The 53,719-nt window shown below is 64.0% G+C and carries 63 protein-coding genes and 1 pseudogene; 31 read left to right on the top strand and 33 right to left on the bottom strand.

The window, feature by feature from the left end; translation table 11 throughout:
• The first annotated feature begins 343 nt into the window (after positions 1-343).
• Positions 344-859 carry a ParB N-terminal domain-containing protein gene (locus ABIB06_RS35360; protein ID WP_247346770.1) on the top strand — a complete coding sequence of 172 codons (516 nt, stop codon included), beginning with the start codon at positions 344-346 and terminating at the stop codon, positions 857-859.
• Between the two features lie 151 nt (positions 860-1,010).
• Positions 1,011-2,012, top strand: a complete 1,002-nt coding sequence (locus ABIB06_RS35355) for a prolipoprotein diacylglyceryl transferase (protein WP_354048749.1) — start codon at positions 1,011-1,013, stop codon at positions 2,010-2,012.
• A 32-nt stretch (positions 2,013-2,044) separates the two neighbouring features.
• Here the strand turns inward: ABIB06_RS35355 and ABIB06_RS35350 are convergent, their stop codons facing one another.
• The gene (locus ABIB06_RS35350) at positions 2,045-3,052 is read right to left on the bottom strand and encodes an acyl-CoA desaturase (RefSeq protein ID WP_354048751.1); all 1,008 of its coding nucleotides are present in this window, start codon (positions 3,050-3,052) and stop codon (positions 2,045-2,047) included.
• A gap of 204 nt (positions 3,053-3,256) precedes the next feature.
• Here ABIB06_RS35350 and ABIB06_RS35345 point away from each other — a divergent pair, with 204 nt between their 5' ends.
• Positions 3,257-4,054, top strand: coding sequence for a transglycosylase SLT domain-containing protein (locus ABIB06_RS35345; protein WP_247346764.1), 798 nt, complete (start codon positions 3,257-3,259; stop codon positions 4,052-4,054).
• A 48-nt stretch (positions 4,055-4,102) separates the two neighbouring features.
• On the opposite strand, the gene ABIB06_RS35340 is transcribed toward ABIB06_RS35345, so the two are convergent.
• The gene (locus ABIB06_RS35340) at positions 4,103-4,384 is read right to left on the bottom strand and encodes a hypothetical protein (protein WP_247346762.1); all 282 of its coding nucleotides are present in this window, start codon (positions 4,382-4,384) and stop codon (positions 4,103-4,105) included.
• A 286-nt stretch (positions 4,385-4,670) separates the two neighbouring features.
• On the opposite strand from ABIB06_RS35340, the gene ABIB06_RS35335 reads away from it, so the two are divergent.
• A complete protein-coding gene (locus ABIB06_RS35335; RefSeq protein ID WP_354048754.1) occupies positions 4,671-4,928 on the top strand; it encodes a hypothetical protein in 258 nt (85 codons plus the stop codon).
• 141 nt (positions 4,929-5,069) lie between these two features.
• On the opposite strand, the gene ABIB06_RS35330 is transcribed toward ABIB06_RS35335, so the two are convergent.
• Together ABIB06_RS35330 and ABIB06_RS35325 are read right to left on the bottom strand one after the other, a co-directional pair.
• Complete coding sequence (locus ABIB06_RS35330) at positions 5,070-5,765, bottom strand: cell envelope biogenesis protein TolA (protein ID WP_247346799.1); 696 nt, start codon at positions 5,763-5,765, stop codon at positions 5,070-5,072.
• A gap of 230 nt (positions 5,766-5,995) precedes the next feature.
• Positions 5,996-6,532, bottom strand: coding sequence for a helix-turn-helix domain-containing protein (locus ABIB06_RS35325; RefSeq protein WP_247346758.1), 537 nt, complete (start codon positions 6,530-6,532; stop codon positions 5,996-5,998).
• A gap of 211 nt (positions 6,533-6,743) precedes the next feature.
• On the opposite strand from ABIB06_RS35325, the gene ABIB06_RS35320 reads away from it, so the two are divergent.
• Entirely contained in the window at positions 6,744-7,094 is a 351-nt protein-coding gene (locus tag ABIB06_RS35320; protein WP_247346755.1) for a zinc ribbon domain-containing protein YjdM, read from the top strand.
• A gap of 68 nt (positions 7,095-7,162) precedes the next feature.
• Here ABIB06_RS35320 and ABIB06_RS35315 read toward each other — a convergent pair whose 3' ends face one another.
• The 5 genes from ABIB06_RS35315 to ABIB06_RS35295 form a co-directional block, all read right to left on the bottom strand.
• Positions 7,163-8,083 carry a DMT family transporter gene (locus ABIB06_RS35315; protein WP_354048756.1) on the bottom strand — a complete coding sequence of 307 codons (921 nt, stop codon included), beginning with the start codon at positions 8,081-8,083 and terminating at the stop codon, positions 7,163-7,165.
• A gap of 72 nt (positions 8,084-8,155) precedes the next feature.
• On the bottom strand, positions 8,156-8,302 hold the full coding sequence (locus ABIB06_RS35310; RefSeq protein WP_247346753.1) for a hypothetical protein: 147 nt from the start codon (positions 8,300-8,302) through the stop codon (positions 8,156-8,158).
• A gap of 264 nt (positions 8,303-8,566) precedes the next feature.
• Positions 8,567-8,821 carry a hypothetical protein gene (locus ABIB06_RS35305; protein WP_354048758.1) on the bottom strand — a complete coding sequence of 85 codons (255 nt, stop codon included), beginning with the start codon at positions 8,819-8,821 and terminating at the stop codon, positions 8,567-8,569.
• A 171-nt stretch (positions 8,822-8,992) separates the two neighbouring features.
• Complete coding sequence (locus ABIB06_RS35300; protein ID WP_354048760.1) at positions 8,993-9,172, bottom strand: hypothetical protein; 180 nt, start codon at positions 9,170-9,172, stop codon at positions 8,993-8,995.
• Positions 9,173-9,259: 87 nt separating this feature from the next.
• A complete protein-coding gene (locus tag ABIB06_RS35295; protein WP_247346747.1) occupies positions 9,260-9,430 on the bottom strand; it encodes a Flp family type IVb pilin in 171 nt (56 codons plus the stop codon).
• Positions 9,431-9,780: 350 nt separating this feature from the next.
• Here ABIB06_RS35295 and ABIB06_RS35290 point away from each other — a divergent pair, with 350 nt between their 5' ends.
• Positions 9,781-11,094, top strand: a complete 1,314-nt coding sequence (locus tag ABIB06_RS35290; protein WP_354048762.1) for a hypothetical protein — start codon at positions 9,781-9,783, stop codon at positions 11,092-11,094.
• A 12-nt stretch (positions 11,095-11,106) separates the two neighbouring features.
• Here ABIB06_RS35290 and pdxY read toward each other — a convergent pair whose 3' ends face one another.
• Positions 11,107-11,919, bottom strand: coding sequence for a pyridoxal kinase (gene pdxY / locus ABIB06_RS35285; protein WP_354048764.1), 813 nt, complete (start codon positions 11,917-11,919; stop codon positions 11,107-11,109).
• A 125-nt stretch (positions 11,920-12,044) separates the two neighbouring features.
• On the opposite strand from pdxY, the pseudogene ABIB06_RS35280 reads away from it, so the two are divergent.
• A pseudogene (locus tag ABIB06_RS35280) lies at positions 12,045-12,221 on the top strand (TetR/AcrR family transcriptional regulator); the annotation flags it as partial.
• 16 nt (positions 12,222-12,237) lie between these two features.
• Here the strand turns inward: ABIB06_RS35280 and ABIB06_RS35275 are convergent.
• Positions 12,238-12,567, bottom strand: coding sequence for a hypothetical protein (locus ABIB06_RS35275; RefSeq protein WP_354048766.1), 330 nt, complete (start codon positions 12,565-12,567; stop codon positions 12,238-12,240).
• A 120-nt stretch (positions 12,568-12,687) separates the two neighbouring features.
• The gene (locus tag ABIB06_RS35270) at positions 12,688-12,894 is read right to left on the bottom strand and encodes a hypothetical protein (RefSeq protein WP_354048767.1); all 207 of its coding nucleotides are present in this window, start codon (positions 12,892-12,894) and stop codon (positions 12,688-12,690) included.
• Between the two features lie 175 nt (positions 12,895-13,069).
• Between ABIB06_RS35270 and ABIB06_RS35265 the strand changes: the two genes are divergently transcribed.
• On the top strand, positions 13,070-13,285 hold the full coding sequence (locus ABIB06_RS35265) for a DUF3551 domain-containing protein (protein ID WP_456650230.1): 216 nt from the start codon (positions 13,070-13,072) through the stop codon (positions 13,283-13,285).
• 19 nt (positions 13,286-13,304) lie between these two features.
• On the opposite strand, the gene ABIB06_RS35260 is transcribed toward ABIB06_RS35265, so the two are convergent.
• From ABIB06_RS35260 to ABIB06_RS35250, 3 genes are all read right to left on the bottom strand, one after another.
• Positions 13,305-13,532, bottom strand: coding sequence for a hypothetical protein (locus tag ABIB06_RS35260; protein WP_247440514.1), 228 nt, complete (start codon positions 13,530-13,532; stop codon positions 13,305-13,307).
• A gap of 223 nt (positions 13,533-13,755) precedes the next feature.
• On the bottom strand, positions 13,756-14,724 hold the full coding sequence (locus ABIB06_RS35255; RefSeq protein ID WP_354048769.1) for an SH3 domain-containing protein: 969 nt from the start codon (positions 14,722-14,724) through the stop codon (positions 13,756-13,758).
• 155 nt (positions 14,725-14,879) lie between these two features.
• Positions 14,880-16,802: an FAD-binding monooxygenase gene (locus ABIB06_RS35250; RefSeq protein WP_354048771.1), complete on the bottom strand. Its 1,923-nt coding sequence runs from the start codon at positions 16,800-16,802 to the stop codon at positions 14,880-14,882.
• 104 nt (positions 16,803-16,906) lie between these two features.
• Between ABIB06_RS35250 and ABIB06_RS35245 the strand changes: the two genes are divergently transcribed.
• On the top strand, positions 16,907-17,371 hold the full coding sequence (locus ABIB06_RS35245; RefSeq protein WP_247346721.1) for a MarR family winged helix-turn-helix transcriptional regulator: 465 nt from the start codon (positions 16,907-16,909) through the stop codon (positions 17,369-17,371).
• Between the two features lie 121 nt (positions 17,372-17,492).
• Positions 17,493-17,924, top strand: a complete 432-nt coding sequence (locus ABIB06_RS35240) for a COG4315 family predicted lipoprotein (protein WP_354048773.1) — start codon at positions 17,493-17,495, stop codon at positions 17,922-17,924.
• A 7-nt stretch (positions 17,925-17,931) separates the two neighbouring features.
• On the opposite strand, the gene ABIB06_RS35235 is transcribed toward ABIB06_RS35240, so the two are convergent.
• Positions 17,932-18,549, bottom strand: a complete 618-nt coding sequence (locus tag ABIB06_RS35235) for a L,D-transpeptidase (protein WP_354048775.1) — start codon at positions 18,547-18,549, stop codon at positions 17,932-17,934.
• Positions 18,550-18,868: 319 nt separating this feature from the next.
• Between ABIB06_RS35235 and ABIB06_RS35230 the strand changes: the two genes are divergently transcribed.
• The 4 genes from ABIB06_RS35230 to ABIB06_RS35215 all read left to right on the top strand — a co-directional run bounded on the left by ABIB06_RS35230 (position 18,869) and on the right by ABIB06_RS35215 (position 21,339).
• Positions 18,869-19,894, top strand: a complete 1,026-nt coding sequence (locus tag ABIB06_RS35230; protein WP_354070074.1) for a hypothetical protein — start codon at positions 18,869-18,871, stop codon at positions 19,892-19,894.
• A gap of 377 nt (positions 19,895-20,271) precedes the next feature.
• Positions 20,272-20,502 carry a DUF6894 family protein gene (locus ABIB06_RS35225; RefSeq protein WP_211396093.1) on the top strand — a complete coding sequence of 77 codons (231 nt, stop codon included), beginning with the start codon at positions 20,272-20,274 and terminating at the stop codon, positions 20,500-20,502.
• A gap of 91 nt (positions 20,503-20,593) precedes the next feature.
• Positions 20,594-20,983: a hypothetical protein gene (locus ABIB06_RS35220; RefSeq protein ID WP_247346714.1), complete on the top strand. Its 390-nt coding sequence runs from the start codon at positions 20,594-20,596 to the stop codon at positions 20,981-20,983.
• Between the two features lie 110 nt (positions 20,984-21,093).
• Positions 21,094-21,339: a hypothetical protein gene (locus ABIB06_RS35215; RefSeq protein ID WP_247346711.1), complete on the top strand. Its 246-nt coding sequence runs from the start codon at positions 21,094-21,096 to the stop codon at positions 21,337-21,339.
• Between the two features lie 13 nt (positions 21,340-21,352).
• On the opposite strand, the gene ABIB06_RS35210 is transcribed toward ABIB06_RS35215, so the two are convergent.
• The 5 genes from ABIB06_RS35210 to ABIB06_RS35190 all read right to left on the bottom strand — a co-directional run bounded on the left by ABIB06_RS35210 (position 21,353) and on the right by ABIB06_RS35190 (position 24,838).
• A complete protein-coding gene (locus ABIB06_RS35210; protein ID WP_247346709.1) occupies positions 21,353-21,538 on the bottom strand; it encodes a hypothetical protein in 186 nt (61 codons plus the stop codon).
• Positions 21,539-21,738: 200 nt separating this feature from the next.
• A complete protein-coding gene (gene minE, locus ABIB06_RS35205; protein WP_247346707.1) occupies positions 21,739-22,020 on the bottom strand; it encodes a cell division topological specificity factor MinE in 282 nt (93 codons plus the stop codon).
• Complete coding sequence (gene minD, locus ABIB06_RS35200; protein WP_354048781.1) at positions 22,017-22,832, bottom strand: septum site-determining protein MinD; 816 nt, start codon at positions 22,830-22,832, stop codon at positions 22,017-22,019. Before minD ends, minE begins: the two co-directional genes overlap by 4 nt.
• Before the next feature lie 19 nt (positions 22,833-22,851).
• The gene (minC, locus tag ABIB06_RS35195) at positions 22,852-23,550 is read right to left on the bottom strand and encodes a septum site-determining protein MinC (protein WP_354048783.1); all 699 of its coding nucleotides are present in this window, start codon (positions 23,548-23,550) and stop codon (positions 22,852-22,854) included.
• Positions 23,551-23,821: 271 nt separating this feature from the next.
• Positions 23,822-24,838 carry an ABC transporter substrate-binding protein gene (locus ABIB06_RS35190; RefSeq protein WP_354048784.1) on the bottom strand — a complete coding sequence of 339 codons (1,017 nt, stop codon included), beginning with the start codon at positions 24,836-24,838 and terminating at the stop codon, positions 23,822-23,824.
• Positions 24,839-24,939: 101 nt separating this feature from the next.
• Between ABIB06_RS35190 and ABIB06_RS35185 the strand changes: the two genes are divergently transcribed.
• The 6 genes from ABIB06_RS35185 (at position 24,940) to ABIB06_RS35160 (ending at position 30,181) form a co-directional block, all read left to right on the top strand.
• Positions 24,940-25,587 carry a TetR/AcrR family transcriptional regulator gene (locus ABIB06_RS35185; RefSeq protein ID WP_247346687.1) on the top strand — a complete coding sequence of 216 codons (648 nt, stop codon included), beginning with the start codon at positions 24,940-24,942 and terminating at the stop codon, positions 25,585-25,587.
• A gap of 84 nt (positions 25,588-25,671) precedes the next feature.
• Positions 25,672-26,442 carry an ABC transporter permease gene (locus ABIB06_RS35180; protein ID WP_354048786.1) on the top strand — a complete coding sequence of 257 codons (771 nt, stop codon included), beginning with the start codon at positions 25,672-25,674 and terminating at the stop codon, positions 26,440-26,442.
• Between the two features lie 61 nt (positions 26,443-26,503).
• Positions 26,504-27,541, top strand: a complete 1,038-nt coding sequence (locus tag ABIB06_RS35175) for an NAD-dependent epimerase/dehydratase family protein (RefSeq protein WP_354048788.1) — start codon at positions 26,504-26,506, stop codon at positions 27,539-27,541.
• Positions 27,528-28,349, top strand: coding sequence for a GNAT family N-acetyltransferase (locus ABIB06_RS35170; RefSeq protein WP_354048790.1), 822 nt, complete (start codon positions 27,528-27,530; stop codon positions 28,347-28,349). The genes ABIB06_RS35175 and ABIB06_RS35170 overlap by 14 nt, the downstream gene beginning before the upstream one ends.
• Positions 28,350-28,355: 6 nt before the next feature.
• Entirely contained in the window at positions 28,356-29,411 is a 1,056-nt protein-coding gene (locus tag ABIB06_RS35165; protein ID WP_354048792.1) for a dihydrodipicolinate synthase family protein, read from the top strand.
• Positions 29,399-30,181, top strand: coding sequence for an ABC transporter ATP-binding protein (locus tag ABIB06_RS35160; RefSeq protein ID WP_354048793.1), 783 nt, complete (start codon positions 29,399-29,401; stop codon positions 30,179-30,181). The genes ABIB06_RS35165 and ABIB06_RS35160 overlap by 13 nt, the downstream gene beginning before the upstream one ends.
• Positions 30,182-30,255: 74 nt before the next feature.
• Here ABIB06_RS35160 and ABIB06_RS35155 read toward each other — a convergent pair whose 3' ends face one another.
• From ABIB06_RS35155 to ABIB06_RS35145, 3 genes are all read right to left on the bottom strand, one after another.
• Complete coding sequence (locus ABIB06_RS35155; RefSeq protein WP_354048795.1) at positions 30,256-31,347, bottom strand: TRAP transporter substrate-binding protein; 1,092 nt, start codon at positions 31,345-31,347, stop codon at positions 30,256-30,258.
• Between the two features lie 146 nt (positions 31,348-31,493).
• The gene (locus tag ABIB06_RS35150) at positions 31,494-31,751 is read right to left on the bottom strand and encodes a hypothetical protein (protein ID WP_247346656.1); all 258 of its coding nucleotides are present in this window, start codon (positions 31,749-31,751) and stop codon (positions 31,494-31,496) included.
• 64 nt (positions 31,752-31,815) lie between these two features.
• Positions 31,816-32,769: a DUF2778 domain-containing protein gene (locus ABIB06_RS35145; protein ID WP_354048839.1), complete on the bottom strand. Its 954-nt coding sequence runs from the start codon at positions 32,767-32,769 to the stop codon at positions 31,816-31,818.
• A gap of 191 nt (positions 32,770-32,960) precedes the next feature.
• On the opposite strand from ABIB06_RS35145, the gene ABIB06_RS35140 reads away from it, so the two are divergent.
• Together ABIB06_RS35140 and ABIB06_RS35135 are read left to right on the top strand one after the other, a co-directional pair.
• Entirely contained in the window at positions 32,961-33,401 is a 441-nt protein-coding gene (locus ABIB06_RS35140) for a DUF1810 domain-containing protein (RefSeq protein WP_354048798.1), read from the top strand.
• Between the two features lie 89 nt (positions 33,402-33,490).
• Entirely contained in the window at positions 33,491-35,572 is a 2,082-nt protein-coding gene (locus ABIB06_RS35135; RefSeq protein WP_354048800.1) for a methyl-accepting chemotaxis protein, read from the top strand.
• Between the two features lie 6 nt (positions 35,573-35,578).
• On the opposite strand, the gene ABIB06_RS35130 is transcribed toward ABIB06_RS35135, so the two are convergent.
• Positions 35,579-36,169 (bottom strand): NADPH-dependent FMN reductase, encoded by a 591-nt coding sequence (locus ABIB06_RS35130; protein WP_354048801.1) that lies wholly within the window; start codon positions 36,167-36,169, stop codon positions 35,579-35,581.
• A 45-nt stretch (positions 36,170-36,214) separates the two neighbouring features.
• On the bottom strand, positions 36,215-37,162 hold the full coding sequence (locus tag ABIB06_RS35125) for an AraC family transcriptional regulator (RefSeq protein ID WP_354048802.1): 948 nt from the start codon (positions 37,160-37,162) through the stop codon (positions 36,215-36,217).
• A gap of 303 nt (positions 37,163-37,465) precedes the next feature.
• On the opposite strand from ABIB06_RS35125, the gene ABIB06_RS35120 reads away from it, so the two are divergent.
• Genes ABIB06_RS35120 through ABIB06_RS35110 form a run of 3 tightly spaced genes read left to right on the top strand, consistent with a single transcriptional unit; the run spans position 37,466 to position 40,061 of the window.
• Positions 37,466-38,572, top strand: a complete 1,107-nt coding sequence (locus ABIB06_RS35120) for a DUF2336 domain-containing protein (protein ID WP_354048804.1) — start codon at positions 37,466-37,468, stop codon at positions 38,570-38,572.
• Positions 38,569-38,889: a PilZ domain-containing protein gene (locus tag ABIB06_RS35115; RefSeq protein WP_247346643.1), complete on the top strand. Its 321-nt coding sequence runs from the start codon at positions 38,569-38,571 to the stop codon at positions 38,887-38,889. Before ABIB06_RS35120 ends, ABIB06_RS35115 begins: the two co-directional genes overlap by 4 nt.
• A 50-nt stretch (positions 38,890-38,939) precedes the next feature.
• A complete protein-coding gene (locus tag ABIB06_RS35110) occupies positions 38,940-40,061 on the top strand; it encodes an HD-GYP domain-containing protein (protein ID WP_354048806.1) in 1,122 nt (373 codons plus the stop codon).
• Between the two features lie 52 nt (positions 40,062-40,113).
• Here the strand turns inward: ABIB06_RS35110 and ABIB06_RS35105 are convergent, their stop codons facing one another.
• Positions 40,114-40,317 carry a hypothetical protein gene (locus ABIB06_RS35105; protein ID WP_247346629.1) on the bottom strand — a complete coding sequence of 68 codons (204 nt, stop codon included), beginning with the start codon at positions 40,315-40,317 and terminating at the stop codon, positions 40,114-40,116.
• A 144-nt stretch (positions 40,318-40,461) separates the two neighbouring features.
• Entirely contained in the window at positions 40,462-41,139 is a 678-nt protein-coding gene (locus ABIB06_RS35100; RefSeq protein ID WP_354048808.1) for a nitroreductase, read from the bottom strand.
• Between the two features lie 116 nt (positions 41,140-41,255).
• On the opposite strand from ABIB06_RS35100, the gene ABIB06_RS35095 reads away from it, so the two are divergent.
• Complete coding sequence (locus ABIB06_RS35095) at positions 41,256-42,218, top strand: alpha/beta hydrolase (protein WP_354048810.1); 963 nt, start codon at positions 41,256-41,258, stop codon at positions 42,216-42,218.
• A gap of 5 nt (positions 42,219-42,223) precedes the next feature.
• On the opposite strand, the gene ABIB06_RS35090 is transcribed toward ABIB06_RS35095, so the two are convergent.
• Complete coding sequence (locus ABIB06_RS35090) at positions 42,224-42,691, bottom strand: cupin domain-containing protein (RefSeq protein ID WP_354048812.1); 468 nt, start codon at positions 42,689-42,691, stop codon at positions 42,224-42,226.
• 188 nt (positions 42,692-42,879) lie between these two features.
• Between ABIB06_RS35090 and ABIB06_RS35085 the strand changes: the two genes are divergently transcribed.
• Positions 42,880-43,128: a hypothetical protein gene (locus tag ABIB06_RS35085; RefSeq protein ID WP_247440466.1), complete on the top strand. Its 249-nt coding sequence runs from the start codon at positions 42,880-42,882 to the stop codon at positions 43,126-43,128.
• A gap of 299 nt (positions 43,129-43,427) precedes the next feature.
• Positions 43,428-44,480, top strand: coding sequence for a type II asparaginase (locus tag ABIB06_RS35080; protein WP_354125691.1), 1,053 nt, complete (start codon positions 43,428-43,430; stop codon positions 44,478-44,480).
• A gap of 16 nt (positions 44,481-44,496) precedes the next feature.
• On the opposite strand, the gene ABIB06_RS35075 is transcribed toward ABIB06_RS35080, so the two are convergent.
• From ABIB06_RS35075 to ABIB06_RS35065, 3 genes are all read right to left on the bottom strand, one after another.
• Positions 44,497-45,372, bottom strand: coding sequence for an MBL fold metallo-hydrolase (locus tag ABIB06_RS35075; protein ID WP_354048816.1), 876 nt, complete (start codon positions 45,370-45,372; stop codon positions 44,497-44,499).
• Positions 45,373-45,443: 71 nt separating this feature from the next.
• Entirely contained in the window at positions 45,444-47,066 is a 1,623-nt protein-coding gene (locus ABIB06_RS35070; RefSeq protein ID WP_247440463.1) for an ABC-F family ATP-binding cassette domain-containing protein, read from the bottom strand.
• A gap of 134 nt (positions 47,067-47,200) precedes the next feature.
• The gene (locus tag ABIB06_RS35065) at positions 47,201-48,802 is read right to left on the bottom strand and encodes a multicopper oxidase family protein (RefSeq protein WP_354048818.1); all 1,602 of its coding nucleotides are present in this window, start codon (positions 48,800-48,802) and stop codon (positions 47,201-47,203) included.
• A gap of 233 nt (positions 48,803-49,035) precedes the next feature.
• On the opposite strand from ABIB06_RS35065, the gene ABIB06_RS35060 reads away from it, so the two are divergent.
• The 3 genes from ABIB06_RS35060 to ABIB06_RS35050 are packed head-to-tail and all read left to right on the top strand — an operon-like array spanning position 49,036 to position 52,954.
• Positions 49,036-51,807: a xanthine dehydrogenase family protein molybdopterin-binding subunit gene (locus ABIB06_RS35060; protein WP_354048820.1), complete on the top strand. Its 2,772-nt coding sequence runs from the start codon at positions 49,036-49,038 to the stop codon at positions 51,805-51,807.
• Entirely contained in the window at positions 51,804-52,328 is a 525-nt protein-coding gene (locus tag ABIB06_RS35055) for a (2Fe-2S)-binding protein (RefSeq protein ID WP_354048822.1), read from the top strand. The genes ABIB06_RS35060 and ABIB06_RS35055 overlap by 4 nt, the downstream gene beginning before the upstream one ends.
• Before the next feature lie 8 nt (positions 52,329-52,336).
• Positions 52,337-52,954 carry an Isoquinoline 1-oxidoreductase subunit gene (locus tag ABIB06_RS35050; RefSeq protein ID WP_354048824.1) on the top strand — a complete coding sequence of 206 codons (618 nt, stop codon included), beginning with the start codon at positions 52,337-52,339 and terminating at the stop codon, positions 52,952-52,954.
• A 64-nt stretch (positions 52,955-53,018) separates the two neighbouring features.
• Here the strand turns inward: ABIB06_RS35050 and ABIB06_RS35045 are convergent, their stop codons facing one another.
• Positions 53,019-53,558 carry a P-loop NTPase family protein gene (locus ABIB06_RS35045; RefSeq protein WP_354048826.1) on the bottom strand — a complete coding sequence of 180 codons (540 nt, stop codon included), beginning with the start codon at positions 53,556-53,558 and terminating at the stop codon, positions 53,019-53,021.
• Positions 53,559-53,719 lie beyond the last annotated feature (161 nt).

Raw genomic sequence — 53,719 nt, 5'->3', positions numbered from 1 at the left:
AGAGGATATCTTGGTCCACTTCTCCGAAAGAGCTTTGATACCTTACTAAGGATCTTCGATCCTACTTCGTCCGACTTTAAAGTGCGGGATGTAATTTCCCATGAGGAACTCCGATCAGAAACGTCTTTTGGTTGATGTTTTTCCTGTATCATGCTCCGCGCGAGTAACCCTAATCGCTCACAAAAATGCTCGCTCACAAGGCCTGGTCCCGCGCGTGAATGCCAGGACGCCGCAAGCCAACACCCTGCCTCCGAATTGCCTTTGCGGTTGAGCCCTTCCCTCCTAAACTCCCGACACCACCGGCTTGAGTTCCGACGGGCCCGGTAGAAGCGGAGTACAAATTATGCCCAAATCGGAAAGCTTCCCGATCGAGAAAATCTTCGTTCCCACGAAGCAGAAGAAAGCCATCAGGCCCGAGACGGTCGGGGAGATCGCGGAAAGTATTCTGGACATCGGACAACAGGCCCCCATTTCCGTTCGGCTCGACGGAGACCGCCTCGTTCTGGTCGATGGACTGCATCGGCTCGAAGCCTGCAAGGCGCTCGGCGAGACAACCATTCTCGGTGTTCTGGTCCCGGCCGAGCTTGCTCAACCCAAGCCGCAGCTAGCCGAACGACCCGAAGTCGAGGCAGAGCGCATCAAGATGGCGCGATTGAAACAGTTGCGCCTGGAGAAGGAAGCCGCGGAGGCATCGACGGCTGCCTTGAAGAGCGTCAACGCAACGGAAGCGCCGCGCACCCGTCCTGCGAAAGGCGTCCGCGACAATTCAAGGGCGTCACCGGGCCGGACTGCGGGGTCGACACGGAAAACATTGTCGGACTGGATCACGCAGCAAAAGGGCAGCGGCGGCCGCTATTGATTGCCGGCTCCAAATTACGGTGACGGTGCCGGAGCCTCGATCCGCCCCCGAGGCCGCCACAATTTCTCCTTCGCACGCGCGTTGTGTTGGACGGCGGCGCGACCTATCCTTCCAGCGATCGGACTGCCGCACTCCCATTGACCTCGACTGTATGGAGAGCGCATCGTTGCCTGAGACGAACGACCCCAAGCCTGATACCGAAAAGCCGGACGCGGTGCGCGCCGAAGGCGGGCTGGCGCGGGCGTATGACCAGATCAAGAGCGCAGAGCAAGACCTTGCGCGGCTGGACCGGCTGGTTTCCGGAATGGAACGCGGCAGCGAAGGCCCGCGGGCCTCGCAAGCAAGCGCCGGTGCGAAGGCGGCCGAGACTCCCGGGGACAAGGCGCCGGCACCAGCTAGCAAGGTTCGCGATCAAGGCCTGAAGGGAGATCGGACCCTGATGCGCGCTTTGATTGGCCTCGTGCTCGCGATCGGCCTTCTCGGTGCCGCCTTCGCTTCGCAATATCGCGATGAGGCCAAGTCGTTCAGCAAGTCGATCATGGCGCGATGGGCTCCGCCGGCCGCCAGTCGGCCTCCGCAAGCCTCCGCGGTTGACAGTCCGGCGCAGCCGCCGGCAGTGCAGCTGGCTGCTGCGGATGAGCCTGGTCCGGTGCCCGCGCCGCCGGTCGGCAAGGAAACGGAAAGCGCTCCAAAACCTGACGCTTCGAGACCTGACGCTCCAACACCTGACACTCCAAGAATTGGCGCCACAGCGCCTGACCCCTCGTCGTCTGATCTCGCGCAATCGCTCAAGACCATCACCAGCGAGCTTGCGAGCATCAACGGAAAGCTCGAGCAACTGAAAAGCCGCAACGAGCAGACACTGCGCGAGCAGGCCGACACCATTCAACAGCTCAAGGCGGCGCAGGAGAAGGATGCGGCGGACAATGCGCGCCTCGCCGCGCAGGTCCAGGCGCTGCAGACGCAACTGACGGCTTCATCCGCATCTGCTTCCGCGAAACCCGCCGCGCGGAGCGTGACGAACAACGATGCGGCTGCGCCTGCACGGCCGCACGTCCAAGCGGCCGCACCTCGGCGGCCCAGGCCGTCGCGAGCGCCCTGGATGCCACCGCCCTATATGGTCGATCCCTACTACGGCGATCCGGATTGGTGAGCCCGCAGGGCGGATGAGCCGACGGCGCGGAGTCAGACCATAGCTTCCGTGTCTGGTATCGGACGTTTTCCGCCGTCGGAATCTCCAGAGCGAAGCGTCCGGCTTCCGGCCGCAAAGATGTCGTGCACGAGTCCGAGTTTCCCGAGTGCTAAAATGATCAGGCCGTTGATGTCGATCTCGTACCAGGCGTGCGAAAGGTAGGCGTCGCGCGGAAACCGGTGGTGGTTGTTGTGCAGGCCTTCACCGAAGGTGAGGATCGTGGTCACGAACTCGTTGGTGGTGCCGTCGTCCAGATCGAAGCGGCGATAGCCGTAGCGGCCGTCGCTGTGGCAGACCGAGTTGACCAGCGATGTCGCCATGGTCATGAGGTAGCTGCGGAACAGGCCGGAGAACAGGATGCAGCCGGTCATCGTGTGCACGCCGCCGAAGGCGTAGCCGATCGCCCCCGGAATGATCAGCGCCGAGAGCGCGTACCAGTACCAGCGCGTCCTGGTGAAGAACATGGCGATCGGATCGGCCAGGATATCCTTGGCGTAGTACCCGGCATCGGTGGTGGCCTGGTCCCACACCCAGCCGCCTTGCGCATGCATCATCCCCTTGGCGAAGGTGACATAGGGATTGCCGTCGCCGTCATAGTAAGGGCTGTGGACGTCGCCGGGCTTGTCGGAGTGAAGATGATGCCGGCGATGATTGCTCACCCACTTCAGGATCGAGCCCTGCACCGCCATCGTGGCGATGGCCGCGAACAACGTCCGCATCACCGGACCGCAGCGGAAGCTGCGGTGGACGAAGTAGCGATGCATGAAGCCGATCCCGACCGTGGACAGCGCGAACGTGCCGGCGAAGACTGAAATCTCCACCCATCCGATGCCCTGCCAGAAGGCCCAGACCAGCGCCGCGATCGAACCTCCGATCATGATGACGAACGAGATGTAGGAATCGCGAAACTTGGCGTCGACCACCGGGCCTTCGACAAGCACGCCCGCTGGCATTTTCCGGTCCGCGCTTTCCGCCGACACCACGCTTTCAATTACGGTCATTCCAGCCGATCCATTCACACAAAATTAACCCTGCTGCGGCGCACCGTACAACCTCGGGTTACTTCCATCAAGGATTCGAGCTGCCGTAGGAGACGGAGCCGACATCTGAAAAAACGCGATCAGAAGGAAAAGAAGCCGGATTTCAAGGCCTGGTGACAGCGTTAACCAGGTACACAGTCTTCGCAATGCACTCCCACGAGACCGATGCCTAGAAAAAGCAAGCGCCTCCTCCCTCGCCTTCGCAAGTTCCGGCGCGGCGCGCGGTGGGCACGAAAGACATTCGCGCGCGCACCGCGAGTGGTTCGGATCGCGGGCGGCGTGGCGATGCTGCTTGCGGTCGTCGTGCTGGTGAACATCGCCTATCAAACAATGCGCAAGCCGACCGAGCTATTCGTCCTTGTCGGCGATGCCCTCGACAAGGATCCATCAGAGACCTGGCGGCAATACGGGCCGCTGTTCCGCAAGCATTCCACCGCAACGATCACGCCCGAATTGCTGGCGGCGCTGGCGCAGGTCGAGAGTTCAGGCAATCCGCTTGTGCGCACCTACTGGCGCTGGCGATGGAGCCTCAATCCGCTCGCGATCTACCGGCCCGCCTCCAGCGCCGTCGGCCTTTTCCAGATGACCGATCCAGCTTACGCCGACGCCGCGCGGTTCTGTATCCGCGGCAACGCGGTCACGGAGACTGCTTGCGGGTTCACCAGCTTCTATGTCCGCGCGATCCCGAGCCACGCCATCGAGCTGGCATCGGTGTATCTGGATCGCAATGTCGCTGAAATTCTCGCCCGCGCGGGCGATGTGAAGGCGAGCACGCGCGAGAGGCAGGATCTGGCCGCCTTCATCCATCTCTGCGGCGCAGGTCCTGCCACGGCCTACGCGCGCCGCCACTTCCAGATGATCGCCGGCGAGCGCTGCGGCGATCACCTCGTCGCAAACTATGTCGCCAGGGTCAACGCGATGAAGCGGCAGTTTCTGCGGCTTGCGGCGGATGACGGCGGTTAGGAACGAGAACCAAGCTGGATCACCACATGCCCTGGATGTGATCGATAGTCACCACCAGTACGGCCACCGCCAGCCCTCATAGCGGACCCACGAGGACACCAAAGGCGGGCCGTAGGGGTCGACCCGGTCGTCTTCAGGGCGATAGCGATAGCGCGGAACGATATTGTAATCCCACGGCGTCGGCCTGAGCACGGGCGCCGTGACGATGAGCCTCTGCTGCGGTTCACGAACGATCTGGGCTTTCCGCGCCCGGGCTTCGGCACCTGATATCCCAAGGTTACACAGCACCAGGGCCATTCCGAGAGCACACGCGGCGGTCATTGTTTTCATACGACGGGCCTCCTAGCCAAAGAGTGCAAAAGGACGCAAAGCAACGCAAGCCCAATTTGATCCAGAATTGCTTGAATGACCGCTGATGGCTCCGGCGCCCTGTCGGAACGACGGGTTCGTGAAACGCGAAACCCATCTTGCAAGCCACAGGCTGATGCCGGCTTGCCGGCGACAACGAAGCGCGCAACTCAATCGACCGGTCCGGCGTCCCCGGGTTGCAGGCGGCAATTCAACACGCTAGACGTTTGGCCATTAAAGCAAGTCGATTCGGGACTCCGGGGGATATATGAACAAGCTGATGACGGCTTTCGTCGTGATGTTTTTGTCGCTGGGCATCTCTATGGCCAAGGCTGCCCCCCTTTACGAGTGTGGCGGCGACGCTGCCTGCCAAGCCAAGCGCGATCGTATGTCCCATGATACTTATGCGCGCAACATCAACCGGTGCCTGGCCGCAGCCGGCGCCACGATGGAGCAGTGGCGCGCCCATGCCGTGCCGCGCGCGCAGGCAGACAAGGTTAGCGCCTGCCTTCAGGCGCACGGCTGACTCGCCAATCGACCTCTGCATCGAAGCCGGCCATCACCCAGGCCCCGCTCTGGGAATGCGTGAATGTCTCGGGGTCTTCGTGACGCTACCACGCGCCATGATCGGACATGTCGCTCCTCCTTGAATCGCTCCCAGCGGCCCCTATTCCCGCGCGCGCCGCACCGCCTCCTCCAGCTTCATTCTCTGCTTGTCCCAGCGCGTCGCCTCCGCCTCGGCGCGTTGATCGAGCGCGGCGCGCTCGGCTTCGATCGCCTCCGTCCGCGCGTCGTGCTCCCGCCTCGCCTTGTCCAGCGCCGCCTGCGCGCTCGCGACCGCCTTGTCCCGGCGCGCGCGCTCCTTGGCGCGGGCGGCCGCTTCCTTCCGGCGCTCGGCTTCTCGCCGCCGCTCTTCCTTCTCGAACGCGGCGGCGGCCTCGCGCGCTTGTCGATCGTCGATCTCGCGGGATGGTTTCTTTGCAGCCTTGGCCGCAGGCTTTTTCGGCTTCGCTTTGGACTTGGCTTTGGACTTGGCTTTGGACTTGGCTTTGGACTTGGCTTTGGGTTTGGGCTTCGCCTCGTCGTCAATGAGATCGGTCGGCAGCTTGGCGTGCTCGGTGAACGGGCCGTCCGATCCGACCGGGCGCCTGAGCACGACACCGGGGCTTGCCATGGTCGCGGCGACGATGTCGGGGTCGTCGGTCTCCTTCGCGGCGCCCTGATGGAAGAGATTGGATTTGGCGCCCCAGGCGTCCAGTGCCGCCTTCATCGATGGCGCGGCGACCGCCTGGTCGTAGAAGCCGAGCGAGGTCTGGTAGGTCTTCAGTTTTCTTTTTGGTTTTGTTTTCAGGTCTTTTGGCATGTCGCCCCGTGCCTTGCGACGCATCAGCTTCAGCCGTCGCACCGGCGCCACGATGCCATACTGCCCCTGTTTTGCCCGACAAGTCAAATTCGATTCGGTATCGCCGAAGTCGATCCGGACGATGCGGAGCCCACCATCAACAATTTTTCGGATTTGCAAAACGTTGAAATCCCTACGGATTTCTACTGTGTATGGGGTTGTTTTCGACGTTTTTGTTGGACGGGTGCCAACTACGCCGCATCGACGTCCTCAGGCGCTGGCCCCGCAACGAGCCCGTCGAGCCCGACCATCAAGAGATCCGCGATATGCATCAGCTGATACAGCGGAATGTCCGCCTCGCCTTGCTCGGCCAGCGACACCAAACCGGGCGTGGCGCCGATCAGCTCGGCGAGCTGCGCTTCCGTGTAGCCGCGCCTCTCGCGCGCAGTTTTGACGCGCGCACCGATCCCGAGCCTGTGCCGGGACTGCTCGTCCGCGGTCATCATGACGGCCTGCTCGTCCGTGCTCGCATAGCCGTCGGCGAACGCGCTGCCGATCAATCTGCCTTTGCGCCAGGCGACCCGGCAGTCCTTGCGCAGGCCGCTGCTGAAGACCAGCGTGAATTGCTCCGCGACCCATAGCGAGGCGTTGAGGCCCAGGCGGGCGCCTGTACCGGAGACGTCGCGGATCGTGCAGGGCGCGCTGATGATCTTGCCGGTGCCGTTGTCGAATTCGACAATGCCGGTCCGCAACGTGTGATGTCTGATGGCGGCACGATGCTCGCTCATGACGGGCCGTTCCTCCTGGACGCTCCTCCCGCGGCGACATCGAACGGACGCCGCCGGTAAGCCCGGACCTCAATACCGCAGACTTTTTCCTGAACTCCTAAGTTTCCCCGGGTTCGACCGGGACTGGAAGCCATGGTAAAGGATTCGCTCCCAATCCATCTTTTCCGGCGGAAGGCGTGCGGCGCGCCCGTGACGGGCGACGAGGCGAACGATGACCGACACGATGAAATGCCCGACCTGCAATTCCGAGCACGCCTACCAGGATCGTGGTCTCTGGGTCTGCCCGGAATGCGGCCATGAATGGAGCGGCACGGCGGAAGCGGCCGCCGACGCCGCGCAGGATTCCGGCGTCCGGGATGCCAACGGCAATGTGCTCGCCGACGGCGACAGCGTCATCGTGATCAAGGACCTCAAGATCAAGGGCTCCTCCTCCGTCGTCAAAGGCGGCACCAAGGTCCGCAACATCCGCCTGCAGGAGGCCAGCGACGGCCACGACATCGCCTGCAAGATCGACGGCATCGGCGCGATGAATCTGAAATCGGAGTTCGTGAGGAAGGCGTAGCAAGGCGATGCGTTCGCCCTGAACTTTTCGGGCGGTCGGCCGTTCTCTGAAACCCGCGTTTCTGCGATCTATCGCTGCCGCTGCGCCAGATAAAAACCGCACAGCACCGTCACCAGGCCCGCGGCCTGCAACATCGTCGGCTGCTCGCCGAGCAGAAGCCAGCCGGTGAGCAGCGTCAGAGCCGGCACGCAGGCCGGGATCACGGAGGCGCGGGCGACGCCGAGGCGTTGGACCGAAACAGCGTAAAGATAGAGCGCGGCGGGGCCTGCAAGCACGCCCTGCGCCAGCGCCTGGATGGCGTTCTCGGTGACACCCATCGCTGCGACCCGGGCGAGCCCGCCGGTCATGAGGTAGATCGGCAAGAGCAGCAAGGACAGCACGTTGATGACGAGCGCGGCCGACACCGCGGAGACACGCCAGTAGCGCAGCAGCGCGCCAAAACTTGCGAACATGAATCCGGTCAGCACGAAGGTCAGATCACCCAGCACGCCGTCGGCGCCGATATGGCCGATCGATTCCGCGCCGATCACGCCGAGGCCGCCGACGATCACGAAGGCGCCGACAAGGCGCGATGCAGAGATATGTTCCTTCAGGAACAACGCCGCGAGCAGCAGGCCGCCGAGTGTCGCACAGGAGGGCTGGATCACGCTGCCATGGCCGAGCGGCACGAACAGAAAACCAGTGTAGGAGATCAGCGACATCACGGGGCCGCCGAGCACCATCAGCACAAGGCCCCTGCCCCAGCCGATGCCACAGAGATCGCCGACACCTGCGCGCATCACCAGCGGCAGAAACGCGATGCCCGACCAGACATAGCGATGCACCAGCAGATCGACCGGCGTAAAGCCGATCTTGAGGCCATGCCGCGTGCCGGCAAAGCCAAGCGCCCAGAACAGCGCCGCGGCGAGGCCGCAAACGACGCCAAGCAGCGCCGGCGCCGCATCGTTTTTGTGAGTGAGAGCGTCAGCGCCGCTCGTCCGCTGATCCATGCGGCAAGCCTTAGGTCAGCGCGTGATAAGGCTCAACCCACGCGGTTGCAGGTCTGGCACGTCGCTAACGCGCTAGAAAAACCCGGGGCTGAGATCGAGCCCATATGTCAGGCTCAGAACGAACACGAACAGCGCGGCAGCTGCGAACAACGCGATATGCCTGAGGATAAACGCGCGCGGCGAGGCGCTTGCAATAACGGCTTTCTGTGCAACGGGCATGACGGCTCCATTATGAAAATGATTCTTGGCCGCTCAATAAGCGACGCCCGCATCAAGCGCTCCGATCTGCAAAGCAATTATTAAAGAGATCACAGTCGCTTTGAACCGCCGTACACAACCAGCACGTGACGGCGTTTTTTCTCGCCGCAACTTTCTCAATCCGCGCACCCGCCGCGATAAAAAAAGACCGCGCTCCCGAAAGGGAACGCGGTCGGCGCAGGCTCGCGTGGAGGCGAGCCTGCTTCAGGTCGGGGTGAATTCAGATCAGCGCGCGCTGCCCGTCGTGACGTCAGCGGTCTTGACCTTGCGCGGCGACAGAACGCGGGCCTGGTGGACCGAAGCGACAGTGGTGGGCGCCGAGGCCTGCTGCTCGATATGCGCGGCACCGAGCACGCGCACCTGCATCGGGGAGACCGGGAAACCGTTGGCCTCGTAGGTCGGCAGCTCGGCGGCGAAAGCCGCGGTGCTGCCCGCGATCGTCAGGATGGCGGCGGTGATCGACAGAGTCTTCTTGTTCATTGGTGATGCTCCTGATGGAAGGTTCGGAGCACATCTATGCGCATTTTGCTGCAATGCGACATACGTTGGTGCATTGCAACAACGCGTCCGGCGCATGGCAATATATTTAATCCGCGCAAGGCTTTGGCCGAATCATCGCCGGCTGCGACATGACACTTTTATGAGCATTGGTCAGCCGCCGAGCACATTGCCCCAGCCGTCGAAGACGTAGACCTTCCAGCTCACGGTTCCGTCCCCGCCCGGTCGGCTGGCGCGCCGGTAGTCATCAGCCTGCTCAGCGGTCCAAGTGACAATCGTATCGGAGAGCAGGTCGTGCAGAATGGCGGGCTCGGTGGGGTCGAAGGCATCCATGGGACGAAGCGAGGAATGCGTCATGAGCGCCTAACGCGCTAGCCGGCCCAAGGTTGCTCCGAAGCGTCGGGCGCCGCACCACGCAGCTTATTTCAACGCCGTCGCCAGCGATTGCAGCTTTGCGACGAGGTTGGTGCCGAGCGCGTAGATGATCTCGATGATCGCGAGCGCGATGCCGGCTGCGATCAGGCCGTATTCGATCGCGGTGGCGCCGGATTCATCGGCGGCGAATTCGGCCCATTTGCATCTCAATTTCACACGCGTGTCCTTCCCAACTCTACCGGGAATCGCCGGCGCGGGAGACTTACACAACCACAATCCAAGATTGAGTAAACTCGACCGCCTCAAATTGACGACAATGAATGCTGCATTTGCAGGCTTTTTTGCCGTGGCGCCCTTGGACCCGCAATGGAACCCGCGTTGCCCCTGCGCAACACCTGTCCGAAAAGCCCGCTTTCGCCGAATTGCGCCATTGCGCCGCCACACCGTCCTCCGAACAATTGACGCGCGGCCTGCCTTTTCGTGCAAGACTGCATGATCAAGAGTGTCGGCATCACGACTGTTCGGAGAAGACGAGGTTCAAACAGAACCGTTTGGAGGCAGGGATCATGGATGATCGGCGGTCTCTTCTGGTGGCGGTATCCTGCCCCTCGGCGGTTCTCGCCGGCTGGTTGGCGCTCTCTTTGTCCGCCTATGCCCCTGCCCTCATCGAGAACAGCGGCGCCAATGCTTCTGCCGTCTCGCGCGCGAAAGATCTCGGCCGGTTCGACCTCGCCGACATCCCGCACGCTGCGACCATCGAGGACGGCGTCGCCCTGACCGCCAATATCGCGGCCGCGGTCGCCGCGACTCCGAGCCTGGTAACCGCTGAAGCAGCAACGCCCGAAGCGCCTGCTCCCGCCATCAAGCTCGCCTCGTCCGACCCAGTGCTGATCTTGCCGACCGAGCCGCCGCCCGCGCCGCAGATTTCGCCTGAACCCACGCCCGTCGTCAGCGAGGCACCGCCAGCGCAAGAGCCCGCGATAAAACTCGCATCCGCCGATCCCTCCGAGATCGTGACCACGGACGCGCTGTCGCCCGCGACGATCACGACCGGTCCTGCGCCGGCCGCGAGCAAGGCCTCGCCGTCCGCGGACACCGCCGCCGTGCTCGACGAATGCTTCGTCATGGAAGCCTGTATCGACCGCTATCTCTGGGTGCTCTACCAGCGCACGCCCAAGGAAGATTCGATCAAGGTCGAGGATCGCCGCGCCGTCACCGTCAAGCGCAAGGGCAAGACGATCACAGTAATGCGTAGCTTCACGAAACTGGTCGACGAGGACTTTGGCTGGAAGGATCCGAAGGCGGCCGACCACGCCGGCATGTCGATGATGGACTACGTCATCGGCGGCATGGACAAGAGTTTTAAGCAAAAGCTGTTCCGGACGCTGCTCGCGGCTGAGGCCGCCGGCCTCTCGCCGGGCATCACCAGCGCGTTCCGCGACAACTATCGCCAGTCGATCGCGAGCGGCTTGAAGGCCGCCTCCGACCGCTCCTATCACGGCGGCAGCACGCGCGGCGGCTACGGCCACGGCATGGCGGCCGACATCGTCAGCACCAAGGGCGACAACCGCGCGCAGCGCTGGGTTTCGACCGAGGTGCTGTGGAAATGGGTCGACGCCAACGGCAAGGCGCTCGGCATCGGCCGGCCCTATCTCGGCCGCGATCCGCCGCATGTCGGCCCGGTCGATGGTCCGGAATACGTCTCGCGCCGGGGAACGTCGGACCGCAAGGAAGCCGCCAACGTCAAGCCGAGGAAAGCGCGGGCTGTCGCCAGCGCAAAGCGGCCCAAGGCACAGGCGAAGTCGCAGGCGACGCGCGAGCAGAAGGTCCCGGCAAAGCCGCAGAAGTCGGCGCAATCGGCCGCGAAGCGCGCGACGTAAATCCGCTAAGGCTTACCGTCCCGGCGTCGGCAGTGGCACGAGCCGCATCTCGGCGGTGCCGGCTTCCTGCGTGCGCACCAGCACCGCAAAGATGGTCTCGACCGCGAGCCGCACCGCCGCCTCGGTTGCCCTGCCCCTGGCCAGATGCGCCGCGATCAGGCCGGTGAGGAGATCGCCGGTGCCATAGGGCCGGATCGGCAGGCGCGGTGTCGCCAAGCGCGACAACTGACCGTCGGCGCACAGAATCGTTTCCACCTGCCCTTCCGCCGTGTCGGTGAGCGTGCAGCCGGTGGCGACCACGTCGATGCGGCCGGTCCCAGCGAGCGTCGCGCAAGCCGCGCGCAGGCCCTGCGCATCCGCGATGGTGAGCCCGGAGAGAAGCTCGAGCTCGAACTGGTTCGGCGTGGTCAGATTCGCAGCCGGCAGCAGCCGGTGGCGGACCACGTCCAAAATGCCGTCGGCAACATAGACGCGGCCGTCATCGCCGATCACGGGATCGCAGAGATAGACGAGCTTTGAATTGCGGGTCAGCGCCCGCTCGACGAAATCGGCAATGACAGCGGCATTGCCGGGCGAGCCGAGATAGCCGGTGACGAGCACCGCGGCGTCGTCGACGAGATCGCGTTCCTCGAGGCCCTGCAGGAGATCTGCAACGAGCTCGGTCTCCAGCACCCGCCCGCGCAGGCTCGGATAGCGCGGATGGTTCGACAGCAGCGTCGTCGGCACCGCCGCGACGTTCACCCCCTCCGCCTGCATGGCATAGGCGGCCGCGCTGTTGCCGACATGGCCGTGGACCACCTGGCTTTGAATGGAGATGACGAGCATGGAGGAGGTCCGTAGGATCAAACGCTGGGTGTGGCAAGTGTAGCCCGCCGCGCCAGCCTCGCAAGCGCCGAACATGTCGGCCATGGCATCGGCATAGATCGCGATCTCCGCCTCGCTCCGCGCTTCTTCCGGCGCGGCTGAAGCGCCACCGTGCGACCGACGGCGCGCCCGAGTTCCACGTCGTCCGCCTCGCCGCCGACGGCGCCTGGCTGTCCTATGTCACGACGGGACAAACGCGCACGAGCGCCGACCTCCGCGCCGTCCACGCAGGGCTGCTCGCGCAGACCTATCGGCGCGCCTAGCCGAACCGGCCCACGCCTATTGGCTTTGCGACGGCTTGGGAAGACGCGGCGCGGATCGCTTTGCACCCGGTTTGGCCGCGGCTCGCGGCGGCGGCGTGTCGACCGATTCCAGATACGCCGCGAGCGCCTTGGCTGTGTCCGAACTGGTTGCGTAATGGTCTTTCAGGAACCAGGACAGCGTCAGGCTGAAGCGCCCCTTGGCAAGGCCGCGCGGGCTGCGATGGCAGGTCGCGCAACCATCGGCGAAGAGCTTTTTCGGCGACTTGCCGGCATCGAGATTTTGCGCGGCGGCAACTGTCGCCGTCAGGACGGCGGCGGCGGCAAGAATTATCAGGGGTACGATCACGTCGCGCCCCGGTCGAAATAGTGAAATCAATGTCGTCCCCTGGAGCGCTTTCGAGCGAAGTGGATATACCGGTTCGCGCAAAGAAAACGCGTCAAAAGAAGAAGCAGCCCCGTGTTGCGGTCAGGCCGCCAATAGCTGATCGAATTCGGGCGGCGCGTAGGCCTTGCCGTCCTGGTCGGTGATGACCACCCTCCATCCCTCGCTCGCCCAAACCTTTGCCTTCGCCACGATGAGCAACCGGCTTTCGCGGGCATAACTGCACTTCTCGTTGTCGCGTTCTGCGATCATCTTATAGGCCAATGCGCATCTCCTGGCGTTGCCCTGCACCCGTTCTCCTCGTGGCAGCGGGCTTTGTCGGCAATTCGCCGGGAGCGTGGCAATTTGATGCCATCCACGGCAGCTTTGTGCTTTGGTTCCGGCCGAACGAGGGAGGTCGATTGCGCACCATATCAGGAACACGATTCTGCTTGCCGCGGGCTTCCTTGGAGCGGGCTTGCCCGGCGTGGCGCCGACAGCCGCGCAGACCTACTATCCGCGCCATCCCGTCTGCATCGAGATCTACACCATCGACGGCCGCAGCATCGATTGCGGTTTTGCGACGATCGCGCAGTGCGCCGCGACCGCTTCCGGGCAATCCGCCCAGTGCTACGCCAATCCTTATGCCGCGCAAAGCCGGCAGCTGAGCCCGGTTCCGTCGCCGCCGCGACGAATCCGATAGCATCAGGTCTGCGCTTCGATCAGTGGACGCGGATAATGTGGGGACGGCCGAGATCGATCAGCCCCTGTACCGCCGAAAGGCGGTCGTCGAGGGCTGCGATGGTGAGCAGCAGATTGTTTCGGCGTTCGTCGAGAAGGCCCATCTCGGCGCCGGATAGTTTGATGCTGGACCGCTCCTTGTGAATCCCGTCGAGGGATTGGCGCAGTCCGGCAATCAGTTCGGACAGCTGCTTGGCCTCCTTGGTCATCGACCGCTTCGCGACATTTTGGCGGCGCGTCTCCGCCTGGCTCTGTCTCATCGTTCATCCTCCCGTGCCCCGCTGCCCCGAGTGGAATGCTTACAGCTTTGGGTAGACATATTACGATCGATGAAATCTGCTCGCGAAGAACTTTCTTAAATTAGACGTGCCGGGAACCGGTTCGGACCGAGCAGAAAGCCCGGCGCGAGGGCCGGGCTTTCGTTGGGCTGATTTAATGCTTTTGGTGGCCGCCACCGGGACCGCCGGCCGGCGCACCGCCGCCACGCGGTGCGGCGTTCATGTGAGGAGCGCCGCCGCCATGCGGCATCGCGGGCGCAGCCGCGCGCGGCGCCGGCATTTGGGCATGAGCATTCATCGGCGAGCCGTGGCTCACGTTGGGCTGGGCAACATGCGGCATCGCACGGCGGCTTGCGGGCGCGGCTGATACACGCGGCGTCTCATGCGGGCGCGCCATCGGCTGCGCACGCACGGCCGCGCGGCTCGCAGCCTGCTCGTGCATGATGCGGGCCTGCGCATCGCGCGGATTGCGGCTCTGCAGATTGGTCCGCTCATGCGCGATGCGCTCGCTTCGTCCAGCACGGTTCCGGTCCGTCGTAACCGCAGTCTCGTGCCTGGCGATCGCGGCGTCGTGCCGTGAGGTCACGGCATCACGACCGGAGACCGCAGCCGCACCCTTAACATTCGCACCGTGGCGCCCGAGTGCGATCGCCGCATCGCGCGTTGCCGCGCGGCCGATGCGAGCCGCGCGCGGATCAATCGTCATCCGCGTCGCGTCGCGCTGATGCGAGGTCCAGTAGCTGTTCCAATGGGCATGCCGCCGATACCAGGGCCGCCCCTCATAATGGCTCGACCAATACGAGGTCAGCACGAAAGGGACAACGGGCACGTCGATCTCGTCGACATAGTCGGGGAGATAGACGTAGTGATTGCGGTAGAGGTATTCGAGATATTGCGACGACACCCAGCCACGGTCATCGGAGAAGCTCACGTCGCACCAGGCGTTGCCGCGCAGGCAACCATGGATGTTGACGCGGGCACCCCCTGGGATGCGATCGACTAGCGGAAAGCCCGAACCCGGCCCGGCGCGCAGGCCAGTCGAGACGGTGACCATGCCCGGTGCGGCCAGTGCGGCCGTCGGGGCGAGCAGCAATGCGGCTAACAACACACTTCGGAATCTCATGGCGTAGTCCTCCTCGTTCGAGTCGGAACGCGCAAGCAGAACGGGCGTTCCGCGTACGATGGTCTCATTCGTCGAAAGATCGAGACGGATACCGCGCGTGGTTCAATATTCATTCGCCGTTCATCGAGACACCGCGGAAGCGCCGTGGCGGCCCGTCAATTCACTTGCAGCATGAAGACGTCGAAGTACGCAGCAAGCGTAGCAAAATCCTCGAGCGGCAGCACGGTCGCGACGTATTGATCCGGCCGCACCACGACCATGCAGCCGGCCTTGCGATCGATGCCGCGCATGGCAAAAACGTCTTGACCATTCCTGATATCCGGACAGAACATCTTCTCGTAGTCGATCAAGCCGTAGCGGCCTTTGCGCGGGAGCAGCAGTGCGGGCATCGCCTCGACGGCGAGCTCGCGATGATCCTGCTGGAACACCGCCCGCAGGTCGATCACGCTGTCGATGTCGGCTCCGACAGGCGTATGGCGCCTGACCGGTGACTCCCGCGCCTCGGAGAGGAAATTGCACAAGGCGCGAATGGCCGAGCCCTCGGCCGCCGGATCTTCCGCAGGCGAAAACGCGTAGATGCGGAAGCGGCCATCCGCCTGCGCAGCGTGACCGAGATGGACCGGCTTGGCGTCCGCAAGCCGGATCACGGGCGCGGAATGGAAACGCGCGCCGATGACGAGGCCTTGCGCGAGATGCTGGTGGGAGGTCGCTCCGGTCGGAACCGACGGCCGGTAATGCGTCGCGGTGCCCGCGGTGTAGCGGCCATGCTTCACAAAATAGGCCTGCGTCCTGGCGGCATCGGCGCCGCCGGCCTTTGCGGCGGACGCAAGAATCCCCGCCCATTCGCGGTCGAAATCGATCAGCTCTTTCGCCACCGCCTGGCGCTCGGCCGAATAGGAATGCAGCAGGCTTGGCGCAGACTGCTTCCGCAAAACAGCTGCGAGCTTCCAGCCGAGATTGAAGGCGTCCTGCATCGAGACGTTCATGCCCTGCCCCGCCTTCGGGCTGTGGGTATGGCAAGCATCGCCGGCGATGAAGATCCGCGGCAGACGCGAGTTGATCTCGGCCTCCGGCACGTCGTCGAACTTGTCGGTCAGGCGCTGGCCGATCTCGTAGACCGACCACCACGCGATCTCCTTCACATCGAGCGTATGCGGCTTCAAGATCCGCTGCGCCTTGGCGATCACGTCATCGGCGGTGATGTTGCGATTGGCGACGCGCTCGCCGATGTCGAGCTTGGCGAGCTCGACATAGAGGCGGACCATGTAGCCGCCTTCGCGCGGGATGATCAGCAGGCTGCCGTCCTTCGTCGACTGGATCAAGGCCTTGAAGCGGATGTCCGGAAAGTCGGTCACCGCCAGCACGTCCATCACGCCCCAGGCATGATTGGCGGAATCGCCGAGCAGCTCGCGGCCGATCGATTTGCGCACCATGCTGCGCGCGCCGTCGCAGCCGACGACATAGCGCGCCTTGATCGTCTCGACCTTGCCCTCGTTCCCGGCATCGACCCGTTCGAGCCGCGCCGTCACGGCATGCTCGGCGGGACCCGCGGCCGGATCGACCTGAAGGTCGAGCAGGCGCCGGCTGTAATGGGGCTCAAGCCTGGCCGGCGCTTTGCGCATGACGTCAAGAAAGCCGTCATGGATCCGCGCCTGGTTGAGGATGACGTGCGGGAATTCCGACAGCCCGTCCTCGACGTCCTGCACCCGGCCGCTGCGGACGATGTTTTCCGGAATCCGTTCGTCCGGCTTCCAGAACGTCGTCTCGTTGACCCAGCAAGCTTCCTTCAGAACGCGCTCGCTAAAGCCGAAGGCGTGGAACATCTCCATGGTGCGGCAGGCGATGCCGTCGGCCTGCCCGACCAGCAGGCGCCCCGGCTTCTGCTCGACGATGCAGGTCTTGATGTCAGGGAATTGCGCAAGCTGGGCGGCGAGCGTCAGGCCCGCAGGGCCACAACCGACGATGAGGACATCCACTTCGTCAGGCACGGCCCCCGCTGCGCCGGAAGCCTGAATGCGTTCTGCGGGATCGGCGATTTCAGGGTCGCCCGGTTGAAATCCATTGAGATGGAATTGCATGAGCACCTCTCCGCGAAACGTTCTGTTTGGATATTGCTCAGTATGCTGACTATCAGTATACTTGTCAACGGACCCCAACCGTCCCTGCCCCAACGGAGAATCCGGTGAAAGACAACAGCGACATGCCCGGACATCTGGCGCGCCGGTTCCAGCAGATCGCGGTGGCGGTGTTTCTGGCCGAGGTCGGGGATGCCGGCTTCGACCTCACGCCGGTGCAATACGCAGCGCTCGCGACCATCAAGGCCAATCCGGGGCTCGACCAGGTAACGCTGGCAGGCCTGATCGCCTACGACCGCACCACCATCACCGGCGTAATCGACCGCCTCGTGCTGAAGGGGCTCGCGGAGCGCCGGGCCTCGAGCCGCGACCGCCGTGCCCGCGAGCTCGAGATCACCGACGAAGGCCGCCGCACCCTGCGCAAGATCACGCCGGCCGTCGAATCCGCGCAACGCATCATGCTGCGCGGGCTCAGCGCGAAGGAAGGTGAGGAGCTGATGCGGCTGTTGCACAAGGTCATCGCCGCCGGCAACGAGCTCAGCCGCGCCCCGTTGCGCGAGGTGCAGGCCTAGGCCTCGTATCTTTGCCCGTATTTGTCGCAGACCCGCGAAACCTGGAACTAACGTTCGGCTGCTACTGTCGGCACCGTTCTGCGCTTAAGGCGCGATTAACTTTGCCGTTCGGGAGTTTTGGATGTCCAGGTTCATCATAGTCGCGGCGGCCGTCGCGCTCTCGACCATCCCTGCACTCGCAAACGGCCATGGCGGTGGTGACCCTGCCCCGCCGAAGGTCGAAGCCGCGGTCGCGCCAGCCAAAGTCGTCCTGACCAAAAAGGGTCCAAAGCTCGTCGATCTCAGGGGAATGACGCTATATTACTACGAACGCGACACCACCGGGAAGACGTCGAACTGCAACAGCAAGTGCATCGAGAGCTGGATCCCGCTAGCCGCAACGGCCGACGCCAGGGCCGTTGGCGACTTCACCGTGATCAATCGCGACGACGGCAGCAAGATGTGGGCCTACCGCTATCGCCCGCTCTACACCTCGCCCGCCGACAAGGCGCCGGGCGATACCAACGGCAATGCCACGACGCTGCAATGGCGCGTTGCCCAGCCCGCGGAGTAGGGCGACCTCACCCGCGCCAGCTGGGCCTCGCCTCGACTTGCGCGCTCTGTCCGGGCGGTAACACCACGACCGTTGAATTGAGCTTCACCCGGTCATAGAGATCGATCACGTCCTCGTTGCGCATCCGGATGCATCCGGACGAGATCGCCTGCCCGATATATTCCGGCTGGTTGGTGCCGTGGATGCGGTAGAGCGTGTCCTTGTTGCCGGCATAGAGATAGATGCCCCGTGCACCCAGCGGATTGGCGGGACCGCCGGTGACGCGCGCTGGATAGGGTCCGAGCCGCGCCTGGATGTCCGCTGTCGGAACCCAGTCCGGCCATTCCGCCAACCGGCCGACCCGCGCCACGCCGGAGAACGCCATGGCTTCCTCGCCGACCGCGACGCCATAACGCATCGCCTTGCCGTCGGGCAGCACGAAATAGAGGTAGCGCGCATTGGTATCGACCAGGATCGTGCCTGGCTGCTCCTTGCGTGGATAATCGACGATATGCCGGAGATATTGCTCGGGCACGTTCGCCTGCGCGTAAGGCGCATGCGCCAGCAACTGCCGGTCGCGCGGCGTCATGCTCGCATCCGTTGATGGCGAAAGTGTCGCCTGCATGCAACCGCCAAGCGGAAGCATGGCTACGACGAATAGAACGAATAAAGATTTTGGCACCGCTGGCCCCCGATAGCGATAGCAGCACCCCCAGCCGTACCAGATGCTGCCCAAATCGTGCTGAAAACAAGGCACTGCGGAACACGTGCGCGTGTTTGACCGAGCGGGTTCCATCACCACAAACGGTGGAAGAGCGTCGCACAGTCTCCATCCCCTCGCCTTGCTTTGGTCAAATCCGGCTGGACTCGTGCGCATCGTGCTTGGCTCGTCAGATTTGGATGGGCTCAACTCAACGGATCGGCTCGCGCCAATGCGGACGACGAAGGCATCAAAAGGAGCTGCGATGCTCGCGACGCTGAACTCTCGGCAAATCGTCGATGAGATCGTGAAGGATACGGTCACGAACAATGACCCGCACGACGCCGTGCAGATTTCGCCCGAGATGGTGCTGGCCTCTCGCGCCATCGGCGTTGCGCCCGCGTTCGCGCCTGAGATCACGACCCGTACGGAGCCCAAAATAGATCCGGCGTTCACGCCAAAGTCCAAAGTTGGTCCGGAGCCGAGGTTCAGTCCTGTCGCGGAGCCGCAGGCGGCGGTGCCTTCGGTCGACACCGCCGTGCGCATCGCGGCCGGTGATGGTCGCGGCCGGCAGAAGCGATCCTCCGCCGGCAAATGGCTGCGCGGCGCGTTCGTCACGTTGCTGTTCGCGGGCGGCAGCGCGGCCGCCACTGTCGCCTGGGAGAATCATGGCGACACCGCAAGACAGTTGTTGGCCGAATGGACGCCGGCATTGGCGTCGCTGCTGCCTTCGACGTCGCAGACGGCACCGGTCGCCGCCGCGCAGGCCGCGCCACCTGCGGAGCAGGCCGCAACGGAGCAGGCCGCAACGGATCAAGCCGCAGCGGATCAAGCGACCGATCAATCCGTGGCGCCGCCTCCAACTCAGGTTGCAGCAGCCGTGCCCACGGCAACACAGTCCGATCCTGTGCAATCGGTGCAATCGATGACGCGCGATCTCGCCGCGATGGCGCAGCAGATCGAGCAGCTCAAGGTCAACATCGCCGAGTTGAAGGCCGGACAGGAGCAGATGGCGCGCGAGATGGCGAAGCCGCCCGCGCCAAAGCCGATGGCCGATGCAAAGCCGCCCGTCGATCCGCGCGCGCGCGTGTCCGCGCGGCCTCCGGCGCCGCCGGTTCGCAAGCCGAAGCCGGCCGTGTCGCAGACTTACATGCCGGCTTATTCGCCTGCGCCGCTCGCACCGCCGCCTTCGCAGGCGGCCGCGGTCCCACCGCCAGCTGCGCCCACAACGACGCAAGCCGTTGCCGACGACGATGGACCTGTCGTGCGTCCGCCAATGCCGTTGCGCTGAACGATCGTCACGCGACGATGCAGGGTTGCGACTAAGGACGCTGTCCGAGTCGATATGATGCGTTGAGTCCGGGCAACTACGGGAAGCGACGCTTCGCGCGTTTTGCATCAAGAGAAAAGGCCGTCGGGATCTATGCCGGCGGCCTTCTCTTGCAGCTGCCGGTTCCCGGAGCCCGGTTCTGCTGCAATTCCATGCCTCATGATCGCGCCGACATATTTAATAAAATCTTAACGCACTTGAATGTTGCACATCATTTCTGCGCCATAAGCACAGAGATTGCGCGCGCTGTTCATTCGATAAACATCGACTCAGTGGTACCATCGGTCACGTGTTGAAACGTCCACCCGAAGCTCAATTCGTCATACCGGGGAATTCGAATGCCTTACTATTCCTTCGATCTCGTGGTTGGTGAAGAGTTCAAGAACCAGGGCGGAATCATCCTCGAAGACATCGAAGGTGCTTCCGACCGCGCCGACCAACTGGCCACCGAACTTTCGCAGGTGAAGCCGGAGTTGCAACGCAAGGGTTGCGCTGTGCGCGTCACCGACCGCGATCACAACGAGGTCTACCGCACACCGCTCGATCCCGTGCCGGCCTGGCAACGCTAGCTCGCCGGCCGGCCTCGCGGCCGCGCGCTATTCCATTGCGGAGCGGCGCTCCAGCCGCTAGCCTTCCCAAAAATGCGGGGAGGTACCAAGGATGCGCACTGGTTTTCTGATGACGGCCCTGTTGCTGCTGGCGGCGCCGGCCCAAGCGGCCGACCATCCACGTTCGACCTATGTCACGTTGGTCTTGCAGGCCTTCGCCGCCAAGGTCGAATGTCCGGGCACGGATGTCGTCTACCAGGATCTGGTGCAGAAGGCGGAGCAGATGCAGCTGCCCGACGGCACCACCGAGAAGGTGCGCAAGGCGATCGCCTGGATGCACACCGGTGGCAAGATGGGCGAGAAGCAGGACGACGATTTGATGGCCGAGGTCGCGGTGGCCACCCAGGCGACCGATCTCAACCAGCGCCGCCTTGGCATGCCCAGCTGGTGCGAAGCCCAAAAGACCAACCTCGCCGGCCTGATCCGCAGCAAGGGCGGCTAGCAAGGCGGTTCCTCACCACGTTAAGCACGCGAAGGCGCGGTCGCGGCTAATAATTGTCACAATTCTTGCCAGCATGCAGGACCCCTTCGACCTCGAACAGGAGACCCCTCATGCGGAACATGCATGTCGCTTTCGCCGGAGCGTTTGTCCTCGCTACGGTGCTGACTGCGCCGGTGCTGGCGAAGAACTCCGACGCCCAGAAGGGCGAGGACAAGTCCGCGTCCCCATCCTGCAGCGCCTATCAGCAGGCGCCAGACGGCTCGTGGGAACCGCTGCCCTGCAAGGAGACAGGCGAGCGCAGCCAGCCGCAGACCCAGAATCGCACGCCGCAGGGCGCCGACCGCGGGGAGCGTTGAGCGCGCGGGAGTGTCAGCTCTGGTGCGGACCGCGCATGATCTTCATCGCGTCGGCGATGTGACGCCACTCTTTGGCGTCATCGGCCTCGCCGCGGCCCTCGCAAGCCTGGGCCTGCTCGGCGGCCTTCGCAATCGCCGCGAAACCATGCTGTTCCAGCATCTGGCGCGCGACGGTATGGACCTGGACCTCGGTCATCATGGGCGCTCTCCCGTTTGACGAAACCGCGGTGCATCGCTCCTGCTGTTCCGCGGGTCATTGACAACGATTTCGCCGCAAGTCCCGTTCCGCCAGGTGCCGATCACATCGGCCGGACTAACACAAATGACAAAGGCGGCCCGCTATGCCCAGCGGACCGCCCTATCACCCACCCCAAACTTGAAGGGCCTTCGGCCGCGTCCCTATGCGACCGCGACCCGCTTGCGCTCGAAGTCATTGGGCACTTCGATATCGACCTCCAGGGTCGACACCTCGTCGCCGCGATCGAGCCGGACGATGACCTTGGTCGGATCCAGCGTGACGTGCCTGGAGACGACGGCGAGAATTTCCTCACGCAGCACACCGAGCAGATCGGGCTGGCCGCGCAGTCCGCGCTCATGGGCAAGCAGGATCTGCAGCCGTTCGCGAGCGACGGGTGCCGAAGCCTTTTTGCCGCGGAGAAGCCGAAGCAGACCCATGCTCATGCAGCCCTCCGTCGCAGCAGACGATCCATGAAGCCCTTGCGCTCGGTCGGCACCTGCATCGGCACGGTGTCGCCGCACAGTCGCCGCGCCGCGTCGATATAGGCCCGCGCGGGTGCGCCGTCCGCGTTCGACAACGTCACCGGTGTACCAACGTTGGAGGCCTTCAACACGTCCTGGCTCTCGGGGATAATGCCGAGCAAGGGGGTCGCGAGGATTTCGAGGATGTCCTCGATGGTCAGCATCTCTCCGCGCGCGGCGCGCGAGGGATCGTAGCGCGTGATGAGGATGTGCTTCTCGACGCGCTCGCCCTTCTCGGCCCGTACCGTCTTGGAATCGAGCATGCCGATGATGCGGTCGGAATCGCGCACCGAGGAGACTTCCGGATTGGTGACGATCACGGCCTCGTCGGCAAAGCGCATCGCCATGGAGGCGCCGCGCTCGATGCCGGCCGGGCTGTCGCAGATCACCCAGTCGAAGCGGCCGCGCAGATCGTCGATGACCTTGCCCACGCCCTCCTCCGTCAGCGCGTCCTTGTCGCGGGTCTGGGAGGCCGGCAGCAGCCAGAGATTCTCCAGCCGCTTGTCGCGGATCAGCGCCTGCGGCAGCTTTGCGACGCCCTGCACCACGTTGATGAGGTCGAACACGACGCGGCGTTCGGCGCCCATTACGAGGTCGAGGTTGCGCAAGCCGACGTCGAAATCGACGACGACGACCTTTTCGCCGCGTTGCGCGAGCGCAGCCCCCAGTGCGGCGGTCGTCGTCGTCTTGCCGACGCCGCCCTTGCCCGACGTTACGACCAGTACCTTGGCCATCTCTAAAATCTCCTTCTGGTCAGTTCAGTGCCGTAATTCGCATGGTGTTGCCCTGCAGCCAGGCCTGGGCCGGCTTGCCGCGCAGGGCGGCGTCGATATCGTCGGCGGTCTGATAAAACCCATCGATTGCAAGCAGTTCGGCCTCGATCTTCTGGCAGTAGATGCGCGCGCTGGTGTGACCGTTCACGCCCGCCATGGCGCGGCCGCGCAGCGCGCCGTAGATATGGATGGAGCCGCCGGCGACGACTTCGGCGCCGGAGCCGACCGAACCCAAAATGGTAACGTCGCCTTCGGGGAAGATCACGGTCTGGCCGGAGCGCACCGGAGTTTCGAGCAGCAGCGAGGTCGGCTTGGTCTCGACCTTGGCCTCAGGCTTCTTGGGCGCGCTCGGCTCGACCACGCAGCTCCGCCCGCCCGACAGCAGCGGCGGCATCGTCGGCGTCAACCGCGCCTCCTCCACACCCTCGATGCCGAGCACGCGGATGTTGCGGTCCTGGAGGCTGGTGAGCAGATGGCCGATCCCGGATTGGCTAAGATCGACCGAGGACAGGTCGATCACCACGGGCCTGCCGGCAAAAAAGCCCGGCGAGCGCGCGATGGTGGTGTCGATTTCCTGCAGCCAGTCCTGGATCGGAACCGTCGGCATGAACACAAAAGCCACATAGGAGCGCCCGCGCAGGCGCACCATTTGGCGTTGAGGTTTTACTGCAGCCTCCATATCGGCCGACTCGTTCCCAGTTATTGAATGGTTAACGATGCGGCCGATATGGTTAATGGCTGGTTAATTTCTCCGTGGGGTTACGTGGAGGCGGCCGGTAATCGCGCCTCGTGTCCCGGACGCGCTGCAACGCGCAAGCGTTGCTGCGCAGAGCCGGGACCCAGACCATACGGCCTGCTCCCGGCGAGTGGGCCCCGGCTCTGCAGCGTCCGGGGCACGAGATCAGAATGCGGCACGCGTCCTTCGCAATGACGGGACGCCTTCCGCCCCCCTACTTCTTCACCTTGCTCGCATCCATCTTGATGGCGGGATCCAGCATCTTGGTCGTAAACGCCGTGGTCACGTCGAACGGCTTCTCCATGCCGAGATAGGTTTGGACCAGCCCGTAGTCCTTCTTCATCCGCTCGCCGTCGATCCAGCCGAGCGACTTCGTCGTCGTGAATTCGTCGGTCATCAAGAACTTGATGCGCTCCCACTGGCGCTCCTGGTTCTCCTTGTCGAGACCGGAGACCTGGTCGAGCAGCGCCTTCAGGCAGGGCGCGGCGTCGGCGACGCAAGTCGCAAAGGCCTTTTGCGTGACGCGCACGAAATCCTCGACCAGCTTCGGGTTCTTCTGCAGGTAGCCGCCGTTGACGATCAGCGAATTTCCGTAAGGGTTGAGCCCGATGTCCTTCCAGTTGACGTAGCCGAGATCAGGCCCGAACTCGATCACCTTCAAATCGTGCTCGTTGTAGAAGTCGCTGATGATATCGACGGTGTGGCTCTTGAGCGCCGCGATCTTCGCAGTCGGCCCGATATTGACGAAGCTGACGGAATCGGGTGCGAGCCCTGCGGCCTTCGCAAAGGCCGGCCACATCACCCGCGAAGCATCACCGGGCGGATTGCCGATCTTGTGGCCGGCAAAATCCTTCACCCCATTCACGCCGTAGCTCTTCAGCCAATAGAAGGTCTGGCCGGTGTTGGCGTAGACGCTCATCACGGCAACAGTGTCGGCACCCTTGCTCTTGGCTACCAGCATGGTGGCGAGATCGGCGACGCCGAAGGGCGAGCCGCCGGAGCCAACCTTGGCGGCGGAGACGCCGGAGCCCTTGCCGACCTCGATGGTCAGGTCGATGCCCGCCTTCTCGTACCAGCCTTGCGCCTTGGCGTAATAATAGGGCGAGTGATCGGCCGTCGGCGTCCAGTTCAGGATCAGATTGACCGCCTCGCCCGCGGTCGCCGGCACGACCGGTGAACCGAGCATCAGGGCCAAAGCCAGGGCCGAGCACGCCGCCTGCAAACGCTTCATCACATCTCTCCTCGTTGCCCGCGACCCGGCTTGTCGCTCTCCCCCCGTGAGGATACCAATGCAACAAGCCCGCCCTCCACTTGTCAACTGTTTGGTTGGAAATGCCCGCAAAACGTTCAGGCGACACCGTGCCGCAGCGGCGCGACCCGGTCGCCACACGCAAGAAGCTGCTCACCGCGGCGCGCGAGGAGTTCGCCCGGCACGGCTTTGCCGGCGCCCGCGTCGACGAGATCGCCGAGCGCGCCGGCGTCAACAAGCAACTCGTCTACCACTACTTCGGCGACAAGGATTCGCTCTATCTTGCTGTGCTCGAATGGGTTTACGCCGATATCCGCGAGCAGGAGCGCCAGCTCAATCTCGAGGGCCTGCCGCCGGAAAAGGCGATCCGCAAACTGATCGAGGCCTCATTCGATTACCTCGCGGCAAACCCCGATTTCATCGTGCTTCTGAACGACGAGAACCGCGGCGGCGCCCGCCATGTCCGCGGCTCTACGCGGCTGGAGGCGATGCATTCGCCGCTGGTGAAGAGCGTGTCCCACATCCTTCACGAGGGCGTCCGCGCCGGAATGTTCCGCAAGGGGATCGACCCGATCCAGCTTTATATCTCCATTGCGGGCCTCGGCTATTTCTATCTCTCGAATACGCCGACGCTGTCGGCGATCTTCGGCAAGGACCTGTCGAGCCGGGCCGCGCGCCGCGCCCGCCGCCGGCACGTCGCCGATCTCGTGCTGCATTCGCTCCGACCGTAATCAACCAACTGGTTGAAACTTCTCTCAAGGCCGGTTAGGCTTGCGACCAGCGGCAAGGCGGCCGCTGGCAACAGGGAGCAACCGGTGGCAGGAGACGGCGCCCGCAATACGCGCAGCTTTGCGATCGTCCTGATCGTGCACCTCGCCGTGCTCGTGCTCTGGCAGGTCATGGTCGATGCCTTCCACGTGCCGAAGTTCATCCTGCCCTCACCGCTGGCGACAATCCAGACGCTGGGCACCGCTACCTACGCCTGGGGCGCCAATACGCTGGTGACGGCGATCGAGATCCTCGGCGGCTTTGCGCTCGGCGCATTCGTCGGCGTCGCGCTGGCCGTCATCTTCAGCTGGGCGCCGCTGCTCAGCCTCGTGCTGCTGCCGCTGTTCGTGACGCTGAACATGATCCCGAAAGTGGCGCTCGGCCCGCTCCTCATCGTCTGGTTCTCCTACGGCATCGTGCCGAATATCCTGATCGCCTTCAGCATCTGCTTCTTTCCGATCCTGCTCACCACCGCGCGGGGCTTGCGCGAGGTCGAACCTGATCTGCTCGATCTCGTCAAATCGCTGCGCGGCTCGCGCTGGACGCTGTTCCGCAAGATCCAGCTGCCGGGATCGCTGCCCTACATATTCTCCGGCATGAAGGTCGGGGCCATCCTCGCGGTCGCCGGCGCCATCGTCGGGGAGTTCATCGCCTCCGAGCGTGGGCTCGGCTACCTCATGATCCAGGTGCAGTCGTCGCTCGACACGCCCGCGATGGTGATGGCCGTCGTGCTGCTGACGCTGCTCGGCGTCGCTCTCTATGGCTTGGTTCTCGTCCTCGAACGCATGTTCGTGATCGGCGACGCAAGACAAACCTGAAAACACAAATCTGAAAACACAAACCTGAAAACGGCAGATTTAAAGACCAAGGACCAGATCCATGCTCCTCACCCGCCAGAACCTGCCGACGACCATCCCCGATATCGCCGCGCTCGACGATCTTCTGTGCCGCCCAACGCAGGCATTGATCGACGACCTCGCCAAGGTCAAGGGCGACATTATGATCCTCGGCGCGGCCGGCAAGATGGGACCGACCTTGGCGGGGCTCGCAAAAGCCGCGGTGCCCGATCGCCGTGTCATCGGCGTCGCCCGCTTCAGCGACGCAAGCGTCAAGGACTGGCTGCACGCGCGCGGCGTCGAGACGATCAATTGCGATTTGATGGACGAGACCGCAATTCAGGCGCTGCCGAAGGCGCCCAACATCGTCTTCATGGCCGGCCGCAAATTCGGCGCGGAGGGTGATCTGTCGCTGACCTGGGCGATGAATGCGCACGTGCCGGCGCTGGTCGCCCAGGCCTTCCCGTCGTCGCGGATCGTGGCGTTCTCGACCGGCTGCATCTATCCCTTCGTTCCCGTGGACGGCAAAGGCGCGACCGAGGACATGCCACCGAACCCGCCCGGCGAATACGCCCAGTCCTGCGTCGGCCGCGAACGCATGTTCGAATATTTTTCGCGCAAATTCGGAACGCCCGGACAGCTGTTCCGCCTCAATTATGCGATCGACATGCGCTATGGCGTACTGCACGACATCGCCGTGAAAGTGCTCACGGGCACGCCGATCGACGTCAGCATCAGTCATGTCAATTTCATCTGGCAGGGCGATGCCTCGTCGCAGGCGCTGCGCTGCCTCTCGCATTGCACGGCGCCGACCTCGCCGATCAATGTCAGCGGCCACGAGATTTTGGCGGTGCGCGATCTCGCGCAAAAATTCGGCGCAAGGTTCGGCCGTGCCCCGGTGCTGACAGGCAAGGAAGAGCCGACGGCGTGGCTGACCGACACGTCCAAGGCGGTCGAGCTGTTCGGCCTGCCCGTCGTCGACACCGAGCAGTTGATCACCTGGACGGCGGACTGGGTGTCCCGCGCCATGCCGAGCCTCGGCAAGCCCACCAAATACGAGGTGCGCGATGGACGCTACTGACGGCCTGCCCATCATCAAACTCGGCGTCAAGGACGCCGCCGCGGGCCTGCTCCTCTCGACGGAAGCACACTGGAACCAGACCGAGGAGGACTGGCGCATCTTCCTGCACGAAGGCATCGTATTCGGCATCCGCGACGGCGCGCGACTGGTCGCTACGGCGGCTTTACTCCCCTACCCCGGCAACAACGCCTGGATCAGTATGGTGCTGGTGTCGGCAACGCACCGCCGCCGTGGCCTCGCAACGCGCCTGGTCGATGCCTGCCTGAAGACGGCGCGCGAAAATGGCCTGACGAGCTGGCTCGATGCGACGCCCGACGGCGTCGCCGTCTATGGACCGCTCGGGTTCACGCCGACGCTGCAATTGCGCCGCCTGAAGCTGGTGAAATCAGGTCACGCGACCGCGCAGGCACCTTCATCCGCGACGCTGGACGCGCTTCGTGCCCGGGACCTGCGGGCCACCGGTTTTGATCGCACCGCCCTGCTCTCTGCCTTTGCGCGGCGCCCCGGCTCACGTATCGTCTCTGCGAACGGCGCCATCGCGCTGGTTCGCGACGGACGCATCGCGCGCCATATCGGCCCGTTGTTTGCCGACGACGCCGCAGCCGCGCTTACCTTGGTCGATGCGATCGCGCAATCGGAGAGCGGACCGCTGCTGCTCGACGCCGTCGCGGCACAAGCCGCATTCCCTGAAGGATTGACCGCATCGGGCTGGACCATCGAGCGGCCGTTCCAGCGCATGCGGTTCGGCCCCGCCACTGCCGCGGGGGTAGACATGCCATTCGCCGTCGCCGGCCCTGAATTCGGATAGGACATCATGCACCACAGCCAGATCAACAGCGAGATCCGCAGGCTGATCGCCGACGGCACCGTGCTGCCGGCGCATCCGCTCGCGCTCACCGCCGAACGCCAGCTCGACCAAAAGCATCAGCGCGCGCTGACGCGCTATTACATCGACGCCGGCTCCGGCGGCCTTGCGGTCGGCGTGCACACCACGCAGTTCGCGATCCGCGATGTCGGCCTCTACCGTCCCGTGCTCGAGCTCGCTGCCGAGACTGCGGCGAACTGGACCAAACGTCCGCTGGCGATGGTCGCGGGCCTCGCCGGCCCGACCCGGCAGGCCGTCACAGAAGCCCGCACCGCGCGCGACATCGGCTATCACGCAGGGCTCCTCAGTCTCGCCGCGATGAAGAGCGCCTCCGAGGACGAGATCATCGCGCATTGCACGGCGGTCGCGGCCGAAATTCCGCTGGTGGGCTTCTATCTCCAGCCGGCGGTCGGCGGCGTAATCCTGTCAAGCCGGTTCTGGCAGCGCTTTGCCTCGATCGACAATGTCATCGCGATCAAGATCGCGCCGTTCAACCGCTATCGGACACTCGACGTGCTGCGCGGCGTCGCCACGGCCGGCGCGCTCGACCGCGTCGCGATCTACACCGGCAATGACGATCACATCCTGCTCGATTTGATGCTGCCATTCGACCTGCGCGACAACGGCGTCACCACGCGGACCTACTTCAAGGGCGGCCTGCTCGGCCACTGGTCGGTGTGGACGGCGAGCGCGATCAAGCAATTCGAGCGCTGCAAGGCGGCACGGCACAAGGACAACGTCCCGGCCGATTTGCTCGCGCTCGATGCCCGCGTCACCGATTGCAACAGCGCCTTCTTCGACGTCGCCAATAATTTTCACGGCTGCATCGCCGGCTGCCACGAGGTGTTGCGGCGACAGGGCCTGATGCAGGGCTTGTGGTGCCTCGATCCGAACGAGGGTCTCAGCCCCGGCCAGAAAGACGAGATCGATCGCGTGTACCGCGAGCACGCCGACCTCAGCGACGACGCGTTCGTGGGCGCCAACTTAGACAAATGGCTGGCATGACCGAAGAGCCCTTCATCAGCCTGCGCGGTGTCCGGAAGATTTACCGCAGCCGCGGCGCCGAATTCCTGGCGGTCTCCGACGTCACCATGGACGTGCAGGAAGGTGAGCTCGTCTCGCTGGTCGGCCCGTCCGGCTGCGGCAAGACCACGGTGATGAAGATTCTGGCCGGGCTACACGGCGCCGACGGCGGCACGGTAAAGATCGGCAATGCCAAAAGCCGGTTCGATCCGACCCGCGACGTCGGCATGGTGTTTCAGCAGGCACTGCTGCTGAAATGGCGGACGATCCTGGACAACGTGCTGCTGCCGGCGGAAATCGTGGGCCTGCCGATCAAGGCCGCGCGCGGGCGGGCGCGCGATCTACTCAATCTGGTCGGGCTCGCGGGCTACGAGGAGAAATATCCGCGAGAGCTATCCGGCGGCATGCAGCAGCGCACCGCAATCGCGCGCGCCTTCATTCACGACCCAAAACTGATCCTGATGGACGAGCCGTTCGGCGCCCTGGACGCGTTGACGCGTGAGCAGATGAATCTGGAGATGCTGCGGATCTGGCGCGAGAGCGGCAAAACCATCATTTTCGTCACGCACTCGATCCAGGAAGCAGTGTTCCTGTCCTCGCACTGCGCCGTGCTGACAGCGGGCCCAGCGAAGATGGCCGATTATTTCCCGATCGACCTGCCCTTCCCGCGCGACCTTCCGCTCAAGACGACCGACGCCTTCGGCGCCTATGCAAGGCGGGTCTATGAGAAGCTGGGCCTCGGCGCGGCGTGAGGCGCTGCGCGATTAATCCTGTAGCCCGGGCTACGAAAGCTGGGCGCGGCGTAAGCACCGCGCCCCTCCTGCGATCAGGTCTTGTTGCGCATCTTGCCGAGCAGATAATTGTCGTAATAGTTTTCCGCGATCTGCGTGTAGAACAGCAGCTCCTTCATATACGCGTCGTGGCTCTCCTTGGTGCGCTTGAACAGGTCGCTCTTGGCGGCGAGCTCGTTCAGATGCTCCTGGGTCGCGGTGTAGCAGGCCTCCATCACCGGCTGCGGAAACGCCTTCAGCTCCGCGCCATTGGCGATCAGCCGCTTCAGCGCCGCCGGATTCACGCTGTCGTATTTCTCGAGCATCCAGGCGCCCGCAGCTGACGCCGCCTGGTTGACAATCGCCTGATACTGCTTCGGCAGCGAAACCCACTTCTCGTCGTTGACGATCATGTGCAGCATGGCGCCACCTTCCCACCAGCCGGGGAAGTAGTAATATTTGGCGACCTTCTGGAAGCCGAGTTTTTCATCGTCGTAAGGACCGACGAATTCGACCGCGTCGATCGTGCCTTTCTCCAGCGCCGGATAGATGTCGCCGCCCGCGATCTGCTGCGGGACCACGCCGAGGCGCGCCAGCACATGACCGCCCATGCCGGCGATGCGGAATTTCAGACCCTTGAGATCGTCTACGGTTTTGATCTCCTTGCGGAACCAGCCGCCCATCTGGGTGCCGGAATTGCCGCAGAGAATGGCGTGGGTCTTGAACGGCTTCAGTGCTTCGTTGGCGAGTTCGGCGCCGCCGCCGAAATGCCACCAGGACTCCTGATGGCGATGGTTCATGCCGAACGGCGCACCGGTCGCGTAGGCCAGCGCCGGCTCCTTGCCGATGTAGAAATAGAGCGGGGTCTGCGCCATCTCGACGGACGCAGTGCTGACGGCGTCGAGCGCCTGCAGGCCGGGCACGATCTCGCCGGCCGCAAAGGACTGGATCTGGAATTTGTTGTCGGTGGCTTCGGCGACGTATTTCGCAAAAGTCTGCGCCGTGCCGTAGATGGTGTCGAGCGACTTCGGGAAGCTCGAGGTCAGGCGCCATTTGATCTCGGGCGCGCTTTGCGCAATTGCAGGTGCGGCAACCAGCGTCGTCGCACCGGCGACGGCGCCGCCCTTGAGGAATGTACGGCGTTTCATGATGGGTCTCTCCCTGAAGTATGTTTGAATGTACCGGCCTGGAGCAACGACCTTCGCGGGCCCTTGCCTGTTCCTATAGCGGAGTTCAAGTTGTGAGCGGTAGCCCGGATGGAGCGTAACGCAATCCAGGCTACGCAGTGTTGCTCTCAGAGCAGCTTCGCGCTCACGAACAGCGCGCGCACGGCGTTGGTCGCCTGCACTACGAGCATGGCGTTGTCGGCGGCGCCTTCGAGCGCCGCGACCGCGTCTTCATGCAGCGAGCGAAATTCCATCCACTCGACCGATTTGAAGTTGGTGAGGAATTGATAGGCCTGGCCGACGGTCGCAATCGCCAGCGTGTCGCCGTTCAGCTTGATCTTGAACGTCGTGCGCAGCGGGGTCTCGGAATTTTGGGGATCACTCATGGGCTGCTTCTGGACGATGACGGCTTAATGAAGGGAAAACGGCAGCCCCGCCGTTGCAGGCCAATCAGGAGTCGGTGCTCGCGCGCTGCGAGGCGGTCGCCGATCCGTTCAGGCGCGGCACCACGATCAGGCGGTTGAACTCGCCGTTGTCGTAGGCCTTCATGAATCGATCATAGTCCTTGATCGAAACGCAGCCGTTGGAGTCGCCCCGCGGCCCGAGCATGAAATTGTGGGTGAGAAGACCGACGCGGCCGAGCGCGCTGGTGCCCTCCGCGGGGGTCAAGCGCAGCGCACGGACGCCGTGGAACAGCTTCTCGCGCGGCTTCAGGTCGTAGGTCGCGGGCGGGGTCGCGCCGACCATGCGCTGGTCGACATGCTGTGGGTCGTCCATCAGCGCGCCCATGCCCGAATGCGCCTCCAGCGCGATGCCGCTCGGCAGGTAGAGCGCCTTGGCCGAGATGTCATAGACCGCGGTCCGCGAATCGTAGCCGAGGGCGGCGAGATCCGGCGCCTTGCCGAACAGGCCGCTGTCCGGCGTCAGCGAGGCCAGCTTGATCTTGTCGGTGAATTTTTCGAAGAAGTTGCGGTTGTCGATCCTGGGATTGGCATCCGCAAAGGCCTGACTGGAGGCGATCTGGGCGGAGAAGTCCGCCTGGGCCGGGCGCGAGCGCGGCATCGGGACGCCACCATCGGCCCGCTGCGAAGGCCTTGTCTCGTCGACCACGTGCCTGTCGTCATCGGTCAGGGTCGCGCGCCAATCGTCGCCCTGAAGTTTCTGGGCGAGCATCGCCTTTGCGTCGCGCAATTTGAGCTGGACCGCATTCAAGGCGGAGAGCTCCAGCGTCCGCAGGCCGAGTTCGCGGGTGGGCGGACTGCCAGATGTGGAAGCGAAACGATCATCGAACGAAGGGGCATTGGCCGGCGGCAGTGCGGCGGTGGCCAGCGAGGCCGAATCGCCGATATCCGCGACCCAGGCGGCAGCGCCCAGCGCCAGCGCGACGGCGGCCAAAGATAGCAGTATCGTCTCGGCTCGCCCAATACGGCGGCGCGACAATAGCCCCTCGGCTTGTGCGCGGTCGGAAACCATCAGATCCCCAAAATCGACCCCCGGGGGGACCCACCCCCACCCGGAGATTCTATACCAGCTACCACATTGGGAGCCAAAAGTTAGGCATAATCGCGGCCGCCAAGGCTCCCCCAGGGTATCCAATGACCGATCCTTTCGATCTAACGCGCTTCGTCCGGGCCCAGGACCCGGTTTTTCGCGACGTCCAGGAGGAGCTGACCCGGGGCCGAAAGCAGAGCCACTGGATATGGTTCGTCTTCCCGCAGGTCGCCGGCCTCGGCTTCAGCGCCATGTCGCAGCGCTACGCCATCGCCTCCCGCGCCGAGGCCAAGGCCTACCTCGCCCACCCCGTCCTCGGTCCGCGTCTGATCGAATGCACGAGGCTCGTGCTCGCCATCGAGGGGCGGACCATCGACGCCATCTTCGGTGCGCCCGACGACGCCAAATTCCGCTCGTCGATGACGCTGTTCGGCGCGGTGTCCGACGAACCTGTTTTCGATCAGGCGCTCGCCCGATATTTTTCGGGCGAGCGCGACGGCGCCACGCTGGAGATCCTCGCCGCCCTTGACCGAAAGGCCAGGTGACCGCGGCCACGAGCGTAAACCCGGGATTAACATCGCCTGCCTATTGTTCGTGCAAAATAATTCCCCCGCGCCAATTGCCGGACAGAATCATGAAAATCGGTACGCTCCTGACCACCGCCATCGTCTCGCTCTCGACCGTGGGCGGCGGCCTCGCCGTCTACGTCGCCGTGACGAAGTACCAGACAATCGAGCGGATCACCGAAGCCCAGGGCCGGCTCGCGATCGTCCGCGCCGTCAGCGACATCCCGCGCTATCTCAATCCCGAACGCGGCTTCTCCACCAACATCCTCTACGGCCCTGCCACGGTCGACCCGGCGCAACTCGCTGAGCAAGGCAAGCTGCGCAAGCAGACCGACGGCGCCCGCGATAGGATGAACGCGCTGCGCAAGGAGCTGCCCGGCCCGTTCGACGACGGCACCGCCCTCGGCGGCAATATCGACGGCATCAACGCGAAGTTCACCGCCCTGCGCGAGGCCATCGACAAGGCGATCGCCGGGCCGGCGGAGGCGCGCAAGGACGCCGCCAAGAAGGTCGTCGCCGACAACGCCGTGCTCAACGGCAGCGTGACCGCACTGCTCAACGAGCAGGTGCGCCGCATGGCGATCCTCAATGGCGATGCCTACCGCCAGTCCAACAACGCTAACATCGCCATGACGCTGCGCGACATCGGCGGTCTCAATGCCAGCGTTCACAAGAACCTCGTCGGCGGCAAGAAGGTCGCCACCGACGCCGAGAAGGCCGACGTTGCCCGCATGCAGGGCCGCAGCGACCAGATCGTGATGTCGCTGATGGAATTGCGTGGCAATCCAGCGACCCCGGCCAATGTCGGCGGCGCGCTCGAAACCATGAATTCGCGCTACGTCGAGGAGTTCGGCCGCGAGCTCAAGCTCGTCAAGGACGGCGCCGTCAGCGGCAAATACGAGCACGACGTCGAGACCTATTACGCGGCGTCACAAAAGGGGCTCGGCTCCATCATCGGCGTTCGCGATGCCTTTTACGACAACGCGGAGCAGATCCTCGCCGGCGCGTCTTCAGCCGCGCGCACCAGCTTCACGGTCGCTCTCATCGGCCTTCTCGCCGTGCTGATCGCCAGCGCCGGCCTTATCGTCATGGTCCGCCGCCGCGTCTGCGCCCCGATCGTCAACCTGACGACACGGATGGCGCGGCTTGCCGACGGCGATGTTGCGGAAGATATCCCCGGCGCCGAGCGCTCCGATGAAATCGGCGCGATGGCCGCCGCCGTTCAAGTGTTCAAAGACAACATGATCCGGGCCGACCGGCTCGCGGCGGAGAAGCAGACCGAGAACGACGGCAAGATGCGCCGCGCACAGGCGCTCGACGGGCTCACTCGCGCGTTCGAAGCCAAGGTCACCGAGCTTGTCGGCGGCCTGTCCCGCGCTTCATCCACCATGGAGAGCACGGCGCAGTCGATGACCACGACGGCGGCCCAGACCAACAGCCAGGCCGCGGTCGTCGCCGCCGCCTCCGAGCAGACCTCGACCAACGTGCAGACCGTCGCCAGCGCCACCGAAGAGCTGACCTCCTCGATCGCGGAGATCGGCCGTCAAGTCGCACAAAGCACCGAGATCGCGGCCCGCGCCGTCGACAACGCCCGCCGCACCGGCGACACCGCGCGCTCGCTGGCCGAGGGCGCGCAGAAGATCGGCGACGTCGTCACGCTGATCCAGAGCATCGCCGAGCAGACCAATCTGCTGGCGCTGAACGCCACCATCGAGGCCGCACGCGCCGGCGACGCCGGCCGCGGCTTTGCGGTGGTTGCGTCCGAGGTGAAGTCGCTGGCGGGCCAGACCGCCAAGGCCACCACCGAAATCTCCGAGCAGATTTCGGCGATCCAGGCCGCGAGCGACGAGACCGTGGCGGCGATCCGCAACGTCGCCGACGTGATCGGCGAGATCGACCAGATCGGCACCGCGATTGCCGCCGCGATCGAGCAACAGGGCTCGGCGACCAAGGAGATTTCACGCAGCGTCCAGGAGGCCGCGCGCGGCACCCAGGAGGTCAACACCAACATATCAGGCGTGCAGCGCGCCGCCGACGACACCGGCACGGCCGCGAGGGAGGTGCTGGGCGCGGCCGAGCAGCTGTCGACGCAGTCACGCGATCTCGCCGGACAGTTCGACCGCTTCCTCGGCGAGGTCAGGGCCGCGTAAGGCCGTTCAATACGGCGGCGCCTTGCGCGCCCGCTGCGCCTTCGCGGCCTCGATCCACCATGCGAGATCGTCGGCGAAGCGCGAGAACGAGCGTTCCAGTGCCTTGCCGCCCTCGCCGATCGGTTCGCCCGCCTCCGACAGCGTCTGCGCGATCGGGCCGACGCCGATGGTGCTCGACACCACCACCATGCCCATCTCCGAGAGCGTGCCGTGCCATGCGGTCGAAGCGCGTGCGCCGGATAGGCGGCCGGCGGAATAGCTGACGATCGCGGCCGGACGCCAGAACCACTCCTCGAGGAAATGGTCTGTGAGGTTCTTCAACCCCGGCTGGATTCCCCAATTGTATTCGCCGGTGACGAAGACAAAACCGTCTGCGCCGCGGATCTCTCCGGCCAGCTTCTCCAGCGCCTCGGGTGCTGCGCCCTTGGCATATTCCTTGTACATGCGATCGAGCATCGGCAGGCCGATCGCCTTGGCGTCGATCAACACGACGTCGTCGCCGCGGCCGCGCAGGCGATCGATGACGAAATTCGCAAGGCGGATGCCCATGCGGTCGGAACGGTAGGAACCGTAGAGGACGAGGATGCGATTACTCATGGCCGCAGTCTAGCACGAAGGCACAGCTCCAATCCATTTATCCCGCTATCGGCCTCGGCCGCGCTCCAGCGTCAGCGATGGCGTCTCGCCGAACTGATCGCGATAGCTTCTGGAGAAGTCGCTGAGATGCCAGAAGCCGAACGCCAGGGCCACGGCCTTGACGCTGTCGGCGCCAACGAGCAGCCGCTGGCGCACCAGCCACAGCCGGCGCAGGCGCAAATAGCGATGCAGGCTCATGCCGCGATAACGGCGGACGACGTCGTGCATGGTGCGCACGGGCAGGTTAAGCTTGCGCGCGATCTCCTCGCTGTAGATCGGCTGCGAGAGGTCGTCGGACAGAAGCGCGCGAATATTCCGGAAGATCTTGAAATTCCGCTCGTCGTTGGGACGCAGGGTCCATCGTGCGGGAACAACGCTGTCGAACGCGTCGTCGACGGCTCCAAGCAGCGATTCCTTCATGGCTGCGCCCTTCAACGGCACCTCCGCTGCACCGACGGGTTCCGACGCGGCAGCCAGCACCTCCCGAACCACGCTGCGGAGCCGGTTCAGGCCCACGACGGGCGTTTCAAAAATCTTGAAGCTCGAGGCTGCGTGCGGCCAGCCGCGATCCATCACCTCCGGCCTGAACACCACCGAGGCAATTTGCCGCTGCACCTCCTCGATGGTGGTGTAAGCGGCGCCGCCGCTGCCGATGACGATAACCGGCCGGGCGCGCTGCGAGCCATTGAAGCGGATGGGCACGTTGAGGTCGTCCATCGTGAACCCGATCGCGGTGCAGTTCTCGACCAGCTGTGCGTCCACGATGCGGGGAAACGCGCGCGTCAAATTCACGTCGCAGCCGGGCAGCGACAGAATCGTCTGCTCGGCCGAAATCCTCCGTACGAAGGGCGTGAACTCGAAATTCAGGCCGCGTATGGCATTCCGAAATTCATCGACGTCGGAAAAACGAAATATCTTTGGCGCCAACCTGGGCGCGTCATCAACACTGTTCATGGCAATACGAAACGTCGCGTCGCAACAGACGCGCGCCCGGCGACGATGCCGGTTCGAGTTTCCCCCTTTCGGCGTCCCGTTGGACCGAGAGAATCATCTTAATCCGTCTCGATCAGTTGGCGAGGGTCCCGTTGAAAGGACAAGTCGCCGGATCAAGCCTCGCCGAATTTCGATATCGTTTCCGGCAGTATCGGCGGTGCACCAATACCCGGGCGCTCAAGGTCTAAATTTCAAATTAACGCCTGTGGGGCACAATGGAGGTCATTGGTTAGTCGAAGTTCATTTTGAATACAGGCCCCTGCCATGATGGCAAATTCGCCTGCTGATGTTCTGGTTGAACTGGAAGATGCGGTCGCAACGTGTCCGCCGGACCGCTGCGCACGGATCCTTTCCGGTATTGTGCAGTTGCTCACTGGCAGCGGCGACCGATCTCAGGAATTGCTCTGCGGTGTGGTCGACAGCGTTCTGCTGCGTTTGACGGAACGGGTCGATGCCATTGCTCTGATTCAGCTCAGTGCCGCGCTTGCCGAACTCAAGGCGGCGCCGCCGGAGACGTTGCGGCGGCTCGCCTCGCACGCCGATGCGGACGTGGCGTGTCCCGTCCTGCTCAGATCTCAGGCACTCGCCGCAGCCGATCTTGTGGTGGTCGCGGCCTCCAGTGGCGAGCGGCATCTACGCGCGATCGCCGCCCGCAACGCGATCGAGCCGGCCGTGACCGAGGCGCTGATCAGGCGCGGCAGCTCAATCTGCCTTGCCCTGATCAAGAACCCGGGGGTCGAATTTTCCGACGCGGCTTATGACACGCTGGTCGCGAAAGCCGAGCAGGACGGCGAGATCGTGAAGGCGCTGGCGCTGCGGCCCGGCACGCCTGACCTGGTCGTGCGAAGGCTGCTCTCGGCCTCACCCGGCCCGACGAAGCCAGCCAAGCTCGACGCATCGGCAGTTTCGCCCGCGCAGGTTCCAGCACCGGCTCCACTCAAGCCCGTCTGTCCGGCCGACTATGCGGGCGCACGGCCGGAGATCGTCGCCCTTAACCGCGTCGGCAAGCTCAACGATTCCACGGTGAACCGCTTCGCGATCCGCGGCGAGACCGCCAACCTGTTCACGGCGCTGTCGGTGCTGTCGGCGGCCCCGATCGAGATTGTCGAGCACGTCATGACCGATGACGACTGCGAGGGGCTGGTCATGGCCTGTCGGGCGTCACGGCTGAACTGGGCAACCACACTTGCGATCCTCACCAATCGCAGCGGCACACGGCTGTCCTTTGCCGAGCGCGAACGTGCGCAACACATGTTCGAGACACTTCTTCTGTCGACCAGCCAATGGACCGTGCGCTGGGGAGAAATCGCACCAGGCGCCGGTACAAGCGATCGGGGAAATCGCGGCGCGAAAATGGGGATTAACCGATGAAGTTCGATGGTCGCAAGGCGCTTCGCGTGCGGATGGATCACAAGCAGGGCGTCAAGCTGATGGGCTCGGACGGCACCTGGCGACGCAGCTGCATCCTGCTCGACGTGTCTCAGAGCGGCGCGAAGATCGAGGTTGAAGGCACGCTCGACGTGCTCCAGGCCAAGGAGTTCTTCCTGCTGCTGTCCTCGACCGGTCTCGCCTTCCGGCGCTGCGAACTGGTGTGGATCGACGGCACCACGGCCGGCGTTCACTTCATCACCGCAGATAGCAAGAAGAAACCGGCAGCAGCCGCGCAGACTGCCGCTCAGAGGAAATAGGCCCAAGGATTCATCAGCCCCATCCAGTTCCAGCATAATTCAGGTCAACCGTGCAGAACGCGCGAACCATATCCCGCCCGGTCAAAAGCGACGGCGGCATCCGAGAGAAGGAAGCGGCACGCGCGTTCGTGCATGTGCTGGCTGATTCCTCCGACAAATTGTCGAGCGTCTGTTCGATTCTCGCGCAACGGTTTGCCGTCGCAGGCGAACGGCTCGACGCGGAAGCCAAGCTGTCCCAGGTGCCGTTCGCGATCGTCATCCGTGCGGAATTGCGTGACGTTCACACCGTTGCGGCCATCAAGAAACGAGCCGCAAAGCTCGCGAAGGCGACGAAGCGCATCTTCCTGGTCGAGCACTCCTCTCACATGAGTATCTCGCAGGCCTACGCGCTCGGGGCCACGCTCGTCCTTCCCGGGACGATCGACAAGATCAAGCTGCTGGCAGCGCTGGCTGATCCCGCCGAAGAGGCGTCTGCTTCCTCAGGTCACGCGCCGCAGCCGGACAATGCAGTCGAAACCGCGGCGACCGCCATCGCTTCGATGTTCACGGCCGTCACGCTCGGCGAGCCCCTTGACGTCGACGGCACGAAGGAAGCCGGCCGCCAGATCGCCGATCGCATCACCCAGCATGGCCTGTCCGAGTGGCTCACCACGGTGCGGCGCCACCACGAGGGAACCTACCAGCATTGCCTGCTCGTGACCGGCGTGGCGATCGACTTCGGGCTGAGTCTCGGCGTGGGCCGGGCCGATCTCGAGCGGCTGTATTCGGCCGCCATGTTCCACGACATCGGCAAGGCGCAGATCCCGCTCGCGATCCTGGACAAGCCCGGCCGCCTCGATGCGGACGAGCGCACCATGATCGAGACTCATCCGGCGGCGGGCTACGACTTCCTGAAGGATCACGAGAAAATATCTCCGGAGATCCTCGACGCCGTGCGCCACCATCACGAATTTCTCGACGGCAGCGGCTATCCGGATGCGCTCGGGGCCGAGAGCATCGGCGACGTCGTGCGGATTCTCACGATCTCGGACATCTTCGCGGCCCTGATCGAGTATCGGCATTACAAGCCGACCCGGCCACGCGGCGAGGCCTATGACATTCTCTGCGGGATGAGCGGAAAGCTGGAGAAGGCACTGCTGACCGCGTTCAGGCAGGTCGCTCTCACGAGGTGAGCGCAGCAACCCGTCTCGACCCAAGTCTTGTGCCCAAGTCTAGTGCCCAAGTCTAGTGCGCGGCGCGATGTCTGGCGCGGCGCGGGATGGACCGGCAGGCCAGCCCTTCGGCCAGCAGCTTCATGTCCTCGTGCCGACCGCTGCGGATCAGCCGGCCGAGTTCGTCGGGTGTGAAAGGAAGAGTTGGATCATCATCGATCGGGCGCCGCACCCGCGGGCCGAAGAACCGCCGAACCAGGCTAGCCAGCCGCCGCATGTCAATTCCCTCGCGCCAGCAACAAACCTCTCAGTCGGCATATTGTTCCTCCTGCATGATCGAGATTGCAAGAGGCCGCTTGGCTCTACGCCCAAAAAAATCGTCGAGAGAATAATCTCCTCTACGTGCACTACTCGATGTGCACTACTCGGCGAATCCGACATAGCGAACGAAATCGTCGTTGCCCTCGCGGTCCGAGCGCACCGCGTTCGCGGCAAAGTTGTCGTCGGGATAGCCCATCGCGACGCAGGTCATGATCACCTCATCCTCCGGAATGTTTGCGACCTCGCGCACGATGTCGGAGCGCATGATGCCCTGCCCGTTGATCACCGAACCGAGACCGCGGTCCCAGGCCGCGAGCACGATGCCGTAGCAGAGCGCGCCCAGATCGAAATGGCAGACTGCGCCGGGATCCAGCACGCGATCATACGTCAGCACCAGCGACACCGGCGCGTCGAACTGGCGGAAGCCGCGCAGCACCCAGTCCTGCCGCATCGGCTTGTCGTCGCGCGCGATCCCCATCGCGCCGAACAATTGCTTGGCGATGTCGACCTGCCGTATCCGGTGAACGCCCTGGTACTCGCCGTGGCTGACGATGTCGCGCTTGACCTTGGCGCCGCCGACCATTTCTTCCATGTTGCGCCGGCGTAGCTGTTCCAGCGGGCTGCCTGTGAGCACGTGGACATGCCAGGGCTGGGTGTTCATCGACGACGGCGCACGCTTGGCGCTGTCGATGATCGCCTCGATCACCGCGCGCGGCACCGGCTCGTTCCTGAAGCCACGCACGCTGCGGCGCGACTGGACCAGCGTTTCGAATTCCACCTCAAGACCTCCCTGCCCGTTCATCCCCTGGCATCGCAACATGCGAACGGTTGCCGATGCGGCGCGCAATATCTATGCTAACCCGCAAGCAAGACCAAGAACCCCGTGAGGATCCCATGGCCGCACCGCTCGACCCCGTCATCGCCCAGATCATTCCGCTGCTGCCGATGCGCGATCACACGACGATGACGCCACAGAGCGCCCGCGATTCCTTGCGCGCACTGGCTGCCTCGCGCGCGGCCATAGCGCCGCCGCCGGTCGACATCGTCGCGGATATCAAGGTGAAAGGCGGCGCCGGCCCGCTCGATGCACGGGTCTACCGGGTCGGCACCAATCCCGCGCCGACCGTGGTGTTCTTCCATGGTGGTGGCTGGGTCGCGGGCGACCTCGAGACCCATGACCGGCAGGCGCGCAACCTTGCGATCGAGACCGGCGCCGTCGTCATCTCCGTCGACTACCGGCGTCCGCCGGAGACGTGCTTTCCCGGCGCCTTCGAGGACGCCTTCGCCGCGGTCAGCGACATCTTCAACCGCGTCGCGGAATTTGGCGGCGATGCAAAACGCCTCGGCGTTGCCGGCGACAGCGCCGGCGGCAATCTCGCCGCCACCACCGCGATCGCCTGCCGCGACGCCGGCATCAAGCTCGCCGCGCAACTCCTGGTCTATCCCGTGACCGACGTCGTTGGCAGCTATGCGGACGCGCGCGAGAACGCGCCCTTTCCCTCGCGCGCCGAGAATGCCGAAGGCTACTTCCTCTCGCGCGCCGTGATGGAGTGGTTTTGCGGTCATTATCTCGCCGATGCGGCTCACGCGACCGACTGGCGCGTTTCACCGCTACGCGCCACATCGCTCGCCGGCGTCGCGCCCGCGATCGTCACCACTGCCTGGTACGATCCCCTGCGCGACGAGGGCGCGGCCTATGCACGGGCGCTGGAGGCGGCCGGTGTGCGGGTGAAGCATCATGAGGGCGCCAGCCTGATCCACGGCTATTTCGGCCTCGGCGACGCCTCCGAGGTGGCGCGCGCCGAAGCGCAACGTGCACGCGCGGACTTCAAGGCGCTGCTCGCGCGGGGCGTATGAGACCGCTAGGCGCGCCGCGCCGGTTGCGCGTCGGTGCGCCCCCACGTTTCGTCCCAATCCTGCCCGGCGGCATCGACGACGCGGCCGTCGGATTCGAAGAACTTGTTCGGCACCTGGAAGATCGCCAGGATCAAGGCACCCTCCGGGCACCAGGCGGCATGCCGGCTGCCCGCCTCGCGCCAGATGAATTCGCCGGCCTTGCAGGCGATCCCCTTGGCCGGCCCCTCCTTGTCGACGAGAGCGCCCTCGATGACGTAACTCTGCTCGACGCCGACATGCACGTGATCGGGCAGCACCGATCCCGGCGCAAAGCGCATCAGGGCGGTCATCAGACCGCTGCTGCGATCGAACAGCAGCGTCTTGGCCTCGCAGCCCGGAAAGCGCGTCTTCTGCCATTCCATCTCTTGAGGCCGGACCAGATGCGAATGCTGATCAGCGGCGGCCTCCGGCACTTTCGGAATCACGGCGTCCATCACGATGCTCCTCCAGCTAAACTCGGCCGAAGCTAGCAGGGTTGCCCGGCCAGGTCAGCGCGCAGCGCAACACGCCGCAATCCTCCCCCGCGGGTGATCAAAATGGCGCCACAGGCGCCGATCCTGCTTGATTGCGCCACGATTCCCGGTTCCAATCCGCGTGCCATTTCTGGTTTAGGGAGACAACCATGATGAAGCGGATTTTCCTTGCTGCGATCGTTGCGACCTTTGCAGCGGGTTCGGCCTTCGCGGAAGACACCTGCGAGAGCAAAGCGGTCGGCAAGGACGGCAAGGCCTTGGCCGGCGCTGCCAAGACCTCGTTCATGAAGAAGTGCAAGGCCGACGCCTGCGCGCCCAAGGCGATGAGCGCCGATGGCAAGCCGCTCGCCGGCGCCGCCAAGAACAGCTTCATGAAGAAGTGCGAAGTCGGCGCGTAATCGCGCTGCGAATTTGCTGTTGCTTTAGCGTGCAATCGCCAAACGAACTGCGTCATGGCCGGGCTTGTCCCGGCCATTCGCGTGTGTGTTTCCGAATAACAGAGGCGAAGAACTTTTGCCGCCTCCCGCGCGCGCCGACCGCCCAAACCAAATCATCCGAAACCATCGCCACCCTAGACAGAAGGCCTGGGCTGACGGATCATGCAGTGCTGAGCGAAATGGGGCGCATCGAAATGGCTTTCTAGAAAAGGGAGGTCGAGATGTGGCAACTTCGAGTGCGTGGTCAGATAATGGCGACAATGAGCTTGCTGTTCGCGCTGCTCATCAGTTTTGACGTCGCGAACGCAAGGGGCTCCGGTCTGCCCAACGTCATGGTTCTGGCAACCGGCGGCACGATCGCCGGCACGGGGGCGAGCAGCACCACCGTGGTCGGTTACACCGCAGCCACGGTGGGCATAGAGACCCTCCTGAACGCCGTCCCCGAACTGAAAACCGTGGCTAACGTCAAGGGCGAGCAGGTTTTCCAGATCGCCAGCGAGAACATGAACAATGACTACTGGCTGAAGCTTGCAAAGCGCGTCAACTCGCTCCTCGCGCAGGACGACGTCGATGGGATTGTGATCACGCACGGGACTGATACGATCGAGGAAACCAGCTATTTTTTGAACCTGGTTGTCAAGAGCAGGAAACCTGTCGTCATCGCGGGCGCGATGCGGCCATCGACAGCGATCAGCGCGGATGGGCCGATCAACCTCTTTAATGCGGTGATCCTCGCAGGCAGTGACGAGGCGGTCGGCAAGGGCGTGCTCGTTGCTCTCAACGATCAGATCAACGCGGCGCGCGAGGTGACCAAGAGCAACACCTCGACGGCAGACACCTTCCGCACACCCGAACTCGGCTTTCTCGGCTACATGCAGGGCAACAAGCCGTACTTCTATCGTCAATCGACGCGCCGGCACACGGCGGACTCCGAATTTGACGTTTCTAACCTCGATGTCCTGCCGCAAGTCGACATTGTCTACGGCTACGCCAACATGAACCGGCTCGCGATCGACGCTTTTGTCGCTGCCGGGGCGAAGGGGATCGTGCATGCTGGCGTCGGTGATGGCAGCCTTGCCCGGCCCGCGGTCGAGCCAGCTCTCGATGACGCCCACAAGAAGGGGGTCGCGATCGTTCGCAGCAGCCGTGTCGGGAACGGCATCGTCGCGCGCAATGGGGAAGCCAAGGACGACGAACACGACTTCATCGTCTCGGATACGCTTAATCCTCAGAAGGCGCGTATTTTGCTGATGCTGGCGCTGACCAAGACGACCGACAGCAAGGAGATCCAGCGGATGTTCTACACTTATTAGATCATCCGCTGTCGCCCTACTCCCGCTTGAAGCGATAATCGAACGCTCCACCGAGCGGCTTGATCAGCCCCACCGTCGGCGTCGGGAAATGCACCGGCAGGATCAGCGTGTCGGTATCGGCAACGGAGGCGAAAAACTTCCGCCGTGAGACCGCTGATTGCCTCGCATCCCAATCCGGCTTCGCCGACCAGTCCGGCTCGCGGCACTGAATCTGGTGATGCATGAGATCGCCGGCGACCACTGCCCGCTGGCCCTTTGAGAAAATGTTCACGCAGCAATGACAGGGCGAATGCCCCGGCGTCGGCGTCAGCGTGACGGTGTCGTCTAACGCGTAATCATCATCGACCAACAGCGCCTGCCCGGCTTCGACGATCGGCAGGCAATTGTCGCGAAACACGGTGCCGGGCGGATTGCTGCCCTTGGCATTCTCCGCCTCCCATGCCGCATACTCACCCTTGTGGAAGACGTATTTCGCATTCGGAAACGTCGGCACCCAGCGCCCGTCGCGCAAGCTCGTATTCCAGCCGGTGTGGTCGATGTGAAGATGCGTGCAGAAGACGTAGTCGATCTGCTCGAAGCCGATGCCAAGCGCGAACAATTCGTTGCGCCAGCGCTCCTTGCCGGGAAAATCGAACGGCGGCGGATGACCCTTGTCCTCGCCGGTGCAGGTGTCGACCAGAATAGTGTAGCGTGGCGTGCGCACCACGAAGGTCTGATAGGTGATCACCATCATGCCGCGCGCGGCGTCGAACACCTCAGGCTCCATCGTCGGCAGATGGCGCTTGAACACGCCCTCGTTATAGGCCGGGAAAAAATCCTGCGGCCGCCGCCACGGCCCTTCCCGTTCGATCACCGCATCGATGGTGATGTCGCCGATCCGGAGTTGCTTCATGGTTGTTTCGCTCCCCTTTTTGGAAGGAGCGTAGCGGGCGGCAGCAACGCGTCAAGGCGCGTAGCGGAATGCTAGCTCCGCAGCCCCGGCGCTTCCTGCCCCGTGCGCGCGACGTACTCGGTGTAGCCGCCGCCAAACTGGTGGATGCCCTCCGGTGTCAGCTCCAGCACGCGGTTCGACAGAACGCTGAGAAAATGCCGGTCATGCGAGACGAACAGCATGGTGCCCTCGAAATCCGACAGCGCCGTGATCAGCATTTCCTTGGTGGCGAGATCGAGATGGTTGGTCGGCTCGTCCAGCACCAGAAAATTCGGCGGATCGAACAGCATCTTCGCCATCACCAGGCGTGCCTTCTCGCCGCCTGACAACACGCGGCATCGCTTCTCGACGTCGTCGCCGGAGAAGCCGAAACAGCCGGCGAGCGCGCGCAATGATCCCTGCCCCGCGGTCGGAAACTGTTCTTCCAGCGACTGGAACACGGTATGCTCGCCGTCGAGCAGGTCCATGGCGTGCTGGGCAAAATAGCCCATCTTGACGCTGCCGCCCACCGCCACGGTGCCCTTATCGGGCTCGCTCGCGCCGGCGATCAACTTGAGCAGCGTCGACTTGCCGGCGCCGTTGACGCCCATCACGCACCAGCGTTCGCGGCGGCGGATCATGAAATCGAGGCCGTCATAGATGCGCTTGCTGCCATAGCCCTTGTAAACGTTCTTCAACGCCACGACGTCCTCGCCCGAGCGCGGCGCGGGCAGAAAATCGAACGCCACGGTCTGGCGGCGGCGCGGCGGCTCGACCCGCTCGATCTTGTCGAGCTTCTTCACCCGGCTCTGCACCTGAGCGGCATGAGACGCGCGCGCCTTGAAGCGCTCGATGAACTTGATCTCCTTGGCGAGCATCGCCTGCTGGCGCTCGAACTGCGCCTGCTGCTGCTTCTCGTTCAGCGCCCGCTGCTGCTCGTAGAACTCGTAATCGCCGGCATAGGTCGTCAGCGAGCCGCTATCGATCTCGACGACTTTCGAAATCACGCGGTTGATGAACTCGCGGTCGTGCGAGGTCATCAACAGCGTGCCTTCGTAATCGTGCAGGAATTTTTCCAGCCAGATCAGGCTTTCGAGATCGAGATGATTGCTCGGCTCGTCGAGCAGCATGACATCGGGACGCATCAAGAGAATGCGGGCGAGCGCCACGCGCATCTTCCAGCCGCCGGAGAGCTTGCCGACGTCGCCGTCCATCATCTCCTGGCTGAAGCCGAGGCCGGACAGCGCCTCGCGCGCACGTCCGTCGAGCGCGTAGCCGTCGAGCTCCTCGAACGCGTGCTGCACCTCGCCGTAACGCGCGATGATCTCGTCCATCTGGTCGGCTTTGTCGGGATCGGCCATCGCCGTCTCGAGCTCGCGCAGCTCGGCGGCCACCGCACTCACCGGTCCTGCCCCGTCCATGACCTCGGCCACGGCGCTGCGACCGGCCATCTCACCGACATCCTGGTTGAAATAGCCGATGGTGATGCCGCGATCGGTCGAGACCTGCCCCTCGTCGGGCAGTTCCTCGCCGGCGATCATCCGGAATAGCGTGGTCTTGCCGGCGCCGTTCGGGCCGACAAGGCCGATCTTCTCGCCCTTATTGAGGGCGGCGGAGGCTTCGATGAACAGGATCTGGTGGCCGGCTTGCTTGCTGACGTTGTCGAGGCGGATCATGGGGTCTTTTTGGGGGATTGTTGCGTTGCAGCGTCATAGGCCATGCCGGCCGCCAGGGGAAGCCCGGCCGGGCCCGGATTCCGCCTTCGCCGGCCCCCAAACTCGCGCAATTCGACAAAGATCAGGGGTTGGGCTTAGGGCTTGTAGACCTCCACGGTCTGCATCATGCCCATCTCCTCATGGTTCATCATGTGGCAGTGGAGCATATAGACACCGGTGAAATCGATGAAGCGCGAGCGGAACACGACCTCGCCGCCCTTGCGCTCCACGATCACGGAATCCCGCCATTCCGGCACGGCCAGCGCCTTGCCGTTGACCGACACCACCTGGAACGGATTGGTATGGATGTGAAAGACGTGGTCGTCATGCTCATGCGTGTTGACGATGGTCCACTCCTCGACCGCGCCCAACTTGACCCGCTGATCGATGCGGCCGGGATCGAACTTCTTGCCGTCGACGAAGAACTCGAACTCCTGCCAATGGCCGGCCGCATCGGCCTCAGGGGCGGTTGCCGACAAAGTCACCTTGCGACGGTTGGTGATCTCGGAATCCTTGATGGTCGCGAGCGGCGCCGGCGATAGGCCGCGCGGCAGCTTCATGTCCATCGGCGCGCCAGCCACGACGACCCGCGCCAGCGGCCCGACCGGCGAAGGATGCCCCTGGTCGTAGGGCGCGGCGTTGAAGGCGTAGGTGCCAGGGCCGCCTGCCTTCACCAGAATGTCCGCGCGCTGGCCGGGCGCGATCAGGACCTGCTTGAGCGACTGCATGGCGCCGAGCTGGATGCCGTCATAGGCGATCGCATGCAGATCGTGCTTTTCCAGGTCGAGCAGCATGTCGTCCTGATAGGCGGCATTGAGGATGCGCCAGCGCTGCACTTCGCCCGGACGCATCTCGATCGCCGGCCGCCGTTGTCCGTTGATCGCCAGAAAGCGCGTCGCGGTCTCCGGAAACAGCGTCTCGAAATTTTCGACCATGCCCTTGGCGTCGTAGACCACCTGGGTCAGCACCAGCAGCCGCTCGCGCGCGGCCGTGATCTCCGGCACACCGGCGAAATCGCCCTCGATGACGACGGCGCCCACCATGCCGCTGGACATCTGGATATCGGCGCTGCCGTGGTGATGCGGGTGATACCAATAGGTGCCGCTGGTGTGGTCGGCGGGCAGCGAGATCTCGATATTGTAGCTGTGACCCGGCGCCATCGAGCGCATGACATTGTCGGCAATCCCGCTCGGGCTCGCATGCGCGCCGTGGAAATGGAAATTGGTGTTGTTGAACTGGTGCGGATGGCTGATGTCCGCGGGCAATCCATCGCGGTTCGGCGGCAGGTCGTTGATCATCTTGATCCGCAGCGTCTCACCGGGCTTCATCCGCAAGGTCGGACCGGGACTGCCGCCGTCGTAGGACCTGACATAGAGCTTGACGCCGCCGATCTGGCGATAGGCGTAGCCGACGCGCAATGTGGTGCTGAGCACGCCATTGACGGATCTGCGCACCTCGGGCTCGACCAGCGGCTGGTCCATGGCGGGAGCCGGCGTTTCCGGCACCATGCCCATGGTTGGCGACATATCTGCGGCGTGCAAAGCGCCCGCATGGTCGTGCATGGCATGCTGGGCATTCGCTGCCCCCGCGACCAGGGACAAGGCGCCCGCCTTGAGACCGTAATCGAGCAATTGGCGCCGCGAGAAGTTCGTCGTTTCCGCCCTGACGCGCGAGACGTCGTTCGAATCGTGCTGCATTTGCGCTTCGCCCCCGTTGCCATCCGTCTTCAGTTTGATTCGATCCTAAAGCAAGCGCGAAACGACAATTCCATCCGGCAAGCATACCGCATTCACCGGTTGTAAACGCCCAGACCCTTTCTATCGTCGCATGACGAATCATGACGGATTCGAGCTAGCATTGGCGCGTACTCTCCGCGCGTCGATGCCGCCAGCATCATGATATTCTCGAAACCTTATACAAGGATCTGATCATGGGGCCTTCGCGACGCGAGTTCGTGAAGTGGTTATCGGCGGGAGGCATTTCGGTCAGCTTCTCGCGTCTTGCTTCTGCGGCAGGAGCTCCCTTCGCAGCCCAGGAGACGCTGCCTGGACGCGGCAAGTTCAATCCCGCGACAACGGGCGCCGGCCGTGTCGACGGGGTCGCCAAGGTCACCGGCGCAAAGCTTTACGCCTCCGACTTCCGCGCCAATGATCTGCCGGGCTGGCCGCTGGCCACCTCGCACGCGATCCTGGTCCGCGCCAATGACGCCACGCATGTCTATACCGGCATGGACCTGGGCCGCCTCGGCGGCGCGCTCAAGCCGTCGGTGGTCGTGACGGCCGCCGATCTCGACCGGATCGGGACGCAGGTGCCGGAATTCTATGCGGGCGACCTGTTCTGCCCGCTCGGCAAGACGCCGCTCTATCTCGGCCAGCCGGTCGCGCTTTTGATCTTCGAAAAGTTCGACGCCTTCGACCAGGCGCGTCTCGCCCTGCGCGACGGCACTTTTGTTCAATTCGGCGAGGAGACCGGGCCTGTCGTCGTCCCGGATTACGGGGCCTTCCGCTTTACCCGCGTGGCAGGTCCCTCGCTTGACAAGCCGGATGTCTATTCGCCGCTCCAGGCCGGCTGGGTCTCGCCGAAGAAAGTACAGAGCGCGGCGCTGCCGGTGTGGTCGCCGCTCGCCAAGGAAATGCCGGCGGATTACGCCAAGGCGGCGAAATATGGCGAGCAGATCCGTGCCGAGCTTGCAGCGGATGACGCCTCCATGCTGGTGCTCGACCGCGAGTTCGAGACGCAATCGGTCGACCCGATGTTCCTCGAGCCGGAATGCGGGCTCGCCTGGTACGACGGCAAGGGCGGCAACCTCGAACTGCTGCTTGGCGTCCAGTCGCCCTACGAGGCGGCGGAGTCGATCGCGCATCTGTTGGGCAAGGCCCGCGCGCCCTACAAGCCGGCGCACATCAACGCGCAGTTCGCTCATGTCGGCGGCGGTTTTGGTGGCCGCGATCACACACCTTTCATTCTCTATGTTGCGCTCGCGGCGGTCTGCTTTCCCGGCAAGCCGGTGCGGCTGGCGCATGACCGCTACCAGCAGTTTCAGGCCGGCATCAAGCGCCACGCGATCAAGATGCGCTCGCGCATCGGCATTGATCGCGCGACCGGCAAGATCAAGGCGTTTGCCGCCGACCACGTGCTCGACGGCGGCGGCCTCGCCCATTTCTCGGCCAGCGTCGCCGTCGTCGCGGCCACTGGCGCAATCGGCATCTACGACATTCCGAAGGTCGACGTCAGGACCGTCGCCGTGCACTCGCGCGGCGTGAGCGCGGGCTCGATGCGCGGCTACGGCATACTGCAAGCCATGACGGCGCTGGAGGTCCTGATCGACGAGGCGGCGTCCGAGCTCAAGCGCGATCCGATCGAATTCCGGCGGCGCAATGCGCTGCCCCAGAACGGCCGGACCATGACCGGCAATCCCTACATCGTCTCGGTTCGCACGCCCGAAATCCTCGACAAGCTCGAGAAGCACCCGATCTGGCAGCAACGGGCACAGTTCAAACAGACATCATCGGATCGGCTGGTCGGCACCGGCGTCGCCTGCGTGACGAAAGACTATGGCTCCGGCGCGGACGGCTCGCTCGGACGCGTGGAGCTTGCCCCCGACGGCAGGATCGTCATCTCTTGCGATCATGTCGAGATGGGCAACGGCATCGGGACGGCGCTGGCCAACCGGGTCGCCAGCCATCTCGGCGCCATCGCCGACGAGGTCTCGGTCGCCCGCGTCGACAGCTATGACGTGCTCGGGCTGGTCACATCAGGCGATCCCTCCACCATCGACCAGAAGACCCAGGATGCCGCGGAGAAAAATCCGCGCTGGGTGCCCGCGATCAGCTCGCCGACAAGCTCCTCGATCGGCGCGCATGTCGGCACGCATTCCGCCGCGGAAGCCGCCCGCGTCATCTTCCGCTTCGGCCTGTGGCCCGCGGCGCTTGAGCTGTGGCGCATCGCAAGGACTGATCCGCGCGGTCGGCAATGGGCCAGGGCAAGCTGGCAGAACGGGAAGCTCGCCATGCCCGGCCTCGAACCGCTGGCCCTCCCTGCGCTCGCCGCAACTGCGCATGCGCGCGGCTTCGTCACCGGCGCAGTCGCCCACAGTTTTTCGCGCTGGGCGTGGTCGCGCGCACGCTTTCCGCTGTCCGGCGAGCAATACCGCGCCGAGATCGACGCGCTCGCGATCCGCCGCGCCAATGGCAAGTTCGAGCGGATCAACCGCACCAGCGTCAAGTTTCCGCCGACCGACAACAACCGGATCGGCACCGCCTACACCTCGATGTGCGGCACGGTCGTTCGCGTCGAGATCGAGCGCGCAACCGGCGCGCTTCGCATCGCCAAGGCCTATAGCGTGTTCGAATGCGGCACCGCGCTGGTGCCGGAAGTCGTGATGGGCCAGGCCCAGGGCGGTTTCGCCATGGGTGTCGGCTACGCGTTGCTCGAAACCCTGCCCCCGTTCGAGGGCGGTCCCGGCAACGGCGAATGGAATCTCGGGCGCTATCTGGTCGCACGCGGCTCCGACCTGCCGCTCCGGGATCTCGAGATCGAGATGCTGAAGCCGCAGACAGCAGACGAAGCACCGAAGGGCATGGCGGAGGTCGTGATGATCCCGATCGTGCCGGCGCTGATCAACGCCATCCACGACGCCACCGGCCATCGCTTCCGCGCGCTGCCGGTCACAGCAAACCTTTTGAAGGGAGTGCTCGCGTGACGACCCTCAGCCTCACCATCAACGGCCGGAAGCACGGCCCGATGGACGTCCGCGACGACCTCTCGATGAACGATTTTTTGCGCGAGATGCTCGGGATGACCGGGACAAAGTTCGGCTGCGGGGCCGCGCAGTGCCTGAGCTGCGCCATCATCGTCGACGCGCCCGACGGCACCAGCACCACCAGCCCCACCTGCGTCGCGCCCGCCGTGTCCTTTGACGGCAAATCGATCCGCACCGTCGAGGGCCACGCCCAAGGCGGCCAGCTCTCGGTGCTGCAACAGGCCTTCATCGATCATTTCGCTTTTCAATGCGGTTATTGCACCGCCGGCTTCCTCAATGAGGGCCAGGTCTTGCTGGAGCGCCTGTCGCGGACACCGGTCGCGCGCGAGGCGCTGGAGCAGACCATCGCGAATGCGCTCGACGGTCATCTCTGTCGCTGCACCGGCTACATCAAATATCACGAGGCGGTGCGCGACGTGATCCTGGCCGATTCGAGCCGCTACCTCATGGCCACCAAGTGACACGCGCCATGATCTCCGACGCGCGGTTCAAGATGATGGCCGTGGTCGCGGCACTCGCCGGCAGTCTCAGTGCGGGCTACGCGGCCTCGGAAAGCGCGGGGCATGCGCTGGCCTCGCCGGAAAGCTTCGCCGGCATCACTGAGACCGAGAAGCGATCGGCTGCGATCTTCACCGAGCTCGGCAAGGTGCTGACGCATCCGCGCTGCACCAATTGTCATCCGGCCGGCGACAGGCCGCACCAGGGCGACAATGCCCGCCTGCATCAGCCGCCGGTCACACGCGGCGCCGACGGCCATGGGCTCGACGCGATGCGCTGCAACACCTGCCACCAGAAGGCCAATTTCGAGCCCGGCCGCATGCCCGGCCATCCCGACTGGCATCTTGCTCCGCGGGAAATGGCCTGGGAGGGCAAGACCATCGGCGAGATCTGCGAGCAGATCAGGGATCCCGCGCGCAATGGCGGGCGCAAGGTGGAAGACCTGATCGACCATATCGGCAAGGACACCCTCGTCGGCTGGGCCTGGACGCCCGGCTTCGGCCGCTCGCCCGTGCCGGGCACGCAGGAGCAGGCCGGCGCGCTGGTCGAGGCCTGGGTGAAGACGGGAGCGGCCTGCCCGGCGCCGTGACGCGAAGACGAGCACTCATCAACTAAATGTCGGCTTCCGAGGGTAAAGCGGCCTACTTCGCAGCCTAAGGCCTAAAACTTGGATCAATATTGGTCGTCCCGGCTCGCGACTTATCGATCAATTGGGCAACTTGTTCTCGGCTCTCTAGCCGCAACTTCGTACCTGGGAAATCGTTGAACAGCTTAGAGTGACCAGCAAACGACGAAGGTATCTGCCGAGTCCAGTAGGCCCCCGCCCACTTCATCAGTTCGGCGGCGTCATGATTTGTTGCTCCTCGCCGCAGACCGCGAGCCAGCAGACCGGCGCGGCAAAGGCTCCAGGGAAAATCTAGCCAAATGAGAGCGGTTGCTTTGGGAAGGGCGACTTCCGCAAGCCATCCGAATGCACCTTCGATGATCCAGTGCGGCTGACCTGAAATATCGAGAACCATCTTTCGCGCGACGGCTTCATTTCGCTTTGAGCCAAAGCCATCGTCTTCCCAGTGCAACAGATCAAGATCGATCGCGGGGATATCGGCGAGAATCGCGATGGCTTCGGCCAACGTGCTTTTGCCTGAGCCGCTGTTTCCAATAATTGCCGTACGTTCGATCAGAGGTTCAGGCATTCAACTTGCAGATGGTAGTCCTGCCTCATTGCCGGATAATATTCGGTCGCTCATTATCGACATGGCCTAGGGTCTGTTGGGATTCAGGATTCTCATCGGGGCTTGGTTGTGATTCAAGCTTGGGATGGACCGATTCGTTTTGACTGATGCCCAATGGGCGA

This window comes from Bradyrhizobium sp. LB8.2 (genome assembly GCF_040548035.1).
Classification (GTDB): domain Bacteria; phylum Pseudomonadota; class Alphaproteobacteria; order Rhizobiales; family Xanthobacteraceae; genus Bradyrhizobium.
This window is presented reverse-complemented; position numbering and strand designations above follow the sequence as displayed.

Coding starts and splice junctions, on each gene's coding strand:
- ABIB06_RS35325 (WP_247346758.1), bottom strand. CDS start 6,532: ATGAGCGAGCATCGTGCCGCCATCAGACATCACACGTTGCGGACCGGC.
- minE (WP_247346707.1), bottom strand. CDS start 22,020: ATGAGCATGGGTCTGCTTCGGCTTCTCCGCGGCAAAAAGGCTTCGGCA.
- ABIB06_RS35210 (WP_247346709.1), bottom strand. CDS start 21,538: ATGATGACCGAGGTCCAGGTCCATACCGTCGCGCGCCAGATGCTGGAA.
- ABIB06_RS35360 (WP_247346770.1), top strand. CDS start 344: ATGCCCAAATCGGAAAGCTTCCCGATCGAGAAAATCTTCGTTCCCACG.
- ABIB06_RS35340 (WP_247346762.1), bottom strand. CDS start 4,384: ATGAAAACAATGACCGCCGCGTGTGCTCTCGGAATGGCCCTGGTGCTG.
- ABIB06_RS35170 (WP_354048790.1), top strand. CDS start 27,528: ATGGACGCTACTGACGGCCTGCCCATCATCAAACTCGGCGTCAAGGAC.
- ABIB06_RS35175 (WP_354048788.1), top strand. CDS start 26,504: ATGCTCCTCACCCGCCAGAACCTGCCGACGACCATCCCCGATATCGCC.
- ABIB06_RS35185 (WP_247346687.1), top strand. CDS start 24,940: ATGCCCGCAAAACGTTCAGGCGACACCGTGCCGCAGCGGCGCGACCCG.
- ABIB06_RS35350 (WP_354048751.1), bottom strand. CDS start 3,052: ATGACCGTAATTGAAAGCGTGGTGTCGGCGGAAAGCGCGGACCGGAAA.
- ABIB06_RS35215 (WP_247346711.1), top strand. CDS start 21,094: ATGCGGAACATGCATGTCGCTTTCGCCGGAGCGTTTGTCCTCGCTACG.
- ABIB06_RS35080 (WP_354125691.1), top strand. CDS start 43,428: ATGAGCTTGCTGTTCGCGCTGCTCATCAGTTTTGACGTCGCGAACGCA.
- ABIB06_RS35125 (WP_354048802.1), bottom strand. CDS start 37,162: ATGAACAGTGTTGATGACGCGCCCAGGTTGGCGCCAAAGATATTTCGT.
- ABIB06_RS35225 (WP_211396093.1), top strand. CDS start 20,272: ATGCCTTACTATTCCTTCGATCTCGTGGTTGGTGAAGAGTTCAAGAAC.
- ABIB06_RS35050 (WP_354048824.1), top strand. CDS start 52,337: ATGATCTCCGACGCGCGGTTCAAGATGATGGCCGTGGTCGCGGCACTC.
- ABIB06_RS35045 (WP_354048826.1), bottom strand. CDS start 53,558: ATGCCTGAACCTCTGATCGAACGTACGGCAATTATTGGAAACAGCGGC.
- ABIB06_RS35150 (WP_247346656.1), bottom strand. CDS start 31,751: ATGAGTGATCCCCAAAATTCCGAGACCCCGCTGCGCACGACGTTCAAG.
- ABIB06_RS35060 (WP_354048820.1), top strand. CDS start 49,036: ATGGGGCCTTCGCGACGCGAGTTCGTGAAGTGGTTATCGGCGGGAGGC.
- ABIB06_RS35345 (WP_247346764.1), top strand. CDS start 3,257: ATGCCTAGAAAAAGCAAGCGCCTCCTCCCTCGCCTTCGCAAGTTCCGG.
- ABIB06_RS35160 (WP_354048793.1), top strand. CDS start 29,399: ATGGCTGGCATGACCGAAGAGCCCTTCATCAGCCTGCGCGGTGTCCGG.
- ABIB06_RS35090 (WP_354048812.1), bottom strand. CDS start 42,691: ATGGACGCCGTGATTCCGAAAGTGCCGGAGGCCGCCGCTGATCAGCAT.
- ABIB06_RS35310 (WP_247346753.1), bottom strand. CDS start 8,302: ATGCCCGTTGCACAGAAAGCCGTTATTGCAAGCGCCTCGCCGCGCGCG.
- ABIB06_RS35155 (WP_354048795.1), bottom strand. CDS start 31,347: ATGAAACGCCGTACATTCCTCAAGGGCGGCGCCGTCGCCGGTGCGACG.
- ABIB06_RS35115 (WP_247346643.1), top strand. CDS start 38,569: ATGAAGTTCGATGGTCGCAAGGCGCTTCGCGTGCGGATGGATCACAAG.
- ABIB06_RS35065 (WP_354048818.1), bottom strand. CDS start 48,802: ATGCAGCACGATTCGAACGACGTCTCGCGCGTCAGGGCGGAAACGACG.
- ABIB06_RS35130 (WP_354048801.1), bottom strand. CDS start 36,169: ATGAGTAATCGCATCCTCGTCCTCTACGGTTCCTACCGTTCCGACCGC.
- ABIB06_RS35355 (WP_354048749.1), top strand. CDS start 1,011: ATGGAGAGCGCATCGTTGCCTGAGACGAACGACCCCAAGCCTGATACC.
- ABIB06_RS35240 (WP_354048773.1), top strand. CDS start 17,493: ATGTCCAGGTTCATCATAGTCGCGGCGGCCGTCGCGCTCTCGACCATC.
- ABIB06_RS35095 (WP_354048810.1), top strand. CDS start 41,256: ATGGCCGCACCGCTCGACCCCGTCATCGCCCAGATCATTCCGCTGCTG.
- minC (WP_354048783.1), bottom strand. CDS start 23,550: ATGGAGGCTGCAGTAAAACCTCAACGCCAAATGGTGCGCCTGCGCGGG.
- ABIB06_RS35140 (WP_354048798.1), top strand. CDS start 32,961: ATGACCGATCCTTTCGATCTAACGCGCTTCGTCCGGGCCCAGGACCCG.
- ABIB06_RS35300 (WP_354048760.1), bottom strand. CDS start 9,172: ATGGATGCCTTCGACCCCACCGAGCCCGCCATTCTGCACGACCTGCTC.
- ABIB06_RS35315 (WP_354048756.1), bottom strand. CDS start 8,083: ATGGATCAGCGGACGAGCGGCGCTGACGCTCTCACTCACAAAAACGAT.
- ABIB06_RS35070 (WP_247440463.1), bottom strand. CDS start 47,066: ATGATCCGCCTCGACAACGTCAGCAAGCAAGCCGGCCACCAGATCCTG.
- minD (WP_354048781.1), bottom strand. CDS start 22,832: ATGGCCAAGGTACTGGTCGTAACGTCGGGCAAGGGCGGCGTCGGCAAG.
- ABIB06_RS35120 (WP_354048804.1), top strand. CDS start 37,466: ATGATGGCAAATTCGCCTGCTGATGTTCTGGTTGAACTGGAAGATGCG.
- ABIB06_RS35250 (WP_354048771.1), bottom strand. CDS start 16,802: ATGCAATTCCATCTCAATGGATTTCAACCGGGCGACCCTGAAATCGCC.
- ABIB06_RS35260 (WP_247440514.1), bottom strand. CDS start 13,532: ATGACCAAGGAGGCCAAGCAGCTGTCCGAACTGATTGCCGGACTGCGC.
- ABIB06_RS35335 (WP_354048754.1), top strand. CDS start 4,671: ATGAACAAGCTGATGACGGCTTTCGTCGTGATGTTTTTGTCGCTGGGC.
- ABIB06_RS35290 (WP_354048762.1), top strand. CDS start 9,781: ATGGATGATCGGCGGTCTCTTCTGGTGGCGGTATCCTGCCCCTCGGCG.
- ABIB06_RS35255 (WP_354048769.1), bottom strand. CDS start 14,724: ATGAGATTCCGAAGTGTGTTGTTAGCCGCATTGCTGCTCGCCCCGACG.
- ABIB06_RS35105 (WP_247346629.1), bottom strand. CDS start 40,317: ATGCGGCGGCTGGCTAGCCTGGTTCGGCGGTTCTTCGGCCCGCGGGTG.
- ABIB06_RS35075 (WP_354048816.1), bottom strand. CDS start 45,372: ATGAAGCAACTCCGGATCGGCGACATCACCATCGATGCGGTGATCGAA.
- ABIB06_RS35305 (WP_354048758.1), bottom strand. CDS start 8,821: ATGAACAAGAAGACTCTGTCGATCACCGCCGCCATCCTGACGATCGCG.
- ABIB06_RS35330 (WP_247346799.1), bottom strand. CDS start 5,765: ATGCCAAAAGACCTGAAAACAAAACCAAAAAGAAAACTGAAGACCTAC.
- ABIB06_RS35135 (WP_354048800.1), top strand. CDS start 33,491: ATGAAAATCGGTACGCTCCTGACCACCGCCATCGTCTCGCTCTCGACC.
- ABIB06_RS35190 (WP_354048784.1), bottom strand. CDS start 24,838: ATGAAGCGTTTGCAGGCGGCGTGCTCGGCCCTGGCTTTGGCCCTGATG.
- ABIB06_RS35085 (WP_247440466.1), top strand. CDS start 42,880: ATGATGAAGCGGATTTTCCTTGCTGCGATCGTTGCGACCTTTGCAGCG.
- ABIB06_RS35230 (WP_354070074.1), top strand. CDS start 18,869: ATGCTCGCGACGCTGAACTCTCGGCAAATCGTCGATGAGATCGTGAAG.
- ABIB06_RS35235 (WP_354048775.1), bottom strand. CDS start 18,549: ATGCTTCCGCTTGGCGGTTGCATGCAGGCGACACTTTCGCCATCAACG.
- ABIB06_RS35320 (WP_247346755.1), top strand. CDS start 6,744: ATGACCGACACGATGAAATGCCCGACCTGCAATTCCGAGCACGCCTAC.
- ABIB06_RS35165 (WP_354048792.1), top strand. CDS start 28,356: ATGCACCACAGCCAGATCAACAGCGAGATCCGCAGGCTGATCGCCGAC.
- pdxY (WP_354048764.1), bottom strand. CDS start 11,919: ATGCTCGTCATCTCCATTCAAAGCCAGGTGGTCCACGGCCATGTCGGC.
- ABIB06_RS35220 (WP_247346714.1), top strand. CDS start 20,594: ATGCGCACTGGTTTTCTGATGACGGCCCTGTTGCTGCTGGCGGCGCCG.